This window comes from Ruegeria sp. AD5, assembly GCF_056542345.1.
Genome location: NZ_JBQFZR010000005.1, coordinates 57,672 through 113,097 on the forward strand (window position 1 = coordinate 57,672; position 55,426 = coordinate 113,097).

At 59.1% G+C, this 55,426-nt stretch carries 59 protein-coding genes, 1 tRNA gene and 1 riboswitch (2 of these 61 only partly in view); of the genes, 46 read left to right on the forward strand and 14 right to left on the reverse strand.

Annotated features, from left to right (window positions below; translation table 11 throughout):
• Positions 1-156, forward strand: the 3' end of a protein-coding gene (locus tag ACR0JG_RS18775; protein ID WP_170425585.1) for a c-type cytochrome. The gene continues 291 nt to the left of window position 1, outside the view; only the last 156 of its 447 coding nucleotides appear in the window; its start codon lies off the left edge, out of view; its stop codon occupies positions 154-156.
• A 22-nt stretch (positions 157-178) separates the two neighbouring features.
• On the opposite strand, the gene ACR0JG_RS18780 is transcribed toward ACR0JG_RS18775, so the two are convergent.
• Entirely contained in the window at positions 179-793 is a 615-nt protein-coding gene (locus ACR0JG_RS18780) for an FMN-binding negative transcriptional regulator (RefSeq protein WP_170513657.1), read from the reverse strand.
• A gap of 55 nt (positions 794-848) precedes the next feature.
• Positions 849-995: riboswitch (FMN riboswitch) on the forward strand.
• 72 nt (positions 996-1,067) lie between these two features.
• On the opposite strand from ACR0JG_RS18780, the gene ACR0JG_RS18785 reads away from it, so the two are divergent.
• From ACR0JG_RS18785 to cobO, 5 genes are all read left to right on the forward strand, one after another.
• Complete coding sequence (locus ACR0JG_RS18785) at positions 1,068-1,508, forward strand: 6,7-dimethyl-8-ribityllumazine synthase (RefSeq protein ID WP_480571856.1); 441 nt, start codon at positions 1,068-1,070, stop codon at positions 1,506-1,508.
• A 111-nt stretch (positions 1,509-1,619) separates the two neighbouring features.
• On the forward strand, positions 1,620-2,720 hold the full coding sequence (gene aroC / locus ACR0JG_RS18790) for a chorismate synthase (RefSeq protein WP_480571859.1): 1,101 nt from the start codon (positions 1,620-1,622) through the stop codon (positions 2,718-2,720).
• Positions 2,704-3,366: an HD domain-containing protein gene (locus tag ACR0JG_RS18795; RefSeq protein WP_480571862.1), complete on the forward strand. Its 663-nt coding sequence runs from the start codon at positions 2,704-2,706 to the stop codon at positions 3,364-3,366. Before aroC ends, ACR0JG_RS18795 begins: the two co-directional genes overlap by 17 nt.
• Positions 3,367-3,420: 54 nt before the next feature.
• Positions 3,421-4,356 carry a DMT family transporter gene (locus tag ACR0JG_RS18800; protein ID WP_170398226.1) on the forward strand — a complete coding sequence of 312 codons (936 nt, stop codon included), beginning with the start codon at positions 3,421-3,423 and terminating at the stop codon, positions 4,354-4,356.
• Between the two features lie 58 nt (positions 4,357-4,414).
• Positions 4,415-5,014 (forward strand): cob(I)yrinic acid a,c-diamide adenosyltransferase, encoded by a 600-nt coding sequence (gene cobO / locus ACR0JG_RS18805; RefSeq protein WP_480571865.1) that lies wholly within the window; start codon positions 4,415-4,417, stop codon positions 5,012-5,014.
• Here cobO and ACR0JG_RS18810 read toward each other — a convergent pair.
• From ACR0JG_RS18810 to ACR0JG_RS18825, 4 genes are all read right to left on the reverse strand, one after another.
• Positions 5,011-5,220, reverse strand: coding sequence for a hypothetical protein (locus ACR0JG_RS18810; RefSeq protein ID WP_170398221.1), 210 nt, complete (start codon positions 5,218-5,220; stop codon positions 5,011-5,013). The genes cobO and ACR0JG_RS18810 overlap by 4 nt on opposite strands.
• 268 nt (positions 5,221-5,488) lie before the next feature.
• The gene (locus ACR0JG_RS18815; protein ID WP_480571868.1) at positions 5,489-5,854 is read right to left on the reverse strand and encodes an SPW repeat domain-containing protein; all 366 of its coding nucleotides are present in this window, start codon (positions 5,852-5,854) and stop codon (positions 5,489-5,491) included.
• A 111-nt stretch (positions 5,855-5,965) separates the two neighbouring features.
• Positions 5,966-6,916: an AraC family transcriptional regulator gene (locus tag ACR0JG_RS18820; protein ID WP_480571870.1), complete on the reverse strand. Its 951-nt coding sequence runs from the start codon at positions 6,914-6,916 to the stop codon at positions 5,966-5,968.
• 116 nt (positions 6,917-7,032) lie between these two features.
• Positions 7,033-7,899: a branched-chain amino acid aminotransferase gene (locus ACR0JG_RS18825; protein WP_170566675.1), complete on the reverse strand. Its 867-nt coding sequence runs from the start codon at positions 7,897-7,899 to the stop codon at positions 7,033-7,035.
• A 158-nt stretch (positions 7,900-8,057) separates the two neighbouring features.
• On the opposite strand from ACR0JG_RS18825, the gene ACR0JG_RS18830 reads away from it, so the two are divergent.
• The 14 genes from ACR0JG_RS18830 (at position 8,058) to ACR0JG_RS18895 (ending at position 19,933) form a co-directional block, all read left to right on the forward strand.
• Positions 8,058-8,570 (forward strand): MarR family winged helix-turn-helix transcriptional regulator, encoded by a 513-nt coding sequence (locus ACR0JG_RS18830; RefSeq protein ID WP_170398209.1) that lies wholly within the window; start codon positions 8,058-8,060, stop codon positions 8,568-8,570.
• The gene (locus ACR0JG_RS18835) at positions 8,567-9,268 is read left to right on the forward strand and encodes a response regulator (protein WP_170513633.1); all 702 of its coding nucleotides are present in this window, start codon (positions 8,567-8,569) and stop codon (positions 9,266-9,268) included. Before ACR0JG_RS18830 ends, ACR0JG_RS18835 begins: the two co-directional genes overlap by 4 nt.
• Positions 9,269-9,337: 69 nt before the next feature.
• Positions 9,338-10,264 (forward strand): histone deacetylase family protein, encoded by a 927-nt coding sequence (locus tag ACR0JG_RS18840; protein WP_480571873.1) that lies wholly within the window; start codon positions 9,338-9,340, stop codon positions 10,262-10,264.
• Positions 10,261-10,503 (forward strand): exodeoxyribonuclease VII small subunit, encoded by a 243-nt coding sequence (locus tag ACR0JG_RS18845; protein WP_170613140.1) that lies wholly within the window; start codon positions 10,261-10,263, stop codon positions 10,501-10,503. The genes ACR0JG_RS18840 and ACR0JG_RS18845 overlap by 4 nt, the downstream gene beginning before the upstream one ends.
• Positions 10,504-11,370: a polyprenyl synthetase family protein gene (locus ACR0JG_RS18850; RefSeq protein WP_480571876.1), complete on the forward strand. Its 867-nt coding sequence runs from the start codon at positions 10,504-10,506 to the stop codon at positions 11,368-11,370.
• Positions 11,371-11,384: 14 nt separating this feature from the next.
• Entirely contained in the window at positions 11,385-13,313 is a 1,929-nt protein-coding gene (gene dxs, locus ACR0JG_RS18855) for a 1-deoxy-D-xylulose-5-phosphate synthase (protein ID WP_170595077.1), read from the forward strand.
• Positions 13,314-13,453: 140 nt separating this feature from the next.
• Positions 13,454-13,963, forward strand: coding sequence for a ferredoxin-type protein NapF (napF, locus tag ACR0JG_RS18860; RefSeq protein WP_480571879.1), 510 nt, complete (start codon positions 13,454-13,456; stop codon positions 13,961-13,963).
• Complete coding sequence (locus ACR0JG_RS18865) at positions 13,960-14,232, forward strand: chaperone NapD (protein ID WP_170566666.1); 273 nt, start codon at positions 13,960-13,962, stop codon at positions 14,230-14,232. The genes napF and ACR0JG_RS18865 overlap by 4 nt, the downstream gene beginning before the upstream one ends.
• Before the next feature lie 17 nt (positions 14,233-14,249).
• On the forward strand, positions 14,250-16,742 hold the full coding sequence (napA, locus tag ACR0JG_RS18870) for a nitrate reductase catalytic subunit NapA (RefSeq protein ID WP_170625402.1): 2,493 nt from the start codon (positions 14,250-14,252) through the stop codon (positions 16,740-16,742).
• A 27-nt stretch (positions 16,743-16,769) separates the two neighbouring features.
• Positions 16,770-17,588 carry a ferredoxin-type protein NapG gene (gene napG, locus ACR0JG_RS18875; RefSeq protein WP_170513614.1) on the forward strand — a complete coding sequence of 273 codons (819 nt, stop codon included), beginning with the start codon at positions 16,770-16,772 and terminating at the stop codon, positions 17,586-17,588.
• Positions 17,585-18,496, forward strand: coding sequence for a quinol dehydrogenase ferredoxin subunit NapH (gene napH / locus ACR0JG_RS18880; RefSeq protein ID WP_480571882.1), 912 nt, complete (start codon positions 17,585-17,587; stop codon positions 18,494-18,496). The genes napG and napH overlap by 4 nt, the downstream gene beginning before the upstream one ends.
• A 12-nt stretch (positions 18,497-18,508) precedes the next feature.
• Positions 18,509-18,943, forward strand: a complete 435-nt coding sequence (locus ACR0JG_RS18885; protein WP_170398181.1) for a nitrate reductase cytochrome c-type subunit — start codon at positions 18,509-18,511, stop codon at positions 18,941-18,943.
• Positions 18,944-18,969: 26 nt separating this feature from the next.
• Positions 18,970-19,674: a NapC/NirT family cytochrome c gene (locus ACR0JG_RS18890; RefSeq protein WP_170398176.1), complete on the forward strand. Its 705-nt coding sequence runs from the start codon at positions 18,970-18,972 to the stop codon at positions 19,672-19,674.
• Between the two features lies 1 nt (position 19,675).
• A complete protein-coding gene (locus ACR0JG_RS18895; RefSeq protein ID WP_170408114.1) occupies positions 19,676-19,933 on the forward strand; it encodes a hypothetical protein in 258 nt (85 codons plus the stop codon).
• 33 nt (positions 19,934-19,966) lie between these two features.
• On the opposite strand, the gene ACR0JG_RS18900 is transcribed toward ACR0JG_RS18895, so the two are convergent.
• Entirely contained in the window at positions 19,967-20,668 is a 702-nt protein-coding gene (locus ACR0JG_RS18900) for a Crp/Fnr family transcriptional regulator (protein WP_170398170.1), read from the reverse strand.
• 185 nt (positions 20,669-20,853) lie between these two features.
• Here ACR0JG_RS18900 and hemA point away from each other — a divergent pair, with 185 nt between their 5' ends.
• Entirely contained in the window at positions 20,854-22,077 is a 1,224-nt protein-coding gene (gene hemA, locus ACR0JG_RS18905; protein WP_480571886.1) for a 5-aminolevulinate synthase, read from the forward strand.
• A 59-nt stretch (positions 22,078-22,136) separates the two neighbouring features.
• Here hemA and ACR0JG_RS18910 read toward each other — a convergent pair whose 3' ends face one another.
• From ACR0JG_RS18910 to ACR0JG_RS18935, 6 genes are read right to left on the reverse strand one after another with little or no spacing between them, the layout of a single operon-like run.
• Positions 22,137-22,424: a cytochrome C oxidase subunit IV family protein gene (locus ACR0JG_RS18910; protein ID WP_223117366.1), complete on the reverse strand. Its 288-nt coding sequence runs from the start codon at positions 22,422-22,424 to the stop codon at positions 22,137-22,139.
• 5 nt (positions 22,425-22,429) lie between these two features.
• Complete coding sequence (locus ACR0JG_RS18915; RefSeq protein ID WP_223117365.1) at positions 22,430-22,978, reverse strand: cytochrome c oxidase subunit 3; 549 nt, start codon at positions 22,976-22,978, stop codon at positions 22,430-22,432.
• Positions 22,975-24,897, reverse strand: a complete 1,923-nt coding sequence (locus tag ACR0JG_RS18920; RefSeq protein WP_480571890.1) for a nitric oxide reductase activation protein NorD — start codon at positions 24,895-24,897, stop codon at positions 22,975-22,977. The genes ACR0JG_RS18915 and ACR0JG_RS18920 overlap by 4 nt, the downstream gene beginning before the upstream one ends.
• A gap of 9 nt (positions 24,898-24,906) precedes the next feature.
• Positions 24,907-25,716: an AAA family ATPase gene (locus ACR0JG_RS18925; RefSeq protein WP_480571893.1), complete on the reverse strand. Its 810-nt coding sequence runs from the start codon at positions 25,714-25,716 to the stop codon at positions 24,907-24,909.
• Positions 25,717-25,721: 5 nt separating this feature from the next.
• A complete protein-coding gene (locus ACR0JG_RS18930; RefSeq protein WP_170398155.1) occupies positions 25,722-27,089 on the reverse strand; it encodes a cbb3-type cytochrome c oxidase subunit I in 1,368 nt (455 codons plus the stop codon).
• 16 nt (positions 27,090-27,105) lie between these two features.
• Positions 27,106-27,555, reverse strand: coding sequence for a c-type cytochrome (locus ACR0JG_RS18935; RefSeq protein WP_480571896.1), 450 nt, complete (start codon positions 27,553-27,555; stop codon positions 27,106-27,108).
• 272 nt (positions 27,556-27,827) lie between these two features.
• Between ACR0JG_RS18935 and ACR0JG_RS18940 the strand changes: the two genes are divergently transcribed.
• On the forward strand, positions 27,828-28,940 hold the full coding sequence (locus ACR0JG_RS18940; RefSeq protein WP_480571899.1) for a Hint domain-containing protein: 1,113 nt from the start codon (positions 27,828-27,830) through the stop codon (positions 28,938-28,940).
• A 15-nt stretch (positions 28,941-28,955) separates the two neighbouring features.
• On the opposite strand, the gene ACR0JG_RS18945 is transcribed toward ACR0JG_RS18940, so the two are convergent.
• Positions 28,956-30,146, reverse strand: coding sequence for an NnrS family protein (locus ACR0JG_RS18945; protein WP_480571902.1), 1,191 nt, complete (start codon positions 30,144-30,146; stop codon positions 28,956-28,958).
• Positions 30,147-30,388: 242 nt separating this feature from the next.
• On the opposite strand from ACR0JG_RS18945, the gene ACR0JG_RS18950 reads away from it, so the two are divergent.
• The 20 genes from ACR0JG_RS18950 (at position 30,389) to ACR0JG_RS19045 (ending at position 50,793) form a co-directional block, all read left to right on the forward strand.
• On the forward strand, positions 30,389-32,065 hold the full coding sequence (locus ACR0JG_RS18950) for a cytochrome D1 domain-containing protein (RefSeq protein ID WP_480571905.1): 1,677 nt from the start codon (positions 30,389-30,391) through the stop codon (positions 32,063-32,065).
• A gap of 125 nt (positions 32,066-32,190) precedes the next feature.
• Positions 32,191-33,975, forward strand: a complete 1,785-nt coding sequence (locus ACR0JG_RS18955) for a NapC/NirT family cytochrome c (RefSeq protein WP_170398143.1) — start codon at positions 32,191-32,193, stop codon at positions 33,973-33,975.
• Between the two features lie 54 nt (positions 33,976-34,029).
• Positions 34,030-34,431 carry a plastocyanin/azurin family copper-binding protein gene (locus ACR0JG_RS18960; RefSeq protein WP_170733819.1) on the forward strand — a complete coding sequence of 134 codons (402 nt, stop codon included), beginning with the start codon at positions 34,030-34,032 and terminating at the stop codon, positions 34,429-34,431.
• A 189-nt stretch (positions 34,432-34,620) separates the two neighbouring features.
• Complete coding sequence (gene cobA / locus ACR0JG_RS18965) at positions 34,621-35,382, forward strand: uroporphyrinogen-III C-methyltransferase (protein WP_480571908.1); 762 nt, start codon at positions 34,621-34,623, stop codon at positions 35,380-35,382.
• A gap of 82 nt (positions 35,383-35,464) precedes the next feature.
• Positions 35,465-35,746, forward strand: coding sequence for a c-type cytochrome (locus tag ACR0JG_RS18970; protein WP_170398540.1), 282 nt, complete (start codon positions 35,465-35,467; stop codon positions 35,744-35,746).
• Entirely contained in the window at positions 35,743-36,888 is a 1,146-nt protein-coding gene (locus ACR0JG_RS18975) for a cytochrome D1 domain-containing protein (RefSeq protein WP_480571911.1), read from the forward strand. The genes ACR0JG_RS18970 and ACR0JG_RS18975 overlap by 4 nt, the downstream gene beginning before the upstream one ends.
• Position 36,889: 1 nt before the next feature.
• The gene (gene ahbB / locus ACR0JG_RS18980) at positions 36,890-37,879 is read left to right on the forward strand and encodes a siroheme decarboxylase subunit beta (protein WP_480571914.1); all 990 of its coding nucleotides are present in this window, start codon (positions 36,890-36,892) and stop codon (positions 37,877-37,879) included.
• Complete coding sequence (locus ACR0JG_RS18985) at positions 37,876-38,325, forward strand: Lrp/AsnC family transcriptional regulator (RefSeq protein WP_480571917.1); 450 nt, start codon at positions 37,876-37,878, stop codon at positions 38,323-38,325. Before ahbB (ACR0JG_RS18980) ends, ACR0JG_RS18985 begins: the two co-directional genes overlap by 4 nt.
• Entirely contained in the window at positions 38,322-38,804 is a 483-nt protein-coding gene (gene ahbB, locus ACR0JG_RS18990) for a siroheme decarboxylase subunit beta (RefSeq protein ID WP_480571920.1), read from the forward strand. The genes ACR0JG_RS18985 and ahbB (ACR0JG_RS18990) overlap by 4 nt, the downstream gene beginning before the upstream one ends.
• A gap of 3 nt (positions 38,805-38,807) precedes the next feature.
• Positions 38,808-40,022, forward strand: a complete 1,215-nt coding sequence (gene nirJ, locus ACR0JG_RS18995; protein WP_480571923.1) for a heme d1 biosynthesis radical SAM protein NirJ — start codon at positions 38,808-38,810, stop codon at positions 40,020-40,022.
• A complete protein-coding gene (locus tag ACR0JG_RS19000; protein WP_480571926.1) occupies positions 39,997-41,550 on the forward strand; it encodes a cytochrome D1 domain-containing protein in 1,554 nt (517 codons plus the stop codon). The genes nirJ and ACR0JG_RS19000 overlap by 26 nt, the downstream gene beginning before the upstream one ends.
• The gene (locus ACR0JG_RS19005) at positions 41,507-41,770 is read left to right on the forward strand and encodes a hypothetical protein (RefSeq protein ID WP_170398115.1); all 264 of its coding nucleotides are present in this window, start codon (positions 41,507-41,509) and stop codon (positions 41,768-41,770) included. Before ACR0JG_RS19000 ends, ACR0JG_RS19005 begins: the two co-directional genes overlap by 44 nt.
• A 102-nt stretch (positions 41,771-41,872) precedes the next feature.
• On the forward strand, positions 41,873-42,337 hold the full coding sequence (locus ACR0JG_RS19010; protein ID WP_170737087.1) for a DUF2946 family protein: 465 nt from the start codon (positions 41,873-41,875) through the stop codon (positions 42,335-42,337).
• 17 nt (positions 42,338-42,354) lie between these two features.
• Entirely contained in the window at positions 42,355-44,505 is a 2,151-nt protein-coding gene (locus ACR0JG_RS19015; protein ID WP_480571982.1) for a 4Fe-4S binding protein, read from the forward strand.
• A gap of 15 nt (positions 44,506-44,520) precedes the next feature.
• Positions 44,521-46,428: a TAT-dependent nitrous-oxide reductase gene (nosZ, locus tag ACR0JG_RS19020; RefSeq protein ID WP_480571929.1), complete on the forward strand. Its 1,908-nt coding sequence runs from the start codon at positions 44,521-44,523 to the stop codon at positions 46,426-46,428.
• A gap of 2 nt (positions 46,429-46,430) precedes the next feature.
• Complete coding sequence (locus ACR0JG_RS19025) at positions 46,431-47,687, forward strand: nitrous oxide reductase family maturation protein NosD (protein WP_480571932.1); 1,257 nt, start codon at positions 46,431-46,433, stop codon at positions 47,685-47,687.
• Positions 47,677-48,570 carry an ABC transporter ATP-binding protein gene (locus ACR0JG_RS19030; protein ID WP_170398101.1) on the forward strand — a complete coding sequence of 298 codons (894 nt, stop codon included), beginning with the start codon at positions 47,677-47,679 and terminating at the stop codon, positions 48,568-48,570. Before ACR0JG_RS19025 ends, ACR0JG_RS19030 begins: the two co-directional genes overlap by 11 nt.
• Entirely contained in the window at positions 48,567-49,388 is an 822-nt protein-coding gene (locus ACR0JG_RS19035) for an ABC transporter permease (protein ID WP_170513553.1), read from the forward strand. The genes ACR0JG_RS19030 and ACR0JG_RS19035 overlap by 4 nt, the downstream gene beginning before the upstream one ends.
• Complete coding sequence (locus ACR0JG_RS19040) at positions 49,385-49,900, forward strand: nitrous oxide reductase accessory protein NosL (protein WP_480571935.1); 516 nt, start codon at positions 49,385-49,387, stop codon at positions 49,898-49,900. Before ACR0JG_RS19035 ends, ACR0JG_RS19040 begins: the two co-directional genes overlap by 4 nt.
• Entirely contained in the window at positions 49,897-50,793 is an 897-nt protein-coding gene (locus ACR0JG_RS19045) for an FAD:protein FMN transferase (protein WP_480571938.1), read from the forward strand. Before ACR0JG_RS19040 ends, ACR0JG_RS19045 begins: the two co-directional genes overlap by 4 nt.
• A 27-nt stretch (positions 50,794-50,820) precedes the next feature.
• Here the strand turns inward: ACR0JG_RS19045 and ACR0JG_RS19050 are convergent.
• Positions 50,821-50,896, reverse strand: a tRNA-Thr gene (locus ACR0JG_RS19050).
• Between the two features lie 160 nt (positions 50,897-51,056).
• On the opposite strand from ACR0JG_RS19050, the gene ACR0JG_RS19055 reads away from it, so the two are divergent.
• The 4 genes from ACR0JG_RS19055 to ACR0JG_RS19070 all read left to right on the forward strand — a co-directional run.
• The gene (locus tag ACR0JG_RS19055; RefSeq protein WP_480571941.1) at positions 51,057-52,250 is read left to right on the forward strand and encodes a YcaO-like family protein; all 1,194 of its coding nucleotides are present in this window, start codon (positions 51,057-51,059) and stop codon (positions 52,248-52,250) included.
• On the forward strand, positions 52,247-53,584 hold the full coding sequence (locus ACR0JG_RS19060; protein WP_480571944.1) for a TfuA-like protein: 1,338 nt from the start codon (positions 52,247-52,249) through the stop codon (positions 53,582-53,584). Before ACR0JG_RS19055 ends, ACR0JG_RS19060 begins: the two co-directional genes overlap by 4 nt.
• A gap of 12 nt (positions 53,585-53,596) precedes the next feature.
• On the forward strand, positions 53,597-54,907 hold the full coding sequence (locus ACR0JG_RS19065; protein ID WP_170397993.1) for a gluzincin family metallopeptidase: 1,311 nt from the start codon (positions 53,597-53,599) through the stop codon (positions 54,905-54,907).
• A gap of 137 nt (positions 54,908-55,044) precedes the next feature.
• Positions 55,045-55,426 carry the beginning of a pentapeptide repeat-containing protein gene (locus ACR0JG_RS19070; RefSeq protein ID WP_170397991.1) on the forward strand. Its footprint extends 539 nt past the window's final position, so 382 of the gene's 921 nt are visible here — the first part of the coding sequence; the start codon lies at positions 55,045-55,047; the stop codon falls past the right edge of the window.

Here is a 55,426-nt window from a genome sequence, read left to right on the forward strand (position 1 = left end):
TGGACTGAGGAAAACATCGCCGCCTATTCTCGGGATCCGATCGGGTTCATCAAGGAATATCTGGATGATGACACCGCCCGCCCGAACATGAGCGTCAAGCTGAAAAAAGGCGCAGATGACATCGCTGCTTATCTTGCCACATTCAGCGCTCAATGAATGGAAGGCGAGAACCCGTGCCTCAGGCCTTGCGCATCAACGAGGCCAAGCGCGCCACCTCACTGCCAAGTCCTGCTGAGTGCACGTGATCAGCCGCGCGATGTCGCGCCTCATCGGGCTTATTCTGATTCAGCTTCCAAGTGCCGTCGATATCCGAGATCATGAGTCGGCAGGGAACGATCATGCGCATCATTCTATCCAGCGCGTCTGGTGTCATCTTGGACGCCAACCATGGCGGCTTTGGCAGCAGGCGATTTTCAAAGTCTGCCGCCTGCCGGTCGAGCAAATTTCGCAGCTCGTCCGTTGGCCGCATCTCAAGCACACCAGTCAGATGCACCGCTACATAGTTCCAGGTCGGCACCTGATCATCGACTTCGTACCAGTCAGGCGAGATATACCCATCCGGCCCCAACACAGCGATCTTCGCGGGTTGCGGCTGTTTCAGCGCCCTAACAATCGGATTTGACCGGACCAGATGCAGGTCAGCCGATGAAGCATCCTCGTTCAGAAGAAAGGGAACGTGGCTTAACAACGGTGCATCCGATGTCGACACCGCCAGAACACCAAAGGCGCGGTCACGTGCAAACTCGATGTGACGCTCGCGCGTCTCGGCGCGAAAGGTGGGATTGGGATGCATATTCGTCCTCCTGCCAATTTCTCTTGCAGAAGCGATGTCTCCTTGGCAAGGTCCCACTCGTTCTCAGGGCGGGGCGAAATTCCCCACCGGCGGTATGCGGGCATGACCCGTAAGCCCGCGAGCGGCCCCGGTCTCCGGGGTGTCAGCAGATCTGGTGAGAAGCCAGAGCCGACGGTTACAGTCCGGATGAAAGAGAACGTGCAGCGCGCCGGTAATGCGGTGTGCCTGCTCGTGATCGCCTTGGGTGACGTGTCTGTTACGAAAGGAGATCATGATGACACACACCCGCTATGCTTTTGTCAAAGCCAACTGGCATTCAGATATTGTGGATCGCGCGCTGGATGGGTTTCTCGAACTAATTCCAGCTGATCAGGTTGATGTCTTCGACGTTCCGGGCGCTTTCGAGATGCCCCTGCTGGCCCGTGACCTGGCGCAAACGGGGCGCTACGCCGCCGTAGCCTGCGCTGCCTTTGTAGTGGATGGCGGCATCTACCGGCATGACTTCGTCGCACAAACGGTTGTCGATGGCTTGATGCGGGCCGGGCTCGATTCAGGTGTTCCGGTCCTGTCGGTCTCGCTGACACCGCATCAGTATCAGGAAACGGATCACCACAACGCCATCTATCGCGCGCATTTCATCGAGAAAGGGCGCGAGGCAGCTCATGCAGCGCTCAAGATCGCCGCAACCCGCGCCACGGTGGCTCAAGCCGCCTGATTTATTCCAATCGCGCCGCCCACAGGGCGGCGCTTGCTTCTCTGCAAATGCAAATCCACTTGAGGACCAAGGCACTCCCCGCTAATCACGTCGCTCAAAGGAGCATGCCCCATGTCGATGAACAGTTTTGGCCACCTCTTCCGCGTTACCACCTGGGGTGAAAGCCACGGGCCCGCTTTGGGTGCGACCATCGATGGCTGCCCTCCGGGTGTCACAATCGATGAGGGCATGATTCAGCATTGGCTGGACAAGCGCAAACCAGGTCAGAACAAATTCACCACACAGCGGCGCGAACCCGATCAGGTCAAAATCCTGTCTGGTGTTTTCGAAGGCCAGACCACAGGCACACCGGTGCAGTTGATGATCGAGAACACCGATCAGCGCTCGAAAGACTACGGCGACATCATGGACAAGTTTCGTCCGGGACACGCCGACATCACATACTGGCAGAAGTATGGGATCCGTGACTATCGCGGCGGCGGGCGCAGTTCGGCGAGGGAAACGGCATCACGTGTGGCGGCCGGAGGACTCGCGCGTGAGGCTATCCAACAGATCGCTCCGAATGTTCAAATCACCGGTTATATGACCCAGATCGGTCCGCACAAGATCGACCGTGCCAATTTCGACTGGTCGCAGATCGAACAGAATCCATTCTGGACGCCCGACGCCAAAGCAGCCGAAGATTGGGCCGCTTATCTGGACGAACTGCGCAAATCCGGCAACTCGGTCGGCGCAGTGGTCGAAGTGGTCGCGCGCGGCGTTCCGGCGGGGCTCGGCGCGCCGGTTTATGCCAAGTTAGACACTGATCTGGCTGCAGCCATGATGTCGATAAACGCCGTTAAAGGGGTTGAAATCGGTGAAGGCATGGACGCCGCCGAACTGACTGGCGAGGCCAACGCCGACGAGATATTCATGGGACAGGACGGCCCTCAATACAGCTCGAACCACGCAGGCGGTATTCTGGGCGGCATTTCGACCGGCCAGGATGTTGTGGTGCGCTTTGCGGTCAAGCCGACCTCGTCCATTCTGACCACCCGCAAGACCATCACCAAATCCGGCGAAGAGACCAAGATCATTACCAAAGGCCGCCACGACCCCTGCGTCGGCATCCGCGCCGTTCCGGTAGGTGAGGCAATGATGGCTTGCGTGATCCTCGATCACCTGCTCCTGCATCGTGGTCAAATCGGCGAGAACCGTGGACGGATTGGCTGATCTGCGCGCTTCGCTGCGCGCTGTCGTCAGGCAACGGATGCAGACGGATCCGGCGCATGATCTGGCGCACCTGGATCGGGTTTGGGTTAATGCGCAGGCGATTGCGGATGATGAAGCCAACCCGCGTGTCTTGCTGGCGGCGTGTTATCTGCATGATCTGATCAACCTGTCAAAAGATGATCCGGATCGGCATCTGGCCTCGATGCGATCCGCCGCTGAATCAGAGCCTATTCTTGAAGAATTCGGCTATTCCACCACTGAAATTGGAGCCGTGCAGCACGCGATTGCCGCCCATAGCTTTTCGGCTAACATCCCGCCCGAAACACCCGAAGCGCGAATATTACGGGATGCCGATCGTCTGGATGCGTTGGGTGCTATCGGTATCGCCCGCAACTTTTCAGTATCGGGCGCCTTAGGACGCACCCTTTATGACCCGTCAGATCCGTTTGCCGAAAACCGTTTGCCGAATGACCTGATTTTTTCAATCGATCACTGGCAAATAAAACTGCTGCGCTTACCCAATGATATGCTGACCGAAAAAGGCAGGGCCATCGCGCAGGACCGAGCCGCGCGGATGATGAGGTTTCTAAAGGACCTGTCAGAGGAAATCGGAGCTCAGCTTCCACTAGACTGGTCCAATCTCTGATACGTCAACTTTGGCCAGTTGATCTTTCCGCCTCAAAGGCGCAGGTTCGCGACCATGGCGAAATCCTTAACATCGCATCGTCCGGCATTGGCCGTGGCGCTTAAGCTTAGTGCGCTCGTGCTGTTCACGACGATGTCTGCATTGGTCAAGGCTTTGTCAGATGATTTCCCGCCGGGAGAGATGGTGTTTTTCCGCTCGCTTTTCGCGATTCCGGTTATCATCGCCTGGCTGGTCTGGCGAGGAGAGCTGGTGCACGGCTTTGTCGTCAAGAAGCCGATGGGCCATTTCTGGCGCGGGGTTCTGGGAACCTCGGCCATGGGACTGACCTTTACTGGTCTTAGCCTGTTGCCGCTGCCCGAGGTAACCGCCATCGGATATGCAACCCCGATCTTCACGCTGATTCTGGCTGCAATCATGTTGGGCGAGCGGATACGAATGATTCGTATCGGGGCCGTCGCGCTTGGCCTCGTCGGCGTTCTGATCATGATCTGGCCCCGGCTGGGTTCAGGCACTGCCGAAACCGCCGCAACAATAGGTGCGCTTTGCGTGCTGGCTGCAACCGTTGCCCGTGCCTTTGTGCAGATACATATTCGACAACTGGTACAGGTGGATCATCCCGCCGCAATCGTGTTCTATTTCTCTCTCACAGCGACCTTGCTTTCGGGTCTCACAGTGTTTTGGGGCTGGGTTATCCCGACATGGGAGCAAGCCGCATTGCTGGTGACAATCGGCCTGATCGGCGGAGTGGCGCAGATTCTGGTGACCTCGTCCTACAAGTTTGGACAAGCGTCAATGCTGGCACCTTATGACTACACCACAATGCTGTTCGCCATTGTCATTGGTTATTTCTGGTTCGATGAGCTGCCAACCCTTGTGATGCTGGGCGGCGCGGCATTGGTAATTGCAGGCAACGTCGTGGTGATCCTGCGTGAACGACAACTTGGCCTTGATCGGACCAAAGCGCGATCAGCAACGGATCCCAAAGCCTGACTTTACCTTTCGCAATCTTTCCCTAGGTTGGGTCGCGATACACCTATGAGGTTTCCCGATGAGCGACGCACAGAACCACAAAGAAAAGATGCAAGAGGTGCAAGCCAAGCACCGCAAGAAAGTCTCGGAAGCGGTCGATCCCGGCCGGGGACTGGTGCTGATCAATACAGGTAAGGGCAAGGGAAAATCCTCGGCTGCGTTTGGCGTGGTGATCCGGGCATTGGGCTGGGGCCAGAAAGTGGCTGTGGTTCAGTTCATCAAGGGCAAGTGGAAAACCGGTGAGCGCAGGTTCTTTGAGGGGCGCGATCTGGTCACCTGGCACACGATGGGCGAAGGGTTTACCTGGGATACACAAGACCGCGAGCGCGACATCGCGGCTGCGACTTCGGCCTTCAACAAGGCCTGTGATCTGATGAAAAGCGGCGACTACGATCTGGTTGTTCTCGACGAGATCAATATCGCCCTGCGCTACGAATACCTTTCAGTAGACACTGTTATTGAGGGGCTTCAGACCCGATCAGACAAAACCAGCGTGTTCCTGACTGGCCGGGATGCCCCGCAAGCCCTCAGGGACTATGCGGATCTGGTAACCGAGATGAACGTAGAAAAACACCCGTTCCAAGCCGGCATCAAAGCCCAACGTGGTGTGGATTTCTAGGCCCGCGCACCGCCCTCATTCAGCGCGCGCATCGAATCGCGCCTGACTGCGTACATCGTTGCGGCTGAGCGTTCTTCGAGCGCCCGGCAGCGCTCGGCGTTGCAGGTCTTGTGATCGAGATAGGCCGCGACTTCTGAGGTTAGCGCGTCGCAATCACACGATGCACAGCAGGGATCGGCCATCAGTTCTTCAAATCGATCACGCAATCGCGGGCTCCTTTGGTCGTTCCCGGGGCGATGGCGGGCTTTCACATCTGCTATTGCTGAGCCCACAGATCGCCCCGGAACCAGTTGCTTGATGGTGTCATCTGGCGTTGCGTTATATCTGATGGTTTTTGTCGGAAAATTCAAGCCTGAAAATCTGATGCAACAGGGGCGACCCATTGGGCAAATTTGGCCTTATTAGTGTCTAAAACAAAAAAGGGCCATCCGGATGCCCGCATGGCCCAGCTGATCGCTACGGTTCTGACTCACTTCAAGCAATAGCGCTCTGTTCGGGCGCGCTGAGCGAGATCACTACAACGACTGCGGCCCCGTTCACCCAGTAGAACAACGCATCAAGCCCAGAAAACCCAAACAGGCTGGGTGCCAAAAGGAAGGTGACGCCGACAAGCAGATCAACAGCCAAGTGAAACTTGTATGGCACAACCCGCCAAATCCCAAGGTGATGATCTGTCAGAACGGTCAGTAAGAATGCTGCAATGCCGGTCACAACGGACAGCCAGAGTGCCAGCGGGTTGGACTGGCCCAACCCCAGTACAAAAGGCAAAACCATCAGCGCAATCGCAACCGGGTAGTCAAGATAGGCATGGACAGAGCGGGTGACAAAACGCAGGGACATGTGAACTTCCTTTCTTCAATCAGTGATGATCAAAGATTAGGGGCGCGCGATTGAACGCAACATCTCAGTTCGTTTTGCATTTATTGCAGATCGTTCAATTAATTCGTACGATTAGTGCATCGCACGATACGCGGCGGGCGACAGTCCGACCTGCTTCTTGAACACGCGTGAAAACGCAGCCTCGGACGCGTATCCCACTTCTGCTGCAGCATCCGCAACGTTCCAGCGATTTTCGGTCAACCCATGGCACGCGATCTGCATCCGCCAGTCCGTCAGGTACTGCATCGGGGTAGTCCCCATCTTTTGTGAGAAAAGCTGCGCAAATGCGGTGCGTGACATTGCTGCTTCTCGCGCAAGCATCGCAACGCTCCACTCCTGCGCCGGAGACTGGTGAAATGCTGTCAGCGCCCGCGAGATGCGCGGATCGGCAAATCCGGCAAGCGCGGCATCATGAGGACTTTGATGTTCAAGGTATGCCCGGATCGCTTGCGCAAACAGCACTTCGGACAGTTTCAGCGCGATCAGGTCACCGCCGATACGAGCACCGGACACTTCAGATCCGATCATGCGCAATGTCGCCTCGATCCAGGCACCCGCTTCTTCACCGTAATTCTCGATCAGTATGAAAGGTGGCAACCGGTCGATCAGCATATGACCGGTTCCGTTTCGCCCGGCTGGCCCGGTGAATGAGAAATGTCCGCAAATCAGTTGCGTATCGCGCTCGTCTTCCTCACCGCCATAGACCAGGACACCATCCCCTTTGTAGCCTGTCAGCTCTAACACCTGCTCAAGGGGCAAGGCATCATAGGGTTTGACTTCATTACATAGCAGCGCATGCGGCGCACCGTGGGGAATAAGAATCAGATCACCCTGCCGCAACCGCAAGGTCTCGCCGGTTGTTGGCAGGTGCACCTTCAATTCACCGCGTTGCACAAAGTGAAACCGGGCCACATTCTCGAAGCCCGGCACCTGTATCCCAAACGGCGGAGTAAAGGATGTGCGGAAATAAAATGTGCCACGCAGAGACAGGCGTGTAAGGATATCGCTGAGAAGATCTAACATGAGCCAACGATACGGCTTGGCTCGGCAGCGTCCATACCTTTGAACGATCTGCATGCATATTTGCATGATCTGCAATCAAAACCCCCGCCTGAGCGGGGGTTCAATACGGTGTTAACTTACGCGCGGACCAATTTCTCGTAATCTTCGGCGATTTCGCGGGTCAGATCGCCGACCTCGAAGGTATAATCGCCGATCTGCCCGACAGGTGTAACCTCAGCTGCAGTGCCAGTCAGCCAGCATTGCTCGAAATCGGCCATCTCCTCGGGACGGATCCGACGTTCATGAACAGTGATGCCCTTGTCTTTCAGCATCTGGATCACCGTCTGACGAGTGATGCCGTTGAGGAAGCAATCGGCCAGCGGGGTGTGCACTTCGCCATCCTGAACGAAGAAGACATTTGCCCCCGTCGCCTCGGCGACGTTGCCATTATAATCCATGAACAAAGCATCCGAGCAGCCTTTGGCCTCAGCTTTGTGTTTGGAAATGGTGCAGATCATGTAAAGACCTGCTGCCTTGGCATGGACTGGAATGGTTTCCGGACTGGGTCGTTTCCACTCGGCGATGTCCAACTTGGCGCCTTGCATCTTAGCGTCACCGTAATAGGCACCCCAAGGCCAAACAGCGATGGCCATCCGAACCGGATTCTTGGCGGACGCCACACCCATATCCTCGCCCGAGCCACGCCAGACCAGCGCCCGTACATACGCATCTTGAAGACCACTGGCTTTGAGCGCTTCCTCCTTGGCGGCCTCGATCTCATCGACCGAGTATGGCATCGGCATATCCAGCGCCTCTGCCGACGCGATCAGGCGTTCGGAATGCTCGCGGCTTTTGAAGATCTTGCCGTTGTAAGCGCGCTCACCCTCGAACACCGAAGACGCATAATGCATCGCGTGGGACAGGATGTGCACATTGGCCTCACGCCAGGGCACCAATTCGCCATCCATCCAGATGACACCGTCGCGATCGTCATATCCAGCCATGCGAAACCTCCTGAACCGGTCGATATTTGCGAATGTTGCGCCGCTTAAGTCCATATCGGACACAATGTTGCGCAAAAACTGCGATTCGATACCTGCGCGCTCTTGGAATGTCAATAAGGCTGACATAAAGTCAGGTTATATTGCGAATGAGGCCCAACATGACCGACATCCGTCCCGCCCCGGTCTTTGGCGGAGAAAGCCTGTTGTTTCTGACAGATGAACAACTGAGGCAGGGCATCGAGGCCATGTTTTTTGCCTATCGAGGTTTTACCGCTGATCCTGATCGCATCCTGACTGAATTGGCCTATGGCCGGGCGCATCACCGGGCCATCCACTTTATCAACCGAGCGCCGGGAACGACGGTGAACAATCTGCTGGCCATATTGGGTGTCACGAAGCAATCGCTGAATCGCGTCTTGCGCAGCCTGATTGAAGATGGGTTGGTCGAAAGCCGGGTCGGAACAGTGGACAAACGCGAACGCCACCTATTTCTGACGGATAAAGGAAAGGCACTCGAGGCCAAACTATCTGACGCCCAGCGCGCCCGGATGCGTGCGGCCTACAAAGATGCGGGCCCCGAAGCGGTGGCCGGGTTTCGCAAAGTGCTTGAAGCGATGATGGATGCTGATATGCGTCGTGCATATACGAAACTGCGGGATACGACTTCATGAGCGAAATGGACGCCCATCTTCTGATCGTCGACGATGACGAGCGTATTCGTGATTTGCTCAAGAAATTCCTGATGCGCAGCGGTTTTCTTGTAACCGCGGCGCGGGATGCAGCGCACGCACGGCGGGTTTTGTCGGGGCTCGATTTCGACTTGATTGTACTGGATGTGATGATGCCCGGCGAAGACGGCGTTAGCCTGACCCGATCCCTGCGCGACACCCATTCCACCCCGATCCTGCTTTTGACGGCCAAGGGCGAGACCGAGCATCGGATTGCCGGGCTTGAGGCGGGCGCGGATGACTATCTGGCCAAGCCATTCGAGCCGAAAGAGTTGCTGCTGAGGATCAACGCCATTCTGCGTCGGATGCCAGAGACACCTGCACAGGACACGGCGGCGAAGATTCTACATCTTGGGCCCATTCGCTATGATATCGAACGCGGTGAGATGTGGCAGGGCGAAGACCCGGTGCGCCTAACCGCGACCGAAAGCCAGTTGATGAAAATATTCTCGGCTCAACCCGGCGAACCGATCAGCCGGGCCAAGCTGGTCGAAGATCTGGGGCGTGACAAAGGTCAGGCACAGGAGCGCGCTGTGGACGTACAGATCACCCGCTTGCGTCGGAAGCTTGAGCAAGATCCGAAGCAACCCCGGTATCTGCAGACCGTACGGGGTGCAGGGTATATGTTGGCACCGGATTGATTTTGCCGCTGCGCGGCGATCTTAAGCCTTCGGCGAAGGTATTTTTAGCCAGATGAAGATGGGATCCTGATGAAAACCGCCCTATTGACCCATGCAGATTGTTTGCACCATGTGACACCTGAGGGACATCCGGAACGGGTTGCGCGGTTGGAGCATATCCTGCATGCGCTTGAGGGGCTGGATCTTCAGCGTGTGACGGCGCCGTTGGCGGCGGATGATGATCTGCTAAGGGTGCATCCGCAGAACCATATCAGCGATATTCTCGACCATAGGCCCCCGGATGGGTTCAAGCAGATTGATGGGGATACGTTCATGTCACCTGGATCTGTTGATGCGGCCTATCGTGCGGCGGGCGCGGTGGTGCGGGCCGTTGATTTGGTACTGACCGGCGAAGCGCCGAACGCGTTTTGCGCTATTCGGCCTCCGGGGCATCATGCCGAGACCGAGACGGCCATGGGGTTCTGCCTGTTTGGGAATGCCGCGCTGGCTGCAAAGCACGCGTTGGATCATCACGGGTTGAACCGCGTGGCAGTGGTGGATTTCGACGTGCATCATGGCAACGGCACGCAAGACCTGCTGTGGGATGAGAAACGCGCTTTGGTGATTACCAGCCAGCAGATGCCCTTGTGGCCCGGCTCGGGCCGCCCGGATGAGACCGGTGCTTATGAGACTGTTTTGAACATACCATTGGCTCCGGGCACGGGTGGGGCCGAGATGCGGGCAGCCTATGAGGCGCAAGCCTTTCCGCGTCTGCGGGCGTTCAGGCCGGAACTGATCATTATCTCCGCTGGGTTTGATGCGCATCAGGATGATCCGTTGGCCAATCTCAATTGGTCCACGGGCGATTTCGCCTGGATCACGGCGGAGCTGTGCAAGATTGCCGATGAAGTGTGTGATGGCCGTATCGTCTCGACTCTGGAAGGCGGTTATGATCTGAACGCATTGGCCGAGGCGACACGCGCCCATGTGGAAGAACTGATAAAGGCAGCACGATGACCGATACCCCAGTTGAACAGATGACGTTCGAACAAGCGATGAAAGAGCTTGAGGCCGTGGTTGGCCAGTTGGAACGTGGTGATGTGGCGCTGGATCAATCGATTGCGCTGTACGAACGTGGCGCCGCATTGAAGAAGCGCTGCGAGGATGAGCTGAAGCGTGCCGAGGAAAAAGTGGCCGCGATCACTCTGGACGCAGGTGGCCAGCCAACCGGGACGACGCCTGTCGAAGGTCAGTAAATGTTTCGTGAAAAGCTGGCACAGGATGCCGCGCTGATTCAGAGCCATTTCGATCTGGTTCTGAGCGCGCTGGATGAACTGGATGTGACCCGCGCGATGACCTATGCCACGCAAGGCGGCAAACGTCTGCGAGGGTTTCTGGTACTGGAAAGCGCGCGGCTGCTTGGCGTCGGTACAGCTCGGGCAATCTGGCCAGCGACGGGTATCGAAGCGCTGCATGCATACTCTCTGGTCCATGACGACCTGCCTTGCATGGATGATGACGACCTGAGGCGTGGACGCCCGACGGTGCACGTGAAATGGGATGAGGGCACCGCCGTTCTGGCCGGGGATGCGCTGCAGACACTTGCGTTTGAGCTTTGCGCTCGACCAGAGGTTGGAAACGCTGAAATACGCGCTGAACTGGCTCTAACGCTCGCAAAAGCGAGCGGCGCACAGGGTATGGTTCTGGGTCAGGCGCTGGATATCGCCGCTGAGACGGCGGCGGAGCCGCTGACACTGGATGAGATTACACATCTGCAAGCGGGCAAGACCGGTGCGTTGATCGAATGGTCCGCCTGTACGGGTGCGCGATTGGCGCAGGCCGATCCCACCCCCTTGCGCCAATATGCCCAGGCGCTTGGGCTTGCCTTTCAGATCGCGGATGACATTTTGGATGTCGAAGGAGATGCCGAAAAGGCCGGAAAGCGGCTGCAGAAAGACGCTGAGGCGGGCAAGGCGACCTTTGTCTCGCTACTGGGTTTGGACGCCGCCAGATCCCGTGCAATTGAGCTTGTGGAACAGGCTTGTGCTGCGCTGGACGAACATGGCTCCGCTGCAGAAACCTTGAAGCAGGCTGCCCGCTTCGTTATTGCCCGGGACAGCTAAGCCAGGAACGCCAAATGTCTGACCGCCCGAATACGCCCTTGTTGGACCTTGTGAGCCGCCCAGCGGATCTGAAGCAGTTTTCAGATGCGCAGTTGCATCAGGTCGCACATGAGTTGCGGGCCGAGACGATTTCGGCAGTGTCGGTGACCGGAGGGCATCTGGGCGCGGGTCTGGGTGTCGTCGAGCTGACCACGGCGTTGCACGCGGTATTCGACACGCCACGAGACAAGATCATCTGGGACGTAGGTCACCAGTGTTATCCGCACAAGATTCTGACAGAACGCCGGGACCGAATTCGCACCCTTCGCACAAAAGACGGCCTGAGCGGATTCACCAAGCGCAGTGAAAGCGCCTATGATCCATTCGGCGCTGCACATTCCAGTACTTCGATCAGTGCCGCGCTAGGCTTTGCTGTCGCGCGTGATCTGGGCGGCGTTACGCCTGAAGGGCTGGGCGATGCGATCGCTGTGATCGGCGATGGCTCTATGTCCGCCGGCATGGCCTTTGAGGCGATGAACAACGCAGGCCACCTGAAGAAACGCTTGATCGTAATTCTCAATGACAATGAGATGAGCATTGCACCGCCGGTGGGTGCCCTATCGAACTATCTATCGCGCATCTATGCCGAAGAACCGTTTCACGATCTGAAAGCTGCTGCCAAAGGTGCGGTGTCGTTGCTGCCGGAACCCTTCCGCGAAGGGGCAAAGCGCGCCAAGGATATGCTGAAGGGCATGGCCATGGGCGGGACGCTATTTGAAGAGCTCGGCTTTTCCTATCTTGGCCCCATCGACGGGCATGATCTGGACCAGTTGCTGCCGGTTCTGCGTGCGGTCAAGGCGAAGGCAAGCGGACCGATCCTGATCCATGTGTTGACCAAGAAAGGCAAGGGGTATGCCCCCGCCGAACAGGCCCGCGACAAGGGTCACGCGACCGCCAAGTTCGATGTGGTGACGGGCGAGCAGAAAAAGGCGCCTTCGAACGCGCCTTCCTATACCTCGGTCTTTGGCAAGACACTGGTCGATGAAGCAGCGCGGGATGACAAGATCGTCGCGGTTACAGCCGCGATGCCGGACGGTACCGGGCTGAACCTGTTTGCCGAGCGCTATCCGTCGCGCTGTTTCGACGTTGCGATTGCCGAACAGCATGGCGTGACCTTCTCGGCTGCGCTGGCCGCCGGGGGCATGAAACCATTCTGTGCGATGTATTCGACCTTCCTGCAGCGTGGCTATGATCAGGTTGTGCATGATGTGGCGATCCAACGCCTGCCGGTGCGATTTGCCATCGACCGTGCGGGTCTGGTTGGGGCAGACGGTGCGACCCATGCGGGGTCGTTTGATATTGCTTACATGGCCAACCTTCCGGGTATGGTTGTCATGGCGGCTGCAGATGAGGCCGAATTGATGCACATGGTCGCCACTGCGGTGGCACATGACGATGGCCCGATCGCTTTCCGGTATCCTCGCGGCGAAGGAGCGGGCGTTGATCTGCCCGAGCGCGGAGAAGTATTGGAGATCGGCAAGGGCCGGTTGATCCAGAAAGGCGCCCGGGTGGCGCTGCTGTCTTTCGGTACGCGGCTGGCCGAGGTGCAGAAAGCAGCAGAGGCGCTATCGGCGCGCGGGATCAAGCCCACCATCGCCGATGCACGCTTTGCCAAACCGCTGGATCGGGACCTGATCCTTGATCTGGCTGCCAATCACGAGGCACTGATCACCATCGAGGAAGGGGCCATCGGCGGCTTTGGCAGCCATGTTGCGCAATTGCTTGCGGATGAGGGCATGTTTGACGAAGGGTTGAAGTATCGCTCGATGGTGCTGCCGGATATCTTCATCGATCAGGCGAGCCCGGCGGATATGTACGCCGTCGCAGGAATGAACGCAGAACAGATCGAGGCAAAGGTTCTCTCGGTTCTTGGCGTTGCTACAATCGGTGAGAAACGCGCCTGATATTCGGGTGCTGCCGCCCCTGGATGCTGAAAAAATAAGCAGCTCAAAAATGATCTAGGTCAATTCCTTACACGCTGTGTTACGCTAACACCCGAGTCAGGCAGGCCAACCCCTGTCGATCACTCAAAGGTCGCGAGCGAATGAACAAGCTAGCCAGCCGACGCGCATTCCTGAAAGGGAAAGTGCTGCGCGAGGATACATCAGCCATCCACCCACCGGGTGCGGTGACCGAGTTTCTTGAGCTTTGCACCCAATGCGACGAATGCCGCGAGGCCTGCCCTGAAGATATCATCCGTTTCGACGCGCAAGGCTGGCCTGTTGTGCAATTGGATGCAGGCCCCTGCACTTTTTGCGGTGATTGCGCCAACGCTTGCCCGACCGGGGCGCTGAATCCTGAACACGTGGCTGATTGGCCTTGGCGCGCTGCGGTGTCGGCCTCTTGCCTGTCGATGAATGGTGTCAGCTGTCGGGTTTGTCAGGATGTGTGCGACCAAAACGCGATCCGCTTTCGGCTGCAAACCGGTGGTCGTGCTGAACCCAAACTCGACACCGATATTTGTACCGGCTGTGGCGCTTGTGCCAGCGCCTGTCCTGCCGGTTCTGTCAGCTTCGAACGCCACACCCCGCCCGCTCAGGAGGTAGCCTTATGAATATCTGTGGATGCCTCGTCCATGTAACCCCCGAAACCACGCAGAGTGCACAGGCCGCGATTGCAAGTACAAACGGGGCAGAAGTTCACGCGGCATCCGAGGATGGCCGCATTGTTGTTGTGGTCGAGGATACGCCGGAAAAAATGGCGTCCGAGACGATCATGGATCTGCATCAGATCCCGGGTGTGATCTCTCTGACCCTGACCTACCACCATTTCGAAGACCTCGCGGAGACCCGTCCGCACCTTAATGCTTCTCGCCAGATCTAAAGCCGGAGACCCATGTCATGACCATCTCTGAATCCCGCCGGACCTTCTTGAAATCAACCGCCGCCGCTGCGACAGCATCAGCCGCAGGACTTCCTCTTGCGACCGGACAAGCCAGCGCTCAGGTCGGCAACCCTGATATCCGTTGGGACAAAGCCGCCTGCCGGTTCTGCGGCACCGGATGCTCGGTTCTGGTTGGCACCAAAGACGGGCGCGTGGTCGCCACGCAAGGCGACCCGGATGCGCCGGTGAACCGCGGTCTGAACTGTATCAAGGGCTATTTCCTGTCCAAGATCATGTACGGCAAAGACCGCCTGACCACGCCGATGCTGCGCAAAACCAACGGCGAATATGACAAGAACGGTGAATTCGAACCCGTCAGCTGGGACGAAGCCTTCGACGTCATGGCTGCCAAGTGGAAAGAGGCCCTTGCCAAGAAAGGCCCGACCAGTGTCGGCATGTTCGGTTCGGGCCAGTGGACCGTTTGGGAGGGCTACGCTGCTGCCAAACTGATGAAGGCTGGTTTCCGGTCCAACAACATCGACCCGAACGCGCGCCACTGTATGGCCTCGGCGGTTGTCGGCTTCATGCGCACCTTCGGCATTGATGAACCAATGGGCTGCTATGACGATTTCGAGCACGCAGACACATTCGTGCTCTGGGGCTCGAACATGGCCGAGATGCACCCGATTCTGTGGTCACGCCTGACCGACACACGTCTGACCAAACCAGGATCCGAAGTGCATGTACTGTCGACCTATGAACACCGCTCGTTCGAGTTGGCCGACAATGGAATGGTCTTTGCGCCGCAGACCGATCTGGCGATCCTGAACTATATCGCCAACTACATTATCCAGAACGGCGCGGTGAACGAAGAGTTCGTCAACAAACACGTCAACATCACCAAGACCGCCACCGATATTGGCTATGGACTGCGCGATAACAACCCGCTGCAGGAAGAGGCAGAGAATCCAAACTCTGGCAAGATGGAGCCGATCAGCTTCGAAGAATATGCCGAAGCGGTATCGGAATACACGCTGGAGTACACATCGGAACTCTCAGGTGTTCCTGCCGCTCAGCTTGAGCGTCTGGCCCAGCAATATGCCGACCCCAACCGCAAAGTGATGAGCCTGTGGACCATGGGCTTCAACCAGCACACTCGCGGATCGTGGGTGAACTCGCTGATGTACAATGTGCACCTGCTGGTGGGTAAGATTTCCGAACCCGGAAACTCGCCCTTCTCGCTCACCGGTCAACCCTCGGCCTGTGGTACGGCACGTGAGGTCGGAACCTTCGCTCACCGTCTGCCGGCTGATATGGTTGTTGCAAACGACAAGCACCGCGAGATTTGCGAGACCGCGTGGAAAATTCCTGCGGGCACCATCCCACCCAAACCCGGATTCCACGCCGTTTTGCAGCACCGCAAGCTGAAGGACGGCGATCTGAATGCCTATTGGGTGCAGTGCACCAACAACATGCAGGCCGCGCCCAATATCAACGAAGAAGGCTATCCCGGCTATCGCAACCCGGAGAACTTCATTGCCGTCTCCGATCCCTATCCTACTGTAACAGCCCTGTCGGCTGACCTGATCCTGCCTACCGCCATGTGGGTCGAGAAGGAAGGCGCCTATGGCAACGCCGAGCGTCGCACCCAATTCTGGCGGCAACAGGTCAAAGCTCCGGGCGAAGCGAAATCCGATCTGTGGCAGTTGATGGAGTTCTCCAAACGCTTCACCGTTGAAGAGGTTTGGGGCGAGGAACTGCTGGCAACCATGCCAGAACATCGTGGTAAGACCATGTATGACGTGCTGTTCGCCAATGGCACGATCGACAAGTTCCCGCTGTCAGAGACCGCAGAGGGTTTCGACAACGACGAGTCCGAGCACTTTGGCTACTACGTGCAAAAGGGCCTGTTCGAGGAATATGCCGAGTTTGGGCGCGGCCACGCGCACGATCTGGCCCCATTCGAAACCTACCACCAGGCGCGTGGCCTGCGCTGGCCAGTCGTGGATGGCAAGGAAACACTGTACCGCTTCCGAGAAGGCTATGATCCGTATGTGCCTGAAGGCGAAGACGTGAAATTCTATGGCCATAAGGACGGCAAGGCCAAGATCATCTTCGCGCCATACGAACCCGCCCCCGAGGTACCGGATGAGGAATTCAACCTGTGGCTCTGCACCGGGCGTGTGCTGGAACATTGGCATTCAGGTTCGATGACCCGCCGCGTGCCCGAACTGCACCGCTCCTATCCCGCCGCCGTTGTCTACATGCACCCGGATGATGCGCGCGACCGCGGTCTGCGCCGCGGGCAGGAGATCGTTCTTTCCACCCGCCGCGGCGAAGTTAACAGCCGGGTCGAAACCCGAGGCCGGAACAAAGTGCCGCGTGGCCTGGTGTTCATGCCATGGTTCGACGAAGGCCAGTTGACAAACAAGCTGACTTTGGACGCGACCTGCCCGCTCTCGAAAGAGACCGACTTCAAGAAATGCGCTTGTAAGGTCGAGCGCGCGTAAAAGGCTGGCAAGGCAAAGGTCGTCCCCATGTCTCGTGTTGGCACACCCCTTTCGCCGCAGCGGCGCCGGTTCCTGCAGGACTCAGCGCGCGCAGCGGGTGGCTGCGTAGCAGCCGGGTCCTTGCTGGCCTGGCTGGCGCGGGACGCACGGGCGTTGCCGGCCGAGGCATTGCGCCCCCCCGGTGCCTTGCCGGAAAAAGACTTTCTGTCAGCCTGCATCCGCTGTGGTCTGTGCGTGCGAGAGTGTCCCTATGACACGCTGAAACTGGCCGAGCTGGGTGTCGATGCGGTGGCCACCGGCACGCCGTATTTCACCGCCCGCGATATCCCTTGCGAAATGTGTGACGACATCCCCTGCGTCGCTGCCTGCCCGACCGGGGCGCTGGACCCGGGACTGGACAATATCGACGACGCCAAGATGGGTGTCGCCGTTCTGGTCGATCAGGAAAACTGCCTAAACTTCTTCGGCCTGCGCTGCGATGTCTGTTACCGCGTCTGCCCCGTCATCGACGAGGCCATTACGCTGGAGACCGAACACAACGCCCGCTCAGGCAGTCATGCAATCTTCATTCCAACCGTTCACGCCGATCATTGCACCGGCTGCGGCGTTTGCGAGAAAAGCTGCGTTCTGCCCGAAGCGGCGATCAAGGTGCTGCCCGCCCGATTGGCTCGGGGCAGCAGCGCCGATCACTACCGCAAGGGCTGGGAAGAGAAAGAAGCCAAAGGCGCGCCCGTCGTCGAAGGTATCATCGATTTGCCTGATCGCCTGCCGGGACCGGGCACCGATAACCTTGTCGCACCGGGCGGGTTTGAGCCCAGCTTCAAATTGCCGGAGGTCACTCAATGACCGTCCGCACAAACATGCCGCTGGGGCATGAAGCTATCGCCGCCAAAGGTTGGCTGAGTGCCCATAAATACCTGCTGCTGCGCCGCGCCAGCCAGGTGTTCTTCCTGGTACTGTTCCTGTTGGGCCCGTGGTTCGGCCTCTGGATCGTGCAGGGCACTCTGGCCGGGTCGCTGACCCTAGGCGTACTGCCCCTGACCGATCCGTTTGTCTTTCTGCAAAGTCTGATCGCAGGGCACTGGCCCGAGCTGACCGCCGCCATTGGTGCCGTCATCGTTCTGGTTACCTACGCGCTGGTCGGAGGCCGCGTCTATTGCTCGTGGGTCTGCCCGATCAACCCTGTAACCGACGGCGCGCACTGGCTGCACCGCAAGCTGGGCCTGCAAAAAGGCTGGCAGCCCAAACGCGGAACGCGGCTGTGGATCATGGCCACCGTGCTGGTCGTGTCCGGCCTGTCCGGCGCAATTGCATGGGAACTGGTCAACCCGATCACCATGCTGCATCGCGGACTGATCTTTGGCATGGGCTTCGTCTGGGCGATGGTCGCCGCGATCTTCCTGTTTGACTTGCTTGTCTCGCGCCATGGATGGTGCGGCCATGTCTGCCCCGTAGGCGCATTCTACGGACTGGTGGGCAGCAAGGCGATGCTGCGGGTCAGCGCCGCCAATCGCAACGCCTGTGACGATTGCATGGACTGCTACGCGGTTTGCCCGGAAAACCATGTGATCTCTCCGGCGCTGAAAGGCAAAGACAACCCGCTGATCCTGTCGCCCGACTGCACCAATTGCGGTCGCTGCATCGATGTCTGCGCTGAAGACGTTTTCAAATTCACCCATCGGTTCGACGCCCTGACCGTCGCGCCACCGGAATCAACCGCCGCGCCCCAGCCGCGCGCCTCAAGACCTTTTTGAAGGAGTGAGAAGATGAAAAAGCCGATCCTAGTGGGCCTTGCCCTGATCCCGCCGCTGCTCCTCGGTGGCCTGGCCCTCGCGCAGTCTGCCGGAGTTAACAGCCTACGCGGTGCCGAAGTCGATGAGCCCGCCGTCCTGGATCAGGTGCATCGGACAGTCGAAGGCCGTATGCAGCGCAATTATCGCCAGCAGCCGCCGCTGATCCCACATTCGATCGAACAGTACCAGATCGACCTGCGTACCAATCAGTGCCTCTCCTGCCATGACTGGACCAAGGCTGGTGAACGCAACGCTCCGACGTTGTCGATGACTCACTATCTGGACCGCGAAGGGCGAGAGTTGGATCAGATCGCCGGCACACGGTATTTCTGCAATCAGTGCCACGTACCACAGGCCGATGCGCTGCCTCTGGTCGATAACACTTTTGAACCTTCCTCCGGAAACTGAACACAGGTCGAAAAGGAGAGCGCGACATGTCCGACTCCCAAGAAAAACAAGGACTCATCCGGCGCCTCTGGACCTGGTTCTGGAGCCCGATCGCCGTCCTCAGTGTCGGCTTTACACTACTGGCCGGGTTTCTAGCAGGCATCCTGTTCTGGGGTGGGTTCCACTGGGCACTGGAATTGACCAACACGGAAGAGTTCTGCGTATCCTGCCACACGATGGAAACCAATCTGGGCGAATATCGGGAAACGGTCCATTACAATAACGATTCCGGCGTGCGGGCCATCTGTTCCGATTGCCACGTCCCGGACGAGTGGAACCACAAGATCAAAGCCAAGATCATGGCCGTGAAGGACGTCTACCACGAACTGGCAGGCACCATCAGCACGAAAGAGAAGTATGAGGACCATCGTCTTTCCATGGCGTCGGCCGTATGGAAGAAGATGAAGGAATCCGACAGCCGCGAATGCCGCAACTGCCACAACTTTGACTATATGGACTTCACCCTTCAGGAAACCCGCGCAGCCAGCGAACACCAGCGCGCAATCGACACCGGCATGACCTGCATCGATTGCCACCAGGGCATCGCACACAGTCTCCCACCCAATTATTTGGAAACGTATGAGAAGATTGCGAAAGAGGTAGATGGTGAGGTTCTGCAGGAACACGCTGCAGCATCAGGGGACGACATCCGCGCGTTCCTGAACAAAAGCTCGGAACAAGGTGGGGACTGAGATGTTAGAGATACTTGGAACCATCGGCGGTAACGTACTGGGTCTGCCCGGCATTCTGGGTCTGGCACTGGGAATGATGACGCGCCAATACTGGTTGGGCGCACTGATGGGTGGATTGGTTGGCCTGATCGCGCCTCTGCTCTTTGCCGGTTGGCAGATTTCCCACGTTGGAACGATAGCGCTGCTGATCGCAATTATCGTTGGTCTCTGCGCCGGAAGTCTGGGCACCGCCATTCGCCGCAAGGGCGCAACCGTCTGAAGTGGTTGGTCGGGCCCGGCGGCAATTCCGGGGTCACCGCCCCCAGTTTTCCGCCGGATCGCTTTCCGCATAGTCCCGCAAAAGCGCGATATCCGAGATTTCGGCGTGGTTGCGGTTGATCTTCACACCCACCGCCTTGAGCCGCGAAAACGCCCGGCTCAGGCTTTCCGGCTTCATCCCCAGACGGCCTGCGATGAGCATCTTGTCGTAGGGCAGCAAAACCTCGCATCCGCCTTTGTCGCTGTCGCAGAGATTCAACAAAAACTCGGCCACGCGTTGCGCTCCAGTCTGAGCCTTGAGTTGCTCTAGCTGCGCCACCAACGAGTGAAGATGGGTAAAGGTCGCGGCCAGAATAGAAATACCGATCTCAGGGTCCTCTCTCATCAATGAGATCAGGATCGGACTGGGGATATGCATGACATCACAGGCCGATACGGCCTCGGCGGATACAGGATAGGGAACGTTACGCAGAGCTACGGCCTCACCAAAGCTGTCACCACGTTTGAAGACGCTCACGACGGCTTCGGCCCCGGTGGGGGTCATGCGGAACAGCTTGACCCAACCCTCAAGCACGACGTGGATGGCCTGCGCTTTTTCCTCCTGCAGGAATATTGTCTCACCACGGTCATACTGACGCCAGATCGCGTGGCTCAGCAGTGTTTCCACATGCTGTTCCGGTAAACTGCGCAGCAGCAGCGACTGACGTGCGATCGCTTTTTGTGCTTCGTGAGACAAGAGAATACCCCTGTTATTTCCTGCCGGCGCATGGGCGCGGTCGGTCCATCCCTGTTCCACGCTATGCCAGAGCCGGCAGTTGTGCACCATAGTTTTATGTTGCCTAAACTTGACTATTGTCATGTTGCGGCTTGGTTCGCTGCCCTATTCTCGGCTCAAAGCCAGTATTCCGGGGAGCACGTAACATGGACTACGAGCGTTATTTCAGTCAAAGCCTCAGTGACCTTCGGGATGAAGGGAACTATCGTGTTTTCATAGACTTGCAACGTCGCTGTGGTTCTTTCCCGAACGCGCGTCAGACGGATGGATCTGTCCAGCGAAATGTGCGGATCTGGTGTTCGAATGACTATCTCGGCATGGGTCAGCACCCATCTGTTATCGATGCAATGCATGACGCATTGGATCGCTGCGGCGCGGGGGCCGGGGGCACGCGAAACATATCAGGCACCACTCACGACCACGTGCTGCTTGAGGCCGAACTGGCCGATCTGCATGGAAAGGAAGCCGCGCTTCTGTTTACTTCCGGGTATGTTTCGAATTGGGCAGCCCTTGGCACTCTCGCCGCGAAAATCCCCGGCCTGATCGTATTCTCTGATGCACTGAACCATGCCTCGATGATCGAAGGCATTCGCCACTCGCGGGCGCAGAAGGTGATCTGGAAACACAACGATCTGGATGACCTTGAAACCAAACTGGCCGCAGCTGATCCCGATGCGCCAAAGATGATCGCGTTCGAGTCGGTCTATTCGATGGATGGTGACATCGCCCCCATCAAAGAGATTTGCGATCTCGCCGACAAATACGGCGCGATGACCTATCTGGATGAGGTTCATGCCGTTGGCCTCTATGGGGCACGCGGCGGTGGTATCGCTGAACGAGAAGGCCTCATGGATCGCCTGACGGTGATCGAAGGCACGCTTGGTAAAGCGTTCGGTGTGGTGGGCGGGTATATTGCTGCCTCGGCTGCGCTGTGCGATTTCGTGCGCAGCTTCGCCAGCGGGTTTATTTTTACCACCGCCCTGCCACCATCGATCGCGGCCGGGGCCGCGGCCTCGATCCGGCATTTGAAACAATCGAATGCTGAACGCGACCTGCAGAAAGCCCGTGTATCGCAGGTTCGGGCTCGTTTGGATGCGGAAGGTATTCCTCATATTCCTAACCCCAGCCACATCATCCCGGTGATGGTTGGCGATCCGGTGAAGTGCAAGTTCATCTCGGACACGCTGCTGGAAGAGTTCGGCATCTACATTCAGCCGATCAATTATCCCACCGTACCAAAAGGGACCGAGCGTCTGCGGATCACGCCGTCTCCGGTACATACGGATGAGGATATCGAGCATCTGGTTGGCGCGCTGTCCACCCTCTGGCAACGCTGTCAGATTGCGCGCATGCCGATGGCAGCCCAGTAACCAAGAAGCGCCCCCTAGCGTAATACTTCGCCGTCTCCCCGGAGGCGGCGTTTTTTGAGTCAGATCAGGTAGAGGGCGAAGACAATGATGGCAAAGCCCGTCAGCACCATGGTGACACCTCGCAGCCAGGCCGGGCTGTTTACGAGATCAAGATAACAAGCCAGGATAACGCGACATTTCGCCAGTGCGAGGACCAGAATACACCCCGCCAGAACGGCTGGCGGGATGGGCAGCACAGTCAGCAGTGCTGATGCGACGCTGAGCACCAAAAGGGTCAGCCATGCACGTGTGAGCGAATTATGGAGCGCCCTTCGCCAGTATTTGGGAAAAGATGGTGCTGCAGGCATCGGAATTATCCCAGCAGGTAGATCACGGGGAAAAGCAGGATCCAGACCAGATCGACCATGTGCCAGAATTGTGCACCTGCCTCAATGTTGCGTGGATCGTCACGCCAGGCGACCAGCAGCAGGATACCGACCCCTGCCAACACATGTGCGGCGTGAAACCCGGTCAGCAGATAATAGAACAGGAAAAATGGGTGGGTCTCATGGGTGATCCCCTGTGCAGCTTTGCCCGCGTATTCCGCACCTTTGATGATCAGGAACACGACACCCAGCGCGGCGGCAGTGATCAAGGCCATTCGAGCCACGCCCCGGCGCGCGATTTTTCGCCACTGCAGCGCCTGCGCCGCCAGATAGCCCGAAGTGACCAGCACCACCGTGTTGAGCGCTGCCCCTGTCCGGTAAAGGTGCGATTGAGCCTCGGCAAATCCTGTCGGGTCGGTCAGGCGCACGCCCATAAAGGCAATCAGGCCCGCGCCGAAAACCAGCAATTCCGAGATGATCAGAACCCACATCAGCAGCTCGCCCGGAAGCTCATCGATCAAAGAGGCGTCGCTCATGCTCCAACCAGTTGGCGGTAGATCTGAGGCAGGGCCATGATCAGCCGGTGCGGGTCGGGGATGACGGCGAAGCCGCCTTGACCGAACATGCGCGGGAACCAGCTTTTGCCGGTTTTGTCGATGGTAACGCCAAAGACCGATTGCCCTGCCCTACGCGCCTCGCGCACGGCCATGCAGGTGTCTTCGATACCGTGGCGACCCTCGTAATGGTCCAGGTCGTTGGGTTTGCCGTCAGTGATGATCAATAGCAACCGGCGTTTGCGCGATTGGCTGGCCAGATCGGCGGAACAATGGCGTATTGCGGCGCCGAGGCGGGTATAGTGGCCGGGGCGCAGCGAGGCGATGCGCTGTTCCACCAAACTACCCATCGGCTCATCGAAGCGTTTACAGCGCTGCACGTAAACCCGCTGGCGTTTCAGCGAGCTGAAGGCGTGGATGGCGAAATCGTCGCCGCAGGCGTTCAGACCCCAGGCGAGTGCCGCAAGAGCCTCGCGTTCAATGTCGATTACGGCGCGGCCTGTGACGGCGCTTTCGGTCGAGCGGCTGACATCCAGCAGGATAGACACCGCCAGATCGCGTGCCTCGGGGCGCGATTGCATCCAAATGCGTTCGGTGCCTTCGCCATTGGCACAACGGTCTACCTGCGCCCGAACGGCTGCCTCGATATCCAATTGGTCACCATCCAGATGACCACGCGTCATCACGCGGCCCGGGCGCAGCGCCTCGAACTGGCGTTTCACGGCGCGGATGCGGCGGGCAGTGGCGGGGTCTTTGCCGAACTCGGCGGCATCTTCGCGAATCTCGGCATCCGAGGTCAGAACGTTGACATGATCGGGCAAGTATTGGCCGATGCGCACGTCCCATTCGGGATACAAAACCCGTCCCGACAGGCGTTCGCGGTTCACGTCCTCCGGAGCGAGGTCCAGATGAAGTTTCAGTTTGGTCGGCGGCGCCTTCGAGATCTGACCCAAGCCAATCTCTTCCTGATCATCGGCGGCTTTCTTGGCGTTATCAGGATCGTCATCGTCGATGCGCCGGTTGATGTTCAGGAACTCAGCCCAACTGAGGATCGCTTCGAACTTGTGCAGGATGAAACTGTCGCTGCGGTTGGCCTGATCCGATTTGCGGCGGCGGGCACGGTGGGTTTTTTCGCCGGATTCCTCGGGCGGTCCTTCGGTTTCGGGGTTCTCCACTTCGTTATGTTCGGAGAACCCGACCGGGCGCAACTCGGGCCACAGCGGGACAGGCCGGAAATGCTGATAGCTGCGCGGGGCGGTGAGGTCGTCATCCAACGCTAGAAGATGTTCAGCCTTTGGCGACAAAGGCGCGGGGTCGCCCAGCATGTGGCGGACCAGTTCTTCAACCGCTGCCTCGACGGGTGGCAGCCCGGAAATGTCGCGTTGATACAGAACGCCCTTGCACAGCTCGGTATAAAGCGGGCGCAGGCCGGGGGCGTTGTGCAACGCCGCCTCGACCATCTGTCGGGCGGCGACAAGCGCATGCAGGTCGGCGCGCAACGGGTCGTCTTCGTCGATACGAGTTCCGGCATGTGCAGCGGCGGCGGCCAGCCAGACATAAAGCGCACCGTTGGCTTCACGCGCGGGAAACACCGCCAGCCGATCCGGCAAACGCAGAACTTCGCCATCGAACGACGCACGCGGCATCATCTCGGCCTCGGTTGCCAGACGACGACGCCACCCCAGACGGTGGCGCGAAATCTCGGGCGAGACCGGGCGCAATTCTACGCCCGGACTACCCCCAAGTCCTCGAAAGAGGACTGCCAGCCGCCCTGCGACCTCTGAGAGGTCGACCGCGGCTCCATCATGCACTTCAGGTGCATCAAGGCGACTGGCAAGGGTGTGCCACAGTTTCCCGATCGTTTCTTCGGGTTCCCATGGCTCAAAATCGATCCTGACCATCGGCCGGCCTCACCCAAAGACAGCCGTGACAAGATCGAGGAGCCCGCGTTTGATATCCTCATCATCAGTCAGAGGTTCGATCATTGCGGCGAGGATGGCGCGGTCGGTGGACATGCCCTGTGCGATCAGCGTCGCGGCATAAACGACCAGCCGGGTGGACACGCCTTCCTCAAGGTCCTGACCCTTAAGCCCGCGCAACTTTCCTGCAAGGCGTACCAGCGGTTTACAGCGTTCAAGCGGCAGACCGCTTTCTTGCGCGACGACTTCGGCCTCCATCTCGGGCGAAGGAAAGTCGAATTCCAGCGAGATTAACCGCTGCCTGGTCGAGGGTTTCAGGGTTTTCAGGATATTCTGGTATCCGGGGTTGTACGAGGCCACCAGCATGAAGCCGGGCGCGGCCTCAAGCTCTTCGCCGGTGCGGTCGATCGGCAGGATGCGCCGGTCATCGGTCAGCGGGTGCAGCACAACGGTGACGTCCTTGCGGGCTTCGACCACCTCATCAAGGTAGCAGATCGCGCCTTCGCGCACCGCACGAGTCAGAGGGCCATCAACCCAGACGGTTTCGCCGCCCTTCAACAGGTAGCGACCGATCAGGTCGGCGGCGGCGAGGTCATCGTGGCAGGCCACGGTGTAAAGCGGGCGGCCAAGCTTGGCAGCCATATGGGCCACAAAGCGGGTCTTGCCGCAACCTGTTGGGCCTTTCAGCAAGACCGGCAGGTCGTTGTTGTAGGCGGCGGTGAACACATCGCATTCATCGCTTTGGGCGAGGTAGAAGGGGGCGTTCGCCGCCCCCTCATTCAGTTTCATGGAGCCATCCATATCCATTACTCCGCAGGGGTTTCAGAGGCACCGGGTTCAATCACCTCTTTCCGGGGCACCCAGATCGAGTAGATGAACAGCAGCGCACCAAGGACCACGACCACACCAGAGCCAAGACGCATCCAGTAGAAGATCGCGATCTGGTCCTGCACGTCCATGAAGTAGTCACCGACCACACGTTGCATGTGAGTCTGCACGGTACCACCGAAGGTCAGGACGAAGGTCATGAAGACCATGCCGCTGGTCATAAGCCAGAACGAGCCCATGTTCAGAACCTGATTGTAGGGATCACGGTTCTTCAGGATCGGCATCGCATAGCTGAAGATCGCCAGGTTGAGGCAGACATAAGCACCGTAGAAAGCCAGGTGACCGTGGGCTGCGGTGATCTGCGTGCCATGGGTATAGTAGTTCACCCCGTGCAGCGTGTGCAGGAAGCCCCAGACACCGGCACCGAAGAAGGCAAGCGTTGCACAGCCCAGTGACCACAGCAGAGCAGCCTTGTTCGGGTGGTCACGACGGCCCTTCCAGACCATGACGAAGGCAAAGGCCATCATCGCGAAGAACGGGATCACCTCGAGGCTTGAGAAGATCGAACCGATCCACTGCCAATAGCCGGGTGTACCGATCCAATAGTAGTGGTGACCTGTCCCAAGGATGCCCGAGAACAGCGCGGCGGCGACGATGACATAGAGCCATTTCTCGACCACCTCACGGTCAACGCCCGTAAGCTTCAGCATCAGGTAGGCCAGGATCGAGGCCATGATCAGCTCCCATACGCCTTCGACCCATAGGTGGACGACATACCACCAGTATTGCTTGTCCAAGGACAGGTTGCCCGGGTTGTAGAAAGCAAACAGGAACAGCAGCGCCAGACCCCAGAGGCCCAGAACAAGGATGCTCGAAATCGCCGTCTTCTTGCCCTTCAGAACGGTCAGTGACACGTTGTAAAGGAACATCAGCGCGGCCACGACGATGCCCGCCTTGACCCATTTGGGTTGTTCAAGGAACTCGCGCCCCTCTTTGCCCAGCAGCCAGTTGCCTTCGAACAGGTTGAAGACATAGGTCACGACCACGCCCAGCGTGCCAACCACAAGAATAATCAACTGCAGATAGGCCAGCTTGGTCGAATGGATCTCGCGCTCGGTCTCTTCGGGGATCAGGAAGTAGGCCGCACCGAAGAAGCCCAGCAGCAGCCAGACGATCAGAGAGTTGGTGTGCAGCATCCGTACGATATTGAACGGCAGAAGCTCACTCAGGAAGTTCGGGAATACATAGATGAAACCGGCCAGCAGGCCGCCGATTACCTGTACCGCGAACAGGGCCATCGCTACTGCGAAGTAGGCGTAGGCGATTTTTTGGGATTCGTATTTCATTGCTCCGTTCCCTTTCTCAGCCTGCCTCGTTGGGCGGCCAGCCCTGCGCATCGATGTTGTCCGTCCAGATCAAGAAGTTGGTCAGATCGCGGATCTCTTCGTCGCTGAGGTTGAAATTGGGCATCTGCCGACGACCGGGAATGCCGGTCGGCTGCGCCTCCATCCAGCCCTTGAGCGCTTCAAAGGCCGATTCCGGGTCGTCCAGCACACCCCAGCGGGTCATCACATTCCCGACTTCCGGCGCGTAGTAGGCGCCCTCGCCCAGGATCGTGTGACAGTTGATGCAGGCATGTTTTTCCCAGACATGTTTGCCCCGAACCACACTGGCATCAAGCTTCGCCGAATTCTCGGAGTTGACGATGTACCAGTGCGAGTGGGCCGACAGGGCCAGGAAGATGAGGATGAAGAACAGTGACCCGCCATAGAATATGTTGCGAGCCATGCTCTTTGTCATGACTTCTCGCATTGCGCTCTCCTTTGCGCAGATTAGCTAGTCTGATGACAATGGCGGGTGGGTCGCAGGGCTGCCTTAACGAAAGTCAAGCATGCCAAAGTAAGCGCGGAATTGGACACCTGTGGTCATAATTGCGTCAGTATCACTAAAATGCCCTCAGATTGCCTTGAAAAATAGTACTTAGAACAGCATGTTTCCGGACGTTCGAACAGTTGAAGCGAGCGTTCTCGATATATTGGTGAATAGAGGTGCGTAGATGGCACCTGAAGCGTGGTGGTTAAAGAATGGCGAACTACTCATACATCGGATACGCACCCGGCGTCATTACGGTGAATACAATTGGGCCTGATACGATCACCCTGGACGCAAGCTATGACCCCGCGACGGACCGAAGGGTATTCAATGTTGAGGACGAGGCCGGTGGTTTCATTCGAAATGGGTTTGGCCCGCCAGTTCCCGATACCGGGGATGTTTTCAACGGCGACAGATTCAACAACGAAAATGGCGACGACGATACACAGATCGGAACGGTAACAAACCTTGATGGTTCGACAACGTTTCTGAGCGGCGACATCTATCTGGAAGAATCCTACATTCTGACGAATCCCGGCGGTGGGACAATCACTGTGTACCTTGTCGAGGTTGAAGGAACCAACGCTGGCTACATAACCTCTGAGCCCCTAGATCCCGGGGTGACGTATTCGATGAGCGTCGTCAACGTTACACCGAGCAACGCACCGGACACGACTGACCCCGGTTCCATCGTTGATGTTCCTTGTTTCTCCGCCGGAACGCTTATCGCGACACCTGATGGTGATGTCGCGATAGAAACGCTTTCCGCTGGTGACAAGGTTGTCACCTTGGATCATGGACCACAACCAATTCGCTGGATCGGCGCGCGCGCTCTGGATAGGTCTGAATTTGCGCTCAATCCCAAGCTGCGCCCGATCCGAATCACAGCGGGCAGCCTGGGAAGCAACCTGCCGCGACGTGATCTGTTGGTCTCGCCGCAGCATCGCATGTTGATCCGTTCGAGTATCGCCGTTCGCATGTTCGACAGCGAGGAGGTTCTGGTCCCAGCCCATAAGCTGGTCGGCATACATGGCATAACCGTCGACGAGACAGCTCAGGGCGTGGTGTATTTCCATATTCTGTTCGACCGGCATGAGATCGTGCTTGCGGAAGGCGCGCCGTCAGAAAGCCTATTCACAGGCAAGCAAGCCTTGAAAGGAATACAGCCCGAGGCGCTGGCCGAAATTGTTGCGCTCTTCCCAGAGTTAGCTTTGCCAGACCATCAACCAATCGCAGCCCGCCAGATTCCAAAACGCGGAAGACAAATCCATACTTTGCTGCAACGGCATATTAAAAATGACAGGGCGTTGCTCCGACCTTCTTAATCTAAGAACCGTTGCTCAGGCCGCTAGACGTGGCCCGGTCAACGCGGGCCACATCGCAACCAGATACAAGACGATGGCGCAGATCCACAGCCCATCTGAGGCCAGCATCGCAACCAGATATCCCTGGTCAAACGCCGACCCGACCCAGCGCAAAACTGCGGCTGCCGCCATCAAACCGTAAGCGATCGCCATGGGTGGCGAGGCCACGAGGGCACGGCCACTATGGCCGAGGGCGGCCCGACTCATCACGGCAAGGGTCATGCCGCCGACGCAACCAATGCCCAGAACATGCAGCGCCCCGATCTCGCTGCCGAACCCCTGCACTGCCAGCCCCCACAGGATCAGGCCCAGCGCCAGCATGCCCAGCCCGAGATGCAACGCGATCAGAATCGGCTGCCGCAGTGCCCAGCGTGCGCGCCAACGTGCCATGCGCAGGATCTGAGCAACGCCAAGCATCAGCGCGATAGCGCCTGATACAGGTCCGATTCCAAAGACGAGCACGCTCAGCGGCAGTGACAGTGCAAGCCCCATGGCGGCTTTATCAAACGCTCCTACCGAAATAGGCCAGTTGGATTCGGGCTCTCCCGCGCGTTTCATCGCATTTCGGGTGAAAGCTGGCGTAATGCGCCCACCAAGTATCGCGATTAGGCTGCAAAGCGTCAGCAACCCCGCCCGCAATCCGATGTCCAGCGTATCGCTGGTCGCACCGATCCACTCTAAATGGGTTAACAAGTTGGCAATCCAGATCGCACTGAGCAGCAAAAGGAATACCATGTTCTGCGGTTTGGGGCGTCGGATCAGCTGAGTAGCAATCTTTGCCGCCAGAATTGGAACAAAGACCAGATCGAACACAGCGACCAGAACAGGCGGCAGCGCACCGGAGAACCACATCGCTACCCGCCCGGCCAACCAGAGACCTGCAGCCAGCATGATGAACCGGGCGCGCGCCTCTGGGGTCCCGGTCCAGTTGGGAACAGCCGTCAGAAAAAACCCGCCCAGAGCTGCTGTGGCATAGCCAAAGATCATCTCATGCGCGTGCCACATTGGGGGACTCATGGAATAGGTTGGGTCTTCGTATCCGACCAACCCGGTCTGCGTCATCAACCAAAAACCCCACGCGCCTCCCGCGAACAGACCAAAAAGTCCGGCGGACAGGAAAAAGATGCGAAACCCCTCGCCCAATACGCGCGCGATCACTGCCGACATGCCTGTTCTCCTCGGCCTCAATGGCTGTTGGAACAGGTTTAGCAAGACCGACCAGCGATGGACTTAACCGAAATCAAGCATCCGACAAACATGTCCCTGAAACTCAGGTTTTCCCTTTGTTTTATGGCTCATTATAGCCCGTCAATTTCCAATTTGCGCGCGTTCCGTTGACTTTCGTCAAGGATGACAAACGCGTGATGTTTCACCCTAGGACCTGCCTCACCAGCAAATGGAGAGTGATCATGTCACTTGGAATCAGCTACAACAGAACTGGCCGCGCCTTAGGGGTCGGTTTGGCAATGTTGCTGGGCAGCGTCGCTGCGCCAGTCTTTGCCGAAGAGCCAACCCTGAGCAAGGAAGCCTTTGAATCATCAAAACAACTTTACTTTGAACGCTGCGCCGGTTGTCACGGTGTGTTGCGCAAAGGGGCGACAGGTAAAAGCCTTGAGCCGCTGGTTGAAACGAAGAATGACGATGGTACCGTAACCGAGTCGGGCACCCTGAAACTGGGGCAGGAGCGGCTGGAAAAAATCATCGCATGGGGCACCGAAGGCGGGATGAACAACTTCTCGGACGTGATGTCCGAAGAAGAAATCCGCGATATGGCGACCTACATCCAGATGGAGCCACCCCAACCACCGGAAATGTCGCTTGAGCAGATGATGGCGACCCGCAAGGTCTATGTCGAACCCGAAGATTACCCGACCGAGCCGCTGCATGGCCGCAACTGGGAAAACTTCTTCGTGGTCATCGAGCGTGACGTGGGCAAGGTGGCCGTGATCGACGGTGACACCAAGGAAGTGCTGGCGCATATCCCGACCGGTTATGCGGTGCACGTCCTGAAAGCGTCCGAGCACCATAAACTGGAAGAACCCGAAAATCCGGGCCGCTTCTGGTACACCATGGGCCGTGACGGCAAGATGACCAAGATCGACCTGTGGCAGAAGCCTGAAAACATGCTGGTTGCCGAGGTTACCATTGGTTACGACGCCCGCGACGTGGCCGTATCGGGCGATGGTAAATACGTCATCGGTGGCGCCTATTGGCCCCCTCATTTCGCCATCGTCGACGCCGAAACCATGGAGCCGAAAAAGGTTGTCTCGACCCGGGGTTACAACGTGGACGGGGATTATGTGGAAGAGGCCCGCGTGGCCGCCATCTACACCACCCCGAACGAGCCCACATGGATCGTGGCCGTCAAGGAGCTCGGTCAGCTTTGGCAGGTGGACTACTCCGATCTGGACAACCTGCGTATCGACAAGATCGACAGCGCAAAGTTCCTGCATGACGGGTTCTTTGATCCGACCGGCCGTTATTTCCAGATCGCCGCAAACGCGTCGAACAAGATGGTCGTGGTCGATACCGAGACTCATAAGCTGGAAGCTATGATCGATACCGCGCCGCTGCCGCACCCCGGCCCGGGCGCCAACTGGGATGACCCGAATTGCGGTCCTGTTGCCGGTACGACCCACCTGGGCGAAGGCACGGTTACCGTTTGGGGCAACGACCCCGAAGGCCGCCCGGACGATGCCTGGAAAGTCTGCTACGAGGTGGAAACCGACGGACCCGGTCTGTTCATCCGGACCCATCCGAACTCGGACTACATCTGGGCCGACCAGACCAAGCACCCCGAGCCTGAGATCCAGCAATCGGTGCAGGTCATCGACAAGGCAACCGGTGAGATCGTGAAAACGATCCAGATCACAGAAGAAGAAGGCAACGTCGCCGTCCACTTCGAGTTCAACCAAGACGGATCCGAGGTCTGGGTGTCCAAGTGGAACCGCTCGACCTCGAAAGAGCCAAATGGTGAGATCGTGATCTTCGACGCCAAGACGCTGGAAGAGATCGGCCGCGTGAAAGGACTGTTTGCACCCACCGGCAAGTTCAACGTCTACAACCGTTCGAACCACGTCACCTGACGGGTTTTGTACTCAGCACCGGAAAGGGCGGGCCCCTCGCCCGCCCTTTCCTCGTTTGACTCATCAGCCAAATCCACAGGCCTGACATCCAGGGCCAGAAAAAGAAGCCAAAACGGAGACCGGATATGACCTCCGAACCGGAAAAGAAAAAACCAATCTGGCGCCGGTATTTCCTGTGGGGAATGCCCGTGGCCGGGATCGCTGCGGCCTTTGCCGCCGGCATCATCTTCTGGGGCGGGTTCAACACCGCTATGGAAGCTACCAACACCAAGGAATTCTGCGTCTCGTGCCACGAGATGCGAGACTTCGTTTACGAAGAATACACCGGCACAATCCACGACGTGAACCGTTCGGGCGTAGGCGCGGTCTGTTCCGACTGTCACGTGCCCAAGGATTGGACTCACAAGATCATCCGCAAGATCAAGGCGTCCAAAGAGCTGTATGGCAAGGTGGTCGGCACCATAAACACGCGCGAGAAATTCGAAGCCAAGCGCGTGCATCTGGCTATGAATGAATGGGAGCGGATGAAATCCACGGACTCGCGCGAGTGCCGCAACTGCCATGACTTCGAGTCGATGATGCCCGAGTTCCAGAAACCCCGCGCCCGTCAGCAGCACCTAAACGCGATGACTGTCGGTCAGACCTGTATTGACTGCCACAAGGGGATTGCGCACTCGGACGCCCGCGACCGGGCCGACGAAGAGTATCTGGAAAAGCTTGAAGCGCCGAACCCAGATTTCATTCGCGAAATCCCGGCCGAATACCTGGCAAGTCTCGAACGCATCGAAGCCAAGGAAGCTGCCGATGCCGAGGCTGAGAAAGCCGCGCGTGTAGCCCAGCAAGAGGCCGTACAGGCCCAGATCGCAGCAGCGGTTGACGCAGCCGTCGCGGAAGAGCGTGCCAAAGCTTCTGGCGAAGATGCCGCAGCCCCGGCAGGTGGCGGCAGCGATGTTGGCACAAATATCGATTGGGCCGCTGTCCCCGGTGCAGATATGAAACTGTTCTATCCTGGTCAGGCCTCGTTTGAATGGGTTCAGAACGGCAGATCCCACGGCGGAGCACGTCCTTTGACCAAGGGCGGAGACAAGTGCACCACCTGTCACGCTGCCGAACTGGACGCGATCGGCAACAAGATCGTGGCCGGTGGGGATCTGGAACCAACCCCGATCCCGGGCAAACGCGGCGTGATAGACGCCACCGTTCAAGCCGCGCATGATGATGAGACCCTGTATATCCGTCTGCAATGGCCGGATGCGGGCCACAACCCCGCCCCCTTTGTCGATGGCGGCAAGATGGACCCGGACAACCAGATCAAGGTGGCCATGATGATCACCGGCACTGGGATTGAGCTGGGCGATCAGGTCGGCTGCTGGGCCTCGTGCCATGCAGACAACAGCTACATGCCCTTTGACCCGGGTGCCGAGGCGATTGCCGCAAATGGCGATGTCTCGGGTCGGCTGAGCACGCAGGACACTGTGACCAAATACATCAGCGAAAGCCGCACCGAGGTCGAGATCAAAGGCCGCCGCGGTAAGGCGCTGGGTGGCTGGGACAAGCTGCAGGCCGCCGATCAGATCGAGCAGTATTTGGCCGATGGCACCTATCTGGATCTGATGCGCGTCTACGCGGACGGCAGCGCCACCAACGGCTATCTGCTGGAACAGCGCGTGGTCAATGACGGTGAGATCGCCGCCTCGGCCAGCCTTGATGCAGGTATGTGGACCGTGGTCTTCACGCGCCCATTGAACTCGGGCGCAGCTGGTGACGTGCCGCTGGAGGCCGGTCAGACCTATACGGTGGGCTTTGCCATCCACGATGACTTTGCCGCCGCACGGTTCCACCACGTGACGCTGGATACCAGCCTGGCATTGGACGACGACAACGCCTTTATCAACGTCGTCAAACAATAAGGAAGAGGGGCCGGGCGATCCGGCCCCTTCCGCTTAAAAGAGGAGACTTGGACAATGAAACCCAAACACCTTCTCCCTGCGCTGCTGCTTCTGGCCGCGCCCGCATGGGCAGAGGACACCGCCGCGCTTTGTGCCGAAGCCGAAGAGCGCTATGTCGAGCTGTTCGACCAGCCCTCCTCCGCCGTTGAGGATGCCGATGTGGTGCTGATGTACAAATACACGTTCTGCCCAGCCGAGCTAACCGTGAAACCGGGCACAACCGTGCGCTGGGTGAATGTCGATAAGCGCACCAGTCACTCGGTCCTGCTGAAAGACGGCAGCGAGCCCGAAAGCGACCGTTTGTTTCCTGAGGAGACGGTTGACCTGACCTTCCTCACCCCGGGTCCACAGGACTATCTGTGTGGCCCACATTGGGAGACACAGAACATGATCGGCATGATCACCGTCGAACCCTGAGCCGAGGCAATCATACAGGCAAGCCGAAAGGAGCGCGGGGCAATTCCCGCGCTCCTTAACTTTAGTCAAGGAGGTTCCTTTCCGATTACGCCAGTCTGGCCGCATGACACGCCCGGCTCACCCAGCAACGTCCCCTGATCGCGCAGGAATTCCGGGCTCCGAAGACATTCAGACCAAGCGAGTTTGCACATGAGCGGTAAGGTTTTTCTGATTGGCGCAGGCCCCGGTGACCCCGAACTGATGACCCTGCGCGCACTGCGGATGCTGCAAGAGGCGGACGTGGTAGTCTATGACCGTCTGGTCTCGGCCGATATCCTCAATCTGCACGCTGATGGCGCACAGCTGATCCCGGTTGGGAAGGCCCCCAAGTGTCATACCGTGCCGCAGGATCGCATCAACGAAATCCTCGTCGAGGAAGCCAGCGCCGGCCACACCGTTGCTCGCCTCAAGGGGGGTGACCCGATGATCTTCGGACGCGGCTCGGAAGAGGCCGCGCACCTGATGGCAAACGGCATCCCAGTCGAATACGCGCCGGGCATTACCGCAGCGCAGGGGGCATCCTGTTCGACAGGCGTGCCGCTGACCCATCGCGGGTTGGCGACATCGGTGCAATATGTCACCGGGCACCGACAGGCCGACAAGGTGCTGGATCTGGATTGGAAACGTCTGGCCGACCCGGACTCGACCTTAGTCGTCTATATGGGCGTCGCCAATATCGGCCAGATCGCCATGGGACTGATGACCGAGAACCTGCCCGGTTCAACTCCGGTTTTGGCGGTTGGCAAAGCGACCACACCTGATGAGCGCCGGATGGTATCCCGGCTGGATCGGCTGGCCGCTGATGTGCGCAAGGCCGGGCTAAAGGCGCCCACGCTGTTCATCATCGGCAAGGTAGTTTCACTTTACGCAGAACGGCCTTTGGCCGACCTTTTGGAGCAGGCGCATGGCTAAGTTCGGTTCCAGAAGGCCGGCACAGCAACCGGCTGTGAGAGGACGCAAAGGATGGGCGGCACGTGCTGTTCTCACTTCCGCAGTGCTTGTTGCCACCACGGCCTTCGCCGCCGACACTCTTGACCCCAACGCACTGAAGCGTCTTGTCCATCAGGACTGCGGCTCTTGCCACGGGCTGTCGCTGAAAGGTGGTCTCGGCCCTGATCTGAGATCCGAGACTCTGGAGCACTACGACGCGGACGTTCTGACCGGCGTGATCCTCGACGGCATCCCCGACACCGCGATGCCCCCATGGCGGCCTCTGATCAGCGAAGAAGAGGCCGAATGGATCGCCCGTTACCTGCTGGCACAGGAGGCACAATGAAACAGCTCATCCTTACCCTCGCCGCCGCCCTTATGATGACCACCGCCCAGGCTGAACCCACGGCGACCGGCGACCTAGGACTTGTCATCGAACGCGCCAAGGGCTCGGTTCTTCTGGTGGACCAATCCGACCGCGCAGCGCTGGCGCGGATCGAAGGTCTGGGCGATCTGTCCCATGCCTCGCTGGTCTATTCACCCGATGAACGCTTTGCCTATGTATTTGGACGAGACGGCGGCCTGACCAAGGTAGATATCGTCACCCGCCAGATCGTGAACCGGGTCGTGCAGGCGGGCAACGCCATTGGCGGTGCCATTTCGGATGACGGCGAGCTGGTCGCTGTATCGAATTATGAACCTGGCGGTGTACGCGTCTTCGATGCGGACACGCTAGAGATGGTCGCGGACATTCCTACCGACAGCAAAACCATCGGATTGGTCGATGCACCCGGCCGCCGGTTCGTCTTCACCATGTGGGACACGGGCGAGACCTGGATTGCTGATTTCTCCAACGGCGCACCCGCGATCACCAAGATCCCCGAAATGGGCAAGAATCCTTACGACGCGCTGATCACCGCAAATGGCCGCACCTATATCACCGGCTTGTTTGGCGAGGATGGCCTGACCGCGCTGGACCTTTGGGCCGAGACGCCCGAACCCATCCGCGTGCTGCCCAACTATGGGCGCGGGCAAGAGGAGATGCCGGTCTACAAGATGCCCCACCTCGAAGGCTGGGCGCTGACCGGGCGCGAATTTGTGCTGCCCGCCGTCGGCCATCACGAGGTTCTGTGGATCGACGCCGACACTTTGACCGAAACCGGACGTACGCAGACCCTTGGTCAGCCGGTCTTTGCCATGGCCCGTCCTGACGGGCGGCAGGTTTGGGTAAACTTTGCCCACCCTTTGAACGACACCATTCAGGTTATTGATTCTGTGACCAAGGAGATCATTCACGAATTCAAACCCGGCCCTGCCGTACTGCATATGGAGTTCACTCCGCGAGGGCATGAGGTCTGGATCAGCGTGCGCGACGCCAACAAGGTTATGGTCTACGACACGCAAACGTTTGAAAAACTGCGCGAGATCGACGCCGACAGCCCATCCGGCATTTTCTTCACCGCCCGTGCGCACAGAATGGGGCTTTGACATGCAGCATATCACCGACCCGATCGACCGCCGTCTTTTGGACGATTTCCAGCGTGATTTTCCCATCGTAGAGCGCCCGTTTCAGGTTCTGGCCGACGCCCTTGGGCTGGAAGAGGCAGAGGTGCTCGACCGTCTGGCCCGGATGCGCAAAACCGGGCGCATAACGCGGGTTGGTGCGACTATCGCACCCGGCGCGGTTTCCGCCAGTACGCTGGCGGCTGTGGCGGCTCCGGAAGAACGGCTGGAAGAGGTCGCGGCGCTGATCGATGCGGAACCAGGTGTGAACCACAATTACCAGCGCGAGGATGACTGGAACCTTTGGTTTGTGGCCACTGGCCCGGACCGGGCGCATGTGAACGACACCCTCGCAAGGATCTCGCAGCGCTCGGGGCTGCGGGTTCTGGATTTGCGGCTGGTTCGGCCGTTCAACATTGATCTGGGCTTTCGTATGTCGGGCGAGACCCGCAATGCCCCTGGCCCGCGAAAAGTGGATCGTTCGGCAATGCGAGAAGGCGACCGCCCCCTGTTGCAGGCCCTCAGTTCCGGCCTGTCGCTGGTCTCAGATCCTTATGCGGCGCTGGCCCGAACCCTGGACCGCGACACAGACGACGTGATGGATCGCGTAGCCGCCTTGCACCGGGCCGGGATCATCTCTCGCCTGGGGGTCATCGTACGCCACCGCGCTTTGGGCTGGTCCGCCAATGCAATGGTAGTCTGGGATATGCCGGCCGAGCAGGTCAGCAGCGCTGGCCCGGCACTGGCAGCGCATCCAGGTGTGACACTGTGCTATGAGCGCAACCCGGTCGAGAATGTCTGGCCCTATCGTCTCTATTCCATGATCCATGCGCGTTCGCGCCCTGAGGCAATGGAGGTTTTGGCCGGGGCCGCCGCCCTGCCCGAACTATTTGGCGCGCAGCGCAAAGTCCTGTTCTCGACCCGCTGTTTCAAACAGACCGGTGCATTGATCCAACCGAAGGAGGCCGCCGCATGACGCTCGACGACACCGACCGCGCGATCCTGAACCGGATGCAGGATGACCTGCCGCTGACGGCGCATCCTTACGCTGCAATTGCCCAGGAATTGGCAATCACCGAGTCCGACCTGTTGGCCCGCCTGACCCGCATGAAAGACGCGCGCGTAATCACCCGCTTTGGTCCGTTCTTCGACGCAGCTGCAATGGGGGGTGCGTTTTGTTTGTGCGCAATGGCCGTGCCGCAGGGTGAATTCGAAACCGTCCTGACCAAAGTCAATGCGCATCCCGAGGTTGCTCATAATTATGAACGCACGCACCGGCTGAACATGTGGTTCGTTCTGGCGACCGAAACACCCGAGGGGATCGCAGCCACAGCCGAGGCTATCGAACGGGAAACCGGGATCGCGGTCCTGCAATTCCCCAAACTTCAGGAATTCTTCATCGGCTTCCGGGTGGCGGCATGATCGACGCAAAAGACAGAGAGATTATCGAGGCGCTGCAAGGCGGCCTGCCCCTTGTGCCCGCCCCCTTCGCCCAGGTGGCCGAGACGCTGGGTTTGGATGAAGGGACTCTGATGTCCCGTCTGGCCGATATGAAATCGCGTGGTGTCATCCGGCGCATCGCTGCTGCCCCCAACCACTATAAACTGGGCATGACCTCGAACGGCATGACTGTGTGGGATGTCGACGATGACCGCGTCGCTGAATTGGGCGCTCAGATTGGTGTGCTACCCTTCGTCACCCATTGCTATGAACGCCCGCGCGCCCTGCCCGACTGGCCCTACAATCTGTTTGCCATGGTTCACGGATCGGACGGGCAAGAGGTCGAGGACAAGCGCGCCCAGATCACGACAATCCTCGGCGATGCCTGCCGGGCCAAAGATATCCTCTATTCCACGCGTATCCTGAAAAAGACCGGGCTGCGCCTGAAAAAGAAAGGCTGAGACATGTTCCGCCTGACCGAATACATGCACCAGCTCGTGAAACCGACCCCAGTGCGCAAACGCCGCCCCGGCCCGGTGAAACCGGTGGTGATCTGGAACCTGACACGGCGTTGCAACCTGAAATGCCGCCACTGTTACACCGTTTCGGCGGATGTCCCGTTCCCCGGTGAGCTCAGTCACGAGCAAGCCATGGTAACCCTTGAGGATCTGGGCCAATTCCGCGTCCCGGCCCTGATCCTCTCGGGTGGGGAACCGCTGGACCGGTTCGATTTCTTCGACATCGCCAAACGCGCCCGCGATCTGGTGCCGATGCTGGCACTGTCGACCAACGGTACGCGGATTTACGACGAAACCACCGACATGATCGCCGACGTGGGCTTCAACTATGTCGGCATTTCGCTAGACGGGATCGGGGCCACGAATGACTGGTTCCGGGGCGTCGAAGGGGCTTTTGCCGATGCTCTGCGCGGCGTACGCGAATGTAAGAAACGCGGTATCAAGGTGGGCCTGCGGTTCTGCCTGACCGAAGGTACGCAACATCACCTGCCTGACCTGCTGCAACTGTGCGACGATGAGGGTGTCGACAAGTTCTACCTGTCTCACCTCGTCTATGCCGGGCGCGGTGACAAGAACCGAGGCGAGGATGCCGAGCATTTGCGCACCCGTAAGGGTTTGGATTTGTTGTTGGAACGTGCGTGGGAAGCCGTCTCGGGCGGCCGTCCGCTGGATATCGTGACTGGCAATAACGATGCCGATGCCGGGTATTTCCTGAACTGGGTTCGGTCGCATTTCGACCATGACAAAGCTGCCAATGTGCGGGAACATCTTGCGGCGTGGGGTGGCAACTCTAGCGGTTCGGGCGTGGCCAATATCGACAACCTCGGCCGCGTGCATCCCGATACCTATTGGTCCGATTACACTGTTGGCAATGTGAAGACCAAATCGTTTTCGGAACTCTGGACCAGCGATGACCCGATGCTCGCCATGCTGCGTACCCGTCCGCGTCCTTTGAAGGGGCGTTGCGGGGCCTGTCAGTTAAAGGATGTCTGCGGCGGCAACACCCGCATCCGTGCCTTGCAACTGACCGGCGACCCGTGGGCCGAGGACCCGGCCTGCTATCTATCAAACGAAGAAATCGGCGTGCAGGGCGCAGGCGAGCGTCTGCAGGTCACGCCGTTCCGAGGGAAAAGCCATGATCCGGCGCATCAATTCTTTTGACACCTTGAAAATCGGCACATTCTGCTCGCTGCTGCTGACCGGCGCAGCTTGGGCTGATGCACCTTTGGATTATGCCGAATTCTGTGCCTCATGCCATGGTGAAAACCGTCTGGGTGGGGTCGGTCCGGCGCTGATCCCCGAGACGTTGAAACGGATGCGTGGGCCACGCGTGGCGGCGGTGATTGCCGAAGGGCGTACGGCCACCCAGATGCCTGCGTTTTCGCACGAGTTGGACGCGTTGCAGATCGAGGAACTGGCGGGATGGTTGAAATCTCCGCTGGAGACCGATCCCGAATGGGGCGAGGCCGATATCATGGCCAGCCGGACTCTGGATGATGAGTACCTATCGGTTGACGCGCCTGTCTGGGACAGCGACCCGATGAACATCACGCTGGTGGTGGAAACAGGCGATCATCATGTCAGTGTGCTGGACGGCGATACGTTCGAGGTTCTGGATCGGTTCGAAACCCCGTTCGCCGTGCATGGTGGGCCGAAGTTCAGCCCCGATGGGCGCTATGTCTTCATCATGTCGCGCGATGGCTGGGTGCAGAAATATGATATCTGGGCGCTGAAACAGGTGGGCCGCGTGCGCGCGGGGTTAAACAGCCGCAACATCGCCATGTCGGGTGACGGCAAATGGGTGGCAGTAGCGAACTATTTACCGAACTCACTGACCCTGCTGTCGACAGAGGACTTGTCGGTCGCGAAAGTCATTGAAGTCAAAAGCAAAAAGGGCGTTCCCAGCCGTGTTTCCGCCGTTTATCAGGCACCACCGCGCGAAAGCTTTGTTCTGGCGCTGAAGGATGTCCCCGAGATTTGGGAGGTGTTCTACGGGGCCAACCCGCCGCAATCCGGTATTGGCCACGATTTCCGCATCGAGGGGCAGTTCAAGAACCCTGACCCGTTCCCCGTGCGCAAGATCACCACGCCTGATTACCTGGACGATTTCTTTTTCGATCAGAGTTATGAATACGTTATGGGCGCCTCGCGTGATGGCAAGGGCGGGCAGGTGATTGATCTGGTGATCGGTCATAAGATCGCAGATCTGGACCTGCCGGGGATGCCTCACTTAGGTTCGGGGATCACCTGGCAGCAGGGCGACACCACCGTGATGGCTACGCCGCATCTGACCGATGGCACGGTCTCGGTGATCGACATGGGAACATGGGAAACCGTCAAGCGGATCAAAACCGAAGGGCCAGGATTTTTCATGCGCAGCCAAGAGAACTCGCCTTACGTCTGGGCCGATGTGTTCTTTGGCCCGAACAAGGATGCCATGCACGTGATCGACAAGCAAAGCCTTGAAATCGTGAGAACTTTGCGCCCCGCGCCGGGTAAGACCGTGGCGCATGTAGAATTCACCAAGGATGGCAGTCACGCGCTGGTTTCGATCTGGGAAGATGACGGCGCGGTGATCGTCTATGACGCGCAAACGCTGGAAGAGGTCCGCCGCCTGCCGATGCGCAAACCGTCTGGGAAGTACAATGTCTGGAACAAAATCACCTTCTCGGAAGGCACCAGCCACTGAAGGCAAATGGCCGGTCTGGAAGCTGGCCATCCTGCTTTATCCGGCCACGGCTCTGACCGTGGCCATCAACCTGTTTCTGGCTGGGCTGATCCTGCACAGCGCGGGGTTTGGTGCGATTGAACCAGTACCTGCGATCTTATGGTCCATCCCCTTGGGCGTGCCCGCCTCATGGCTGGCAGGGCGCTGGGTGCGTGGCCTGATGGATGAGGCAGACGATTGATTTGAAAAGAAAATCAGAAATTTGCTTCACCTAACCTAAGTCAAGTCGCGACTCGGTAGAATCCAATACCCCAAAGGCATAGCTTTCCGAGTCGGAGACTCCATGCCTGCCCTGATCCCTCTGCACAATCTCCCTGTACGCGCAACTCGCGCGGCATGTGGGTTGGCAGGCATATTCCTTCTGTTGTTGCAGGCCTTTGGACCGGTGCTGGCGAGTCCCGGTGAAAGTGTCTGGATGGAGATCTGCTCGGAAGGCGGCGCGGTCTGGGTTGAAGTTGATCTTGAGGAGGACACCGAAGACCCGACCGCGTACTGCCCAAAATGCGCCGATTGCGCGCTGTGCGCTGTCACCAGTGCAGCGCCCGCACCCGAGCTGGTGCAGATACCGCAAATCGGAAACTTCCGTGTTGTACAGCTTCAGAACAGCAAATCTTCCATGTTGTACAAGTCGCATAAGCTGTGGCCCGAAACCCGGGGACCTCCGCGCCCGACCCAAGAAACTGCTGAACGCGCCCTGCGCGCGTCCATGGCGTCCACCCTAAGTATCGGAGGTGCGCCGTGGTCGTAAGTCGCGCAATCCATATAATGCTGGCCCTTGCCCTGTCCTGCCTGATGGCGATTAGTGCCCATGCCGACAGCCTCGCCAGCTTCCTGCCCGAGATTGAACCCGCCGATCTGGCCCCCGGTGCTGATGCCATTGGGCCGGTCCGCGATGACGTTCCGGTTGCACCCGTTCTGAAGGCCGGCGAGACCGTTGCTTGGGCCTTCCTAACCTCTGACTTCGTTGGCACCACCGGCTATTCCGGCAAACCGATCCATGTGGTCGCCGCCATCGATGATCAAGCGGTGCTGACCGGTGTGCAATTGGTCAAACACTCGGAGCCCATCGTTCTGATTGGCATCCCCAACGCGCGCATGGTTGAGCTGACCGAAGGCTATGCCGGTCTGGACTTGAAGGTTGAGGCTGAAACCGGCGGTGAGGGGCATGACCTCGATATCATCTCGGGGGCCACCGTCACGATCATGGTGATTGATGACAGTCTTGTGCGCGGCGGCATCAAGGTGGCGCGGGCGCTGGGGTTGGGCGGTTTGTCTCCGCTGCAGGCCGATGGGCCGAAACGCGAAGTCGATCTGGCGCAGGATGCGGTATACGACTGGACCACCCTGTCCGGCAACGGCTCGGTCCGGCGACTAACGTTGGATATCGGGCAGGTCAACGCTGCGTTCGAAGCCACCGGAGATCAGCGCGCCATCAAACGCCCTGAACCCGGCGAACCAGATGACACCTATATTGATATGCATATGGCGTTGGTATCCGTGCCGTCGATCGGCAAGTCGCTGCTGGGTGAGGCCGAATATCAAAACATGGTCGACTGGCTGGACGAAGGCGAGCAGGCCATTCTGGTGCTGGGGCGTGGGGCCTACAGCTTCAAGGGATCGGGCTATGTCCGGGGCGGGATTTTCGACCGGATTCAGTTGATCCAAGGCGACAATTCGGTGCGATTCTTCGACAAGCAGCAGCGCCGGTTGGGCAAGGTTGCGGCACCCGATGCCCCAAGCTTCACGGAATTGGACATCTTCAAGATCCCCGCTGAGGCCGAGTTTGATCCGGCCGAGCCCTTCCGCCTGCAACTGTTGGCGCAGCGGGCTGTAGGCGCGGTTGAGAAGACCTTTCTGACCTTCGATCTGGGCTACAAACTGCCCGAGCAGTATCTGCTGCCCGTTGCAGCGCCAGTAGTTGTCGATGACGCCACCGGCGAGGCGGCAGCCAAGGCCGCGCTTTGGAAACGCATCTGGAAGGACCGCACGGTTGAGATCGGGGTGCTGGGCGTCATGCTTTTGGTGCTGACGGCGACATTCTTCTTCCAGTTCCACGCCACCATGAACGCCCGCGTCTTCTATTGGTTCCGCATCGGATACCTGACCATGACGCTGTTCTTCATCGGCTGGTACGCCAATGCGCAGCTGAGCGTGGTGAACCTGATGGCGCTGGCAGGCAGCTTGCGCACCGGCTTCTCCTGGGATGCCTTCTTGCTGGACCCGTTGGTCTTCATCCAATGGTTCGCTGTCGCTGCCGCGCTGCTGTTCTGGGGTCGGGGTGCTTATTGCGGCTGGCTGTGCCCGTTTGGCGCGCTGCAGGAACTGACCAACAAGATCGCGCGGGCCTTCAAGGTGCCGCAATGGACTCTGCCCTGGGGCCTGAATGAGCGGCTCTGGCCCGCGAAATACATGATCTTCCTCGTGCTGTTCGGGATCAGTTTTGTCTCGATCCCGCTGGCTGAAACCTATGCCGAGGTCGAGCCGTTCAAGACCGCGATCATTCTGAAGTTCATGCGCGACTGGCCCTTCGTGGTCTTTGCGCTGACCCTGCTGGGGATCGGGCTGTTCATCGAACGGTTCTATTGCCGCTATCTCTGCCCCTTGGGTGGTGCGCTGGCGATCCCTGCCCGTATCCGCATGTTCGACTGGCTGCGCCGCTACAAGGATTGCGGCACCCCCTGTCAGACCTGCGCCAACGAATGCCCCGTTCAGGCGATCCACCCCACCGGTGAGATCAATCCGAACGAGTGCGTCACCTGCCTGCATTGTCAGGTGCTCTACCAGTCCGAGGACAAATGTCCCGTCGTTATCCGCCAGTTGAAACGGCGGGCCAAGACAGGGTCGGTTCAACCGAAAACCCCCCTCGGACAACCACCGGCGAACCATCCGAACGCCAAACCGCAAACCGTTTCCTAAAAAGGAGGAACGATCATGTCGGAACACGATAAGAAACTGAACGTCACACGCCGCGGACTGCTGGGTGCATCTGCAACCGGCGCCGTGTTGGCCGGAACCGGTCTGGGCAGCACCCTGATGACCGCGAAAGAGGCCAGCGCCGCCGCCAATGCCGCGCTGGAGCCCGGCGAGTTGGACGAATATTACGGCTTCTGGTCCTCGGGTCAGACCGGCGAGGTGCGTATCCTCGGCGTGCCGTCGATGCGCGAGTTGATGCGCATTCCGGTATTCAACCGCTGCTCGGCCACCGGCTGGGGCCAAACCAACGAGTCGCTGAAGATCCTGACCGAAGGGCTGCTACCCGAGACCAAGCAGTACCTGGCCGCCAATGGCAAAGTCACCTATGACAATGGCGACCTGCACCACCCGCACATGTCCTTCACCGATGGCACCTATGATGGCCGCTATTTGTTCATGAATGACAAGGCCAACACACGCGTCGCGCGCATCCGCTGCGACGTGATGAAATGCGACAAGATCATCGAAATCCCGAACGCGCATGACATCCACGGTCTGCGTCCGCAGAAATACCCGCGCACCGGTTACATTTTCGCCAATGGCGAACACGAGGCCCCGCTGGTCAATGATGGTGAGATCCTCGACGATCCGTCGCAATATGTGAACATCTTCACCGCCATTGATGGTGATACGATGGAGATCGCATGGCAGGTGATGGTGTCGGGCAACCTCGACAACACTGACTGCGACTATCAGGGCAAATACGCATTCTCGACCTCGTATAACTCGGAAATGGGTATGAACCTGGCCGAGATGACCGAGAATGAGCTGGACCACGTGGTCGTGTTCAACCTGAAAGGCATCGAAGACGCGATTGCTGCTGGCAACTATCAGGAGCTGAACGGCGTCAAGGTCGTGGACGGGCGCAAAGAGGCGGGCGGTAACCTGACCCGTTACATCCCGATCCCGAACTCGCCGCACGGAGTGAACGCAGCACCCGACAAGAAACACATCATGATCAACGGCAAGCTGTCCCCGACCGTATCCGTGATCGATGTGGAAAAGGTCGATGCGCTGTTTGCCGACAATGCCGATCCACGCTCGGCCATCGTGGCGGAACCGCAGCTGGGTCTTGGCCCGCTTCACACCGCGTTTGATGGCAAAGGCAACGCCTACACCACCCTGTTTCTGGACAGCCAGGTGGTGAAGTGGGACATCGCCAAGGCCATCGAAGCCTACAGTGGTGCGGATGTTGATCCGATCCTCGACAAAGTGGATGTGCATTATCAGCCGGGCCACAATTCGACCTCGATGGGCGAAACGGCTGAGGCTGATGGCAAGTGGCTGATTTCGATGAATAAGTTCTCGAAGGACCGCTTCCTGAACGTCGGGCCGCTGAAGCCGGAAAACGAGCAGTTGATCGACATCTCGGGTGATAAGATGAAGGTGGTCCATGACGGGCCGACCTTTGCGGAACCGCATGACTCGATCCTCGTGCACCGGTCCAAGGTGAACCCGGTCAATGTCTGGGATCGCAACGACCCGATGTGGGAAGATGCCCGCAAACAGGCCGAGGCTGATGGTGTCGATCTGGAAGAGGGTGCCGAGGAGCCGATCCGCGATGGCAACAAGGTGCGGGTCTACATGACCTCGACCGCGCCGGTGTTCAGCCTTGAGAAGTTCACCGTCAAACAGGGTGACGAGGTAACGTTGTATGTCACCAACCTGGATGACGTGGATGACGTGACCCACGGTTTGTGTCTGTCGAACTTCGGCATCGCGATGGAGGTTGCGCCGCAGGCCACCGCCTCGGTCACCTTCATTGCCGACCGTCCGGGCGTGCACTGGTTCTATTGCCAGTGGTTCTGCCACGCGCTGCACATGGAGATGCGCGGCCGGATGTTCGTTGAGCCGCGGAGCGCATAACCATGCGTTGGTCCCTGCTCATACCGCTCCTGCTCGGCTCGCCCCTTTGGGCGGCGGATTGGGATGTGCCCAACCGGGCAGGGGCCATCAACGAGATACTGGCGCAGGCGGCGGATGGGGACACCCTCCGCCTGAGCCCCGGCGTTTACACAGAAACGCTGGTTCTGGACCGGCCCGTCACGATTGACGGGCTGGGACAGGCCACCATCGACGGACAAGGCGAAGGCAGCGTCATCACCGTGACCGGGCCGGGTGTGACCGTGCGCGGTCTGACGGTGATCGGATCGGGCTCGGACCATGACGGGATCGACAGCGGCATCCAGTTGACCAAGACGGCCCATGCGCCGGTGGTCGAAGACAATGTGCTGCTGGGCAATCTCTATGGCATCGACATCCATGGGGCCAAGGACAGTATCGTCCGGCGAAACCGGATTGAAGGGCGGCAAGACCAGCGCATGAACGAGCGTGGCAATGGCGTCTATGTCTGGAACGCGCCGGGTGCGGTGGTTGAGGACAACGATATTCGCTATGGCCGCGACGGAATCTTTGTAAACTCGTCGAAGAAGAACACCTTCACCGGCAACCTGTTTCGCGATCTGCGTTTTGCCGTGCATTACATGTATGCCGACAATTCGGTGGTCAGCGACAACGTCTCGATCGGCAATGATCTGGGCTACGCGGTGATGTTCACGACCAATGTGACCGTGGCCAATAACGTCTCGATCGGCGACCGCGAACATGGCGTCATGCTGAACTACGCCAACAAAAGCACCATCACCGGAAACGTTGTGAAAGGTGCGAAAGAGAAATGCACCTTCCTCTATAACTCGAACAAGAACGAGTTCACTGATAACTGGTTTGAGGGGTGCGGCATCGGAATCCAATTTACCGCTGGCAGCGAGCGCAACCGCATCGTTGGCAATTCATTCATCGGAAACCGGACGCAGGTGAAATATGTCTCGACCAAATGGGTCGAGTGGTCCGAAGACGGACGCGGCAACTACTGGTCCGATTTCGCCGCTTATGATGTGGATGGCAACGGCATTGCCGATGCCCCCTATCGCCCCAATGACAGTATGGACCATGTGCTGTGGACCCAACCCTCAGCCAAATTGTTGCTCGGCTCCCCTGCCGTGCAACTGGTGCGCTGGTCGCAATCGGCCTTCCCGGCGTTGTTGCCGGGGGGCGTGATGGACAGCAACCCATTGATGCAAGCCCCTGAACCCCCAACTATGAAAAAGGTGCCTCATGACGGATAAGGCCCTGTCAATCGACCATGTTCTCAAGGACCGAGGGAAAACTCGCGTTCTTGACGATATCACCCTCTCTCTTGCCCCCGGTCAGCGCGTTGCGCTGCTGGGCCATAACGGCGCGGGCAAGTCGACGCTGATCAAATCCATCCTCGGCCTGACGCCGATCCATGGCGGAGCCATTCGGATCGGAGATGCCACCCCCGGCAGCGCGCAGGCGCGTCGCGAGACGGCCTATCTGCCCGAGGCGGTGTCATTTCATCCCGCCTTGACGGGGCGCGAGCAGTTGACCCTGTTTGCGCAGCTTTCAGGTGCAAAGGCCGACGTGCTTGGCCTGTTGGAGCGCGTTGGTCTCAGCGACGCATTGGACCGTCGGATCGGCACCTATTCCAAAGGCATGCGGCAACGTTTGGGTCTGGCGCAGGTGCTGCTGGGTCAGCCGAAAGTGGCCTTGCTGGATGAGCCGACAAGCGGGCTGGACCCGATTTCTCGGCAGGACCTGTACGCCATCATCGACGAGCTGGCTGCCCAAGGCACAGCCGTTCTAATCGCCAGCCATGCGCTGACCGAGGTCGAGGCCCGTACTGATCGCATCGCCATCATGCGCAAGGGCCGGATGGTCGCTGATGACACCCTGAACAATTTGTCGGCTCTGGCCGGTCTGCCGATCCGCCTGAAGGTGCGCGCCAGTGCCAATCCTGATGTGCTGGCCGCCGAACTGGGTGGCAACCGGATCAATGGGGCATCCGTTGAATTGCTCTGCGCACCCGAAGACAAGATGGAGGCGCTGCGCCGGATCGCCGGATTGGGCGACGCTGTAGCGGATGTGGAAATGACCCCGCCCAAGCTGGAAGACCTCTATCGCCACTACGCACAGGAGGATTTGCAATGACCCGCTTCCTCGCCATCACCCGCACCGAAATGCTGATCCTGCGCCGCAATCGCTGGCTGCTGGTCGCCACATTGATCATGGTGCTGTTCGCTTTGGCGCTGACCTTTGCGGGCAGCGCACCAACCGGCACGTTGGGAGTCGACATGCTGACCGTCTCGGTCGCGTCGATGACCACGCTGTCGGTCTATCTTGCGCCGCTGCTGGCGCTGATGATCGCCTTTGACGCCATCGCGGGCGACGTGGATCGCGGCAGCCTGTCGCTGCTACTGTCCTACCCGGCGGGGCGCGGAGAAATCCTGCTGGGCAAGTTCACCGCCCATCTGGCCGCATTGGCCTTCGCCATGACCATCGGTTTCGGCACCGCAGGCGCAGTGGCCGCCTTCTTTGGCGGCGCGGGTCCGGAAAGCCTGATGGCTCTGGTCCGCCTGATCCTCACATCTATCCTGCTGGGCGCTGTCTTTCTGGCGCTTGGATACTTGCTGTCCGCCCTGGCAAAGGGGGCCACGGCGGCGGCAGGTTTGTCGGCCGGGCTCTGGCTGGTTTTTGTCGTCCTCTATGATTTGGGCCTGTTGGGGGCCGTCGTCATGGACAAGGGCGGCACCTTCACCCAATCCGTCTTTCCATGGGTGATGGTGGCCAACCCGGCCGACGCATTCCGTTTGTGGAACATCGCCGCAACCGAGGGCGTTGCCATGGCCTCCGGCATGACCGGGGCGGCGCAAGCTCTGCCCGTTTGGGCCGCGCCTGCCTCGCTGCTGATCTGGCCGGTGCTGGGCTTTGCCCTTGCGCGTCTCGCATTTCGGAGAGTTGAGCCATGAGATACCTTGCCCTGATCGCTCTGGTCGCGTTGACGGCCTGCAAAGAAGAGGTGGCCGAAGCCCCCGACCCGGTTGATCTCACCCCGGATGCGCTGAGTTATTTCTGCCAGATGAACATCGCGGAACATGGCGGGCCCAAAGGGCAGATCCATCTGGAAGGCTATCCCGCGCCTTTGTTCTTTGCGCAGGTGCGCGACATGCTGGCCTATCTGAAAAGCCCCGAACGTGACGCCAAGATCACCGCTGTCTATGTCAGTGACATGAGCGTCGCACCCAGCTGGCGGCAACCGGGGATTTCCAACTGGATCGCCGCCGATGGTGCGACCTTTGTCGTCGGCGCCGATGTGGCCGGTGGCATGGGTGCGCGAGAAGTCGTGCCCTTTGGCGACCCCGCCGCGGCAGAGGCGTTCATTGCCGAATATGGCGGCGTCGCCCTGCCACTGTCTGATATTCCCGATGCCGAAGTGCTGGGCCCCGTCGATTTGAACCTCGCGCTGGAGACGCCCGCATGACCATTCTGACCCGCCGCCGTTTCCTGGCCATCTCAGCCGCCTGCGCCGCCGTACCCGCCGCTGCTGGCAACGTCGCCCAATGGCGCGGTATCGCGCTGGGCGCACCCGCCAGCCTGAGGCTGGAAGGCTCGACAGACGCACAGGCCGCGCCGATCTTTGCTGCGGTCGAGGCAGAGCTGAATCGGCTGGAGGATATATTCAGTCTCTACCGGACGCACTCGCAGATCAGTCAGCTTAACCGGATCGGCCACCTGGTCACCCCGGCGCCTGAGCTGCTGGAGGTGCTGAGCCTGTGTACCACGCTTCACGACGCTTCGGGCGGGGCGTTTGATCCGACGATCCAGCCGCTGTGGCTAGCACTCGCCAGTGGCGCGGCGGGGCCGCAGGTGGAACGTGCACGCCAGACGATTGGTTGGGACAAGGTTCACGTAAGCGCCGGTGAGATCCGCCTGCCGCATCCCGGACGCTCGGCGATTACCCTGAACGGAATTGCTCAAGGTGCGATCACTGACCGGATTGCCGCTTTGATGCGATCCTTCGATCTGCGCGATGTGCTGGTGGATATGGGCGAGGTCGCCGCCCTTGGCCAGCGGAGCAATGGCGAGCCGTGGCGCGTCGGGCTGGCCAAGCCCGACGGTGCTGTCGCCAAACGGATCACACTGCAGGACCGCGCCGTCGCAACCTCGGCCCCCGAAGGCACCATGCTGCAGGGCGATCAGGGGCATATCCTGAACCCGAAAGGGTTGGGTGCGCCCTATCAGGCTGTATCAATCTCAGCCTCGCAGGCAGCATTGGCAGACGGGCTCTCAACCGCCCTATGCCTGACCCCACGTGCCAAAGCAAACGCGCTGATATCGCGTTTTCCGGGCGCGCGTATCGAGATGAGTATCTGAACGCGGGTAAAGCTTGTCGTAAGGGGATGGTGCCTCAAGAGGGACTCGAACCCCCGACCTTGTCCTTACGAAGGACCTGCTCTACCAGCTGAGCTATTGAGGCGATGCGGAAGCTCGTTTAACGGCAGCGCGCGGGTCATGCAAGCGTGGATTGCCGGGCCGGTGCGCGGTTGACCACTACGCATTCATCCCGCATCCTGACGCCAACATGATCCGCCCGGCGGGTTACGGTGGTTTATCAGATATTTGGCAAGGTCATTTGGATGTCCGGGAATTCGCAGAAGTCTTATGTGCTAGACACCCACCGGCTGCGCGACCCGGAAGAGACCCTGGCCATCGTCAAACCATTCCTCAAGCAGATGGGCATAACCCGGATCGCCAACCTGACGGGACTGGACCGGGTTGGATTGCCGACAGTGATGGTGACGCGGCCAAACTCGCGCTCGGTCGCGGTGTCGCTGGGCAAGGGGCTGTCGCTGAGCGCAGCCCGGGCTTCGGGCGTGATGGAAGCGATTGAATCCTGGCACGCAGAGCGGATCGAACTGCCGCTACGGCTGTCCAGCTTTGCTGATCTGGCGGTGGAGTATGTGGTCGATGCCGACCGTCTGCCCAGCGTCACCGGCGGGCAGTTCGACCCTCATCAGGCGATACTGTGGGTGCTGGGGCGCGATCTGCCCTCGGGCCAGCCCTGCTGGGTGCCGTATGAGATGGTGGACACCGATTATACCACCTCGCCCGTGGCTGGGCAGCGGGTGTTTCCGCGAACGACAAACGGGCTGGCGTCCGGCAACAACCTGACCGAAGCCAGTTGCCACGCGATCTGCGAGTTGATCGAGCGTGACGCCACAACGCTGTGGCACCATCAGGGCGCAACCCCGCGTGTTAATCCCCGTACAGTGGACGACCCGCGTTGCCTTCAGGCGATGGAACAGATTTCTGCGGCGGGGCTTGATTTGGGAATCTGGGACACGACCTCGGACATCGGCATCGCCAGCTTTCGCTGCGCGATATGTGAGGACGGAGGCACCACGGGCCATATCGGCATCGGCGACGGCTGCCACCCGGATCGCGCCATTGCCCTACTGCGGGCGCTGACCGAAGCGGCGCAAACACGGCTGACCTATATCTCAGGGGCGCGGGATGATCTGGACCCGGAAGAGTTCTCGGACACTGCCCGGAACTGGCGCAGCGGATACATCCGCGAACTGATCGATGGCTCGGCGCCCATCGGTGATTTCACCGAATGCCCAACCTACGTGACCGGATCGTTCACGGATGACCTGTCTTTGTTGCTGGCGCGCCTGTCCGAGGCAGGCATAGATCAGGTGGTCACTGTTGATCTGTCGCGACCCGAAATTGACATCGCAGTGGTGCGCGCGGTGATACCGGGCTTGGAAGCGCCCCATGACGATCCCGACTTTGTCGCAGGCCCCCGTGCGCGAGCGGTGATGTCATGAGTGTGGTTGTCTTTGTCGGGCCGACGCTACGGGCCGAAGCCGTGCGCGAACATCTGAACGCCACTATTCTACCCCCGGTTCAGCAGGGCGATGTGTATCGGGCAGTGCGGGAAAAGCCGCGTGCGATCGGGATTATAGACGGGTATTTCGACGGGGTGCCCTCGGTCTGGCACAAGGAAATACTGTGGGCCTTGGAGCAAGGTATACCGGTCTTTGGCAGTGCCAGCATGGGTGCGCTGCGCGCGGCAGAGCTGGCGGATTTCGGGATGATCGGGATCGGCCAGATTTTTGAGGGTTACCTGAATGGTGCCATCGAAGATGATGACGAGGTAGCGGTGCTGCACGGCCCTCCCGAGCTTGGCTTTCCACCGCTGAGCGAGCCTATGGTCTCGATCCGCGCCACCATTGCGCAAGCCAAGACAGCGGGTGTGTTGTCGTCTGAGACGGGCGACGCGTTGCAGCAAAAGGCGAAAGACCTGCACTACCGTGACCGGGTTTGGGATCGCATCCTTGAGGGCGCTTCGGACCCGCAACCCTTTCAACGATGGTTGCCCGAGGGGCAGGTGGATGCGAAAGGGGATGACGCCCGCGCGATGCTGGCTGAGATGGCCCGCTTTCTGAATGCTGGAACGAATGTGTCAGACTCACATCGCACCGAACGGACGCTGGTCTGGCGTGACCTCTGCGCTCGTGTGGATGGGGAAGCCGCACAACAGGATAGCGAGGCGCGGGCGCTAGTGGATGAGCTGCGGCTTGATCCGGTTCTCTACGCGCATCTGCGTGATCGCGCAGCGTTAGGCTTGCTGTCTAAGGACGAGACCCGCCGACAGGGGTTGGACCCGGATAAAGACGCCGTGGTCAAGCAGATGACCGAACATCGGCTGGAGGCCCGGCTACCCCGCCATGCGGATTTGCTTGAATGGCTGGAAGAAAATGACCTGACCCTTGTGCAGTACGAGGCGATGCTGGCCGACAAATCCCGTGTCGATATCGCAATCCAAACGCTGGCCGAGACAATGGATGCCGCTTTGCTAGCCGAGCTTCGACGCTCGGGCGACTACAGCGCGTTGCGCGACCGGGCGCAGCGCAAATCGGCGCTGTTGCCGGATCAAAGCAACGCTGCAACCCGGACGCGCGCCTTGATCTGGTATTTTGAAACACGTCTTGACCAGAGGGTGCCGGATGATCTTGACTCCTACGCGATCGGGCTTGGCCTTGAGGGGCGCGATGCCTTGGTTGATTTGATTGCCGCCGAGTTCATGTTTTGCCAAGCTGGTGGCGATCCGGTTGACCAAGAGCCCGGATTGGCAGCCGGTCTGCACGCCGGCGGATAACGGGAGGGAAAATTGGCAATCTGGCCCGACTATTCAGAGAATGACCCCCCCGGCACGCGGTTCTTACTATATCCGCAATCGCCCTTTTTAGAGCCGAATTCCAAGCCCGAACTGGTCGAAATATCGGCCCCGCAAGGGACCATAGGCCCAGGCCCATCGGGCCCCCGCATGTATGCGATGTACCCGGTCGACAAAACGACCCCATATGGCGCGATGATCGAGGGTGAAGACGGCCCCGAGATGTATCTGCCCGCCTGGGACGGCTATATCCTGCCGCCGCCCGAGCCCGATGAGTTTGGCAATTTCATCCATATCGATCCCGAGGACCCGGCCTTTGAAGCCGCCCATCTGTTCGGAGCGGCCCATTTCACCATGGATGTGTGGGAGGGCTATTTTAATCGCCCGATCCCCTGGCATTTCGCGCGTGATTTCGAGCGGCTTGAGCTATCGTTGCTGCCAAGTCTAGATAACGCGCATATCGGTTGGGGATTTCTGGAAACCGGTGGCACTCGCGATATCGGTGACGAATACCGCCCCTACAGCCTGAACTTCGATGTGGTCGCGCATGAGATCGGCCATGCCATCATCTACAGCGTGGTCGGCATGCCATCCGAAGAGGATGCGACCGGCGAATATTATGGGTTCCATGAATCGGCGGCCGATATGGTGGCGCTGTTGGCGTCGCTGCATTTCGGCTCGGTCGTGGATGAATTGCTGAAAAACACACGCGGCAACCTTTATACTTATAACCGGCTGAGCCGCTTTGCCGAGCTGTCGCAGAACTCGCAAATCCGGATCGCCGCCAATGACCGGACGCTTTCTGAATTCTCGCATGGATGGTCCAGCGAACACGCCCTGTCGGAACCACTGACCGGGGCGATGTTCGATATTCTGGTCGATATCTACCACGAACGACTGGTAGCACATGACGTGATCGACCCGGAGATGGAGGAGCTCTCGGACGAGTTGGAAGGGACCGACGAATACAATGCGATCATGCAGGACCTGTTCGACGAACATTACGCAGCCGACCCCGAAGGCTTTCGGGTTGCCCTGATCGAAGCGCGTGATTTGCTGGGGTCCTATCTTGCAGATGCGTGGGAGAAACTGGACCCCGATATGCTGAGCTACTTCGGCGTTGAACGCGCCTTGGTCATGGTCGATCACGAGGTCACCGGCGGCGCATTCCGGCAGATTATCGAAGGCAATTTCCGCATGCGCCACATCGGATTGACAGCGCCCGGCCCCCGTTTGACCAAGCCCGACGGCACGAGCCATGCCGCGTCGGTTCGTACGCTGTCACCCGAGGTGAATGAACCTTAAAGTCTTTGTTTTTCCCCCGCTATTGTGGCAGGTTACGCGCACGGGGTGATAATAGTGACATTCAACGCGCACTGAATGCGCAAACCGGGACAGGCGAGGCAATCGGCAGCGTCGACCCCCGATAGGGAGAAAGTGATATGTCTGAGTCCTTACTCAGTTTTTCCGAGGTATTACTGTTTGGGCGAGAGTTAAGTGATTTAAAACTGAAACAACGCTCGGTCCGGTTGGCCGAAGAGGTTGAGGAAGACTACGACTTCAGTAAGAAATTCACCAAAATCGACGGCGTACATGTCCGGGAAGACGATCGTGTTCTGGTCCAGGTCGGGGATGCGGCAAACGAAAAGTCCGGAATCTACAAGGTCATCAAGGACGGCGACAAGTTCAAGTTCGACAAGCGGAAGAAGGTTCCGCACGACTCGTTTGTCTATATACGCCGTGGACGTCAGTTCAAGCATACCCACTGGCAGCAGATCGCGAACCGGCACTCGGAACAGCTGTTCATCGAACAGGATGGCCGCC

What these genes read in the sequence shown, in the direction of transcription:
- ACR0JG_RS18780 (WP_170513657.1), bottom strand. Translation starts at nt 793, where the DNA reads ATGCATCCCAATCCCACCTTTCGCGCCGAGACGCGCGAGCGTCACATC.
- ACR0JG_RS18785 (WP_480571856.1), top strand. Translation starts at nt 1,068, where the DNA reads ATGACACACACCCGCTATGCTTTTGTCAAAGCCAACTGGCATTCAGAT.
- aroC (WP_480571859.1), top strand. Translation starts at nt 1,620, where the DNA reads ATGTCGATGAACAGTTTTGGCCACCTCTTCCGCGTTACCACCTGGGGT.
- ACR0JG_RS18800 (WP_170398226.1), top strand. Translation starts at nt 3,421, where the DNA reads ATGGCGAAATCCTTAACATCGCATCGTCCGGCATTGGCCGTGGCGCTT.
- cobO (WP_480571865.1), top strand. Translation starts at nt 4,415, where the DNA reads ATGAGCGACGCACAGAACCACAAAGAAAAGATGCAAGAGGTGCAAGCC.
- ACR0JG_RS18815 (WP_480571868.1), bottom strand. Translation starts at nt 5,854, where the DNA reads ATGTCCCTGCGTTTTGTCACCCGCTCTGTCCATGCCTATCTTGACTAC.
- ACR0JG_RS18820 (WP_480571870.1), bottom strand. Translation starts at nt 6,916, where the DNA reads ATGTTAGATCTTCTCAGCGATATCCTTACACGCCTGTCTCTGCGTGGC.
- ACR0JG_RS18825 (WP_170566675.1), bottom strand. Translation starts at nt 7,899, where the DNA reads ATGGCTGGATATGACGATCGCGACGGTGTCATCTGGATGGATGGCGAA.
- ACR0JG_RS18830 (WP_170398209.1), top strand. Translation starts at nt 8,058, where the DNA reads ATGACCGACATCCGTCCCGCCCCGGTCTTTGGCGGAGAAAGCCTGTTG.
- ACR0JG_RS18835 (WP_170513633.1), top strand. Translation starts at nt 8,567, where the DNA reads ATGAGCGAAATGGACGCCCATCTTCTGATCGTCGACGATGACGAGCGT.
- ACR0JG_RS18840 (WP_480571873.1), top strand. Translation starts at nt 9,338, where the DNA reads ATGAAAACCGCCCTATTGACCCATGCAGATTGTTTGCACCATGTGACA.
- ACR0JG_RS18845 (WP_170613140.1), top strand. Translation starts at nt 10,261, where the DNA reads ATGACCGATACCCCAGTTGAACAGATGACGTTCGAACAAGCGATGAAA.
- ACR0JG_RS18850 (WP_480571876.1), top strand. Translation starts at nt 10,504, where the DNA reads ATGTTTCGTGAAAAGCTGGCACAGGATGCCGCGCTGATTCAGAGCCAT.
- dxs (WP_170595077.1), top strand. Translation starts at nt 11,385, where the DNA reads ATGTCTGACCGCCCGAATACGCCCTTGTTGGACCTTGTGAGCCGCCCA.
- napF (WP_480571879.1), top strand. Translation starts at nt 13,454, where the DNA reads ATGAACAAGCTAGCCAGCCGACGCGCATTCCTGAAAGGGAAAGTGCTG.
- ACR0JG_RS18865 (WP_170566666.1), top strand. Translation starts at nt 13,960, where the DNA reads ATGAATATCTGTGGATGCCTCGTCCATGTAACCCCCGAAACCACGCAG.
- napA (WP_170625402.1), top strand. Translation starts at nt 14,250, where the DNA reads ATGACCATCTCTGAATCCCGCCGGACCTTCTTGAAATCAACCGCCGCC.
- napG (WP_170513614.1), top strand. Translation starts at nt 16,770, where the DNA reads ATGTCTCGTGTTGGCACACCCCTTTCGCCGCAGCGGCGCCGGTTCCTG.
- napH (WP_480571882.1), top strand. Translation starts at nt 17,585, where the DNA reads ATGACCGTCCGCACAAACATGCCGCTGGGGCATGAAGCTATCGCCGCC.
- ACR0JG_RS18885 (WP_170398181.1), top strand. Translation starts at nt 18,509, where the DNA reads ATGAAAAAGCCGATCCTAGTGGGCCTTGCCCTGATCCCGCCGCTGCTC.
- ACR0JG_RS18890 (WP_170398176.1), top strand. Translation starts at nt 18,970, where the DNA reads ATGTCCGACTCCCAAGAAAAACAAGGACTCATCCGGCGCCTCTGGACC.
- ACR0JG_RS18895 (WP_170408114.1), top strand. Translation starts at nt 19,676, where the DNA reads ATGTTAGAGATACTTGGAACCATCGGCGGTAACGTACTGGGTCTGCCC.
- hemA (WP_480571886.1), top strand. Translation starts at nt 20,854, where the DNA reads ATGGACTACGAGCGTTATTTCAGTCAAAGCCTCAGTGACCTTCGGGAT.
- ACR0JG_RS18910 (WP_223117366.1), bottom strand. Translation starts at nt 22,424, where the DNA reads ATGCCTGCAGCACCATCTTTTCCCAAATACTGGCGAAGGGCGCTCCAT.
- ACR0JG_RS18915 (WP_223117365.1), bottom strand. Translation starts at nt 22,978, where the DNA reads ATGAGCGACGCCTCTTTGATCGATGAGCTTCCGGGCGAGCTGCTGATG.
- ACR0JG_RS18920 (WP_480571890.1), bottom strand. Translation starts at nt 24,897, where the DNA reads ATGGTCAGGATCGATTTTGAGCCATGGGAACCCGAAGAAACGATCGGG.
- ACR0JG_RS18925 (WP_480571893.1), bottom strand. Translation starts at nt 25,716, where the DNA reads ATGGATGGCTCCATGAAACTGAATGAGGGGGCGGCGAACGCCCCCTTC.
- ACR0JG_RS18930 (WP_170398155.1), bottom strand. Translation starts at nt 27,089, where the DNA reads ATGAAATACGAATCCCAAAAAATCGCCTACGCCTACTTCGCAGTAGCG.
- ACR0JG_RS18935 (WP_480571896.1), bottom strand. Translation starts at nt 27,555, where the DNA reads ATGCGAGAAGTCATGACAAAGAGCATGGCTCGCAACATATTCTATGGC.
- ACR0JG_RS18940 (WP_480571899.1), top strand. Translation starts at nt 27,828, where the DNA reads ATGGCGAACTACTCATACATCGGATACGCACCCGGCGTCATTACGGTG.
- ACR0JG_RS18945 (WP_480571902.1), bottom strand. Translation starts at nt 30,146, where the DNA reads ATGTCGGCAGTGATCGCGCGCGTATTGGGCGAGGGGTTTCGCATCTTT.
- ACR0JG_RS18950 (WP_480571905.1), top strand. Translation starts at nt 30,389, where the DNA reads ATGTCACTTGGAATCAGCTACAACAGAACTGGCCGCGCCTTAGGGGTC.
- ACR0JG_RS18955 (WP_170398143.1), top strand. Translation starts at nt 32,191, where the DNA reads ATGACCTCCGAACCGGAAAAGAAAAAACCAATCTGGCGCCGGTATTTC.
- ACR0JG_RS18960 (WP_170733819.1), top strand. Translation starts at nt 34,030, where the DNA reads ATGAAACCCAAACACCTTCTCCCTGCGCTGCTGCTTCTGGCCGCGCCC.
- cobA (WP_480571908.1), top strand. Translation starts at nt 34,621, where the DNA reads ATGAGCGGTAAGGTTTTTCTGATTGGCGCAGGCCCCGGTGACCCCGAA.
- ACR0JG_RS18975 (WP_480571911.1), top strand. Translation starts at nt 35,743, where the DNA reads ATGAAACAGCTCATCCTTACCCTCGCCGCCGCCCTTATGATGACCACC.
- ahbB (WP_480571914.1), top strand. Translation starts at nt 36,890, where the DNA reads ATGCAGCATATCACCGACCCGATCGACCGCCGTCTTTTGGACGATTTC.
- ACR0JG_RS18985 (WP_480571917.1), top strand. Translation starts at nt 37,876, where the DNA reads ATGACGCTCGACGACACCGACCGCGCGATCCTGAACCGGATGCAGGAT.
- ahbB (WP_480571920.1), top strand. Translation starts at nt 38,322, where the DNA reads ATGATCGACGCAAAAGACAGAGAGATTATCGAGGCGCTGCAAGGCGGC.
- nirJ (WP_480571923.1), top strand. Translation starts at nt 38,808, where the DNA reads ATGTTCCGCCTGACCGAATACATGCACCAGCTCGTGAAACCGACCCCA.
- ACR0JG_RS19000 (WP_480571926.1), top strand. Translation starts at nt 39,997, where the DNA reads ATGATCCGGCGCATCAATTCTTTTGACACCTTGAAAATCGGCACATTC.
- ACR0JG_RS19005 (WP_170398115.1), top strand. Translation starts at nt 41,507, where the DNA reads ATGTCTGGAACAAAATCACCTTCTCGGAAGGCACCAGCCACTGAAGGC.
- ACR0JG_RS19010 (WP_170737087.1), top strand. Translation starts at nt 41,873, where the DNA reads ATGCCTGCCCTGATCCCTCTGCACAATCTCCCTGTACGCGCAACTCGC.
- ACR0JG_RS19015 (WP_480571982.1), top strand. Translation starts at nt 42,355, where the DNA reads ATGCTGGCCCTTGCCCTGTCCTGCCTGATGGCGATTAGTGCCCATGCC.
- nosZ (WP_480571929.1), top strand. Translation starts at nt 44,521, where the DNA reads ATGTCGGAACACGATAAGAAACTGAACGTCACACGCCGCGGACTGCTG.
- ACR0JG_RS19025 (WP_480571932.1), top strand. Translation starts at nt 46,431, where the DNA reads ATGCGTTGGTCCCTGCTCATACCGCTCCTGCTCGGCTCGCCCCTTTGG.
- ACR0JG_RS19030 (WP_170398101.1), top strand. Translation starts at nt 47,677, where the DNA reads ATGACGGATAAGGCCCTGTCAATCGACCATGTTCTCAAGGACCGAGGG.
- ACR0JG_RS19035 (WP_170513553.1), top strand. Translation starts at nt 48,567, where the DNA reads ATGACCCGCTTCCTCGCCATCACCCGCACCGAAATGCTGATCCTGCGC.
- ACR0JG_RS19040 (WP_480571935.1), top strand. Translation starts at nt 49,385, where the DNA reads ATGAGATACCTTGCCCTGATCGCTCTGGTCGCGTTGACGGCCTGCAAA.
- ACR0JG_RS19045 (WP_480571938.1), top strand. Translation starts at nt 49,897, where the DNA reads ATGACCATTCTGACCCGCCGCCGTTTCCTGGCCATCTCAGCCGCCTGC.
- ACR0JG_RS19055 (WP_480571941.1), top strand. Translation starts at nt 51,057, where the DNA reads ATGTCCGGGAATTCGCAGAAGTCTTATGTGCTAGACACCCACCGGCTG.
- ACR0JG_RS19060 (WP_480571944.1), top strand. Translation starts at nt 52,247, where the DNA reads ATGAGTGTGGTTGTCTTTGTCGGGCCGACGCTACGGGCCGAAGCCGTG.